The following is a 56,884-nucleotide window of genomic DNA, read 5'->3' as shown; positions in this document are numbered from 1 at the left end:
TCATGACGGCCGACATCGACGACGACCTGCACATGCGAGCGAGCGCCGGCCCGCTCGCGACCCGCCTGGCGGTGGCCAGCGCCGAGTGGCCGAGCGTCGACGACTTCCTCAACGACCAGGTCCGCGACATCCGGCGCGACGGCGGGGTCCTGCCCGGCGGCGTGCGCTCGCTCGACACGGAGGAGGCGTGCTTCACCAACGACTTCGAGCTGGAGCCGCTCGACCCGCGCCTGCGCTTCCTGACCGACTGGGCCCGCTCGGGCGCCGCCCTCCCTCTCGGCAGCCACGGGCGCGCGGTCGCGAGCCTGTCGCTGTACGCCGACCGTGCCGGCGTCTTCGACGACAACCTGCGCGGCCTCCTCACGGGAGCGGCCGAGAACATCTCGCTCGCCCTCGACCGGTTCCGCGCCCGGATCGACCTCGACCGCACCCTCGCGCAGCGCACGCAGCTGCTGCGCCGGCTGGTCGACGTGCAGGAGCGCGAGCGCGCGCGGATCGCGGCCGACGTGCACGACGAGCCGGTGCAGGCGCTGGCGGCCGTCGACCTGCGCCTCGGCCTGCTCCGGCGGCGGCTGGAGGAGGCCGCGCCCGACCTCGTCCCTGATCTGGCCCAGATCCACACCACGGTGACCTCGGTCAGCGACGGCCTGCGCGGGCTGCTCTTCGAGCTCGAGCGCGTGAGCGAGTCGGCACACCTGACCGACCTCCTCGAGGACGCCGCCGGGCACATCTTCGAGCTGACGCCGGTCGCGTGGAGCATCGCCAACGAGCCCGACCCGCGCGAGCTGGAGCTCTCGGTCGCGACCCGGACGCAGGCGGTGCGGATCGCCAAGGAGGCGATGGTCAACGTCGCCAAGCACGCCCAGGCCCAGACGGTCACGATCCGGGTGGTGCTCGAGGACGACGGGGTCACGGTGACCGTCACCGACGACGGCGTCGGCCTCCCACCGGGCGTGCGGTCGTCGCCGCCCGGCCACCGCGGCATCAGCGGGATGCTGGACCGAGCCGAGGTGTCCGGCGGCTCGCTGTTCCTGGACACCCACGCGGGCGGGACGACCATCTCGGTCTGGCTGCCCGGCGCCTGACGCGCGAGCAGGGCGCACGCGCCACGGGCGAGTGGTACCCACGCACTAGGGCACAGCCAGCATCCGCGTCTGCCCACCGAGCCGCCGATCGCGGAGGCTCGTGCCATGGACCTCCCCCCGCCCGACTCGCTCCGCGGTGCCGCCGGCCGGGACCGCGCCCGGCTCGAGGACCTGCTCTCCCCGTGGCTCGCACCCGAGTGCGCACCCCGGCTGTGGTCGGAGACCTGGGGGCTGGCGAGGGTGTCGCCCTCCTCGCTGTCGGCGTGGGTCGAGCTCCACGGCCCGGAGCTCGCGGCCCTCGCCGTGGCGGCCCGGCTCGACGAGGTCGACCTGCGCCGTCACCTCGACGACGGCCTCGTCCCCGACCGGGCCGCGCTCGAGATGCTCGCCGACCTCAACTGCTTCCCTCACGCGACGCCGGCGGCCCGCCCGCTGGCCGTCGCCTGAAGACCCGGCGGCGGGCCCCCCACGGCCCGCCGCCTGGAGCGGGTGTCCACCACGCCGGGTTTCCAGCAGGCCCGGGGCGCTGGCACCGGTCACCGCCCGGGCTGTGAGGCCTCCGTGGGGTCCTCACAGCCCGGGTCGTGCCGGGCCGTCGTCCATCGCGAGACGGCCGCGCTCGCCGTGCTGACGACGGCCTCGAGCGGCCCGCGCCGGCGCGCCGCGACGAGGACCGCGCCCAGCGCCACCAGCACGAGCACGTGCCGGCCGAACGACGCCGGCACCTCGTCCGGCCACACCGGCTCGGTGCGCATCACGACGTGGAGGCTGTAGAGGCTGAGCGTGGCCGTGCCCGCCCCGAAGGCCATCGCCGCCGCGCGAGCGGACGGCGCCGGCAGGCGGGCGACCAGCGCGAGGCAGAGTCCGATCACCAGCGCCGCGCTTCCTCCGGTGTGCGCCAGGTCGAACGGCGTCCCGCTGTGCGGCGCCACCACGAGCAGCCAGGCCCACGAGCCGCCCGCCGGGGTCGTGCCGTGCATGCCTCCGGAGATCGCGTCGACGAACGCGTCGGCCGTCGAGACGTCGCCGTACGCACCGGCGTCCGGCAGCAGCCGGCGCAGCACCCACGCCTGCTCGGTGAGCGCCCGGGAGACCACGAAGGTCAGCACGGCCGCGGCGAGCGCGCCGAGCACGAGCCCGGTGTGCACCGACCGGGAGCGCAGGTCGCAACGGCCGATCGCGAGGCCGAGGAGCAGGTAGGCGAGCCAGGTCAGGCAGGGGTAGTAGCCCGTGAGCAGGAGCTCGGAGAGCAGCCGGAGCGGGTGCGCGAGCTGGTCGAACGCCGGGCTGGCGGCGCCGCGCACCGGCAGGTGCGGACGCAGCAGCTGGGAGACGACCGGGCCGGCGAGCACCCACCCGGCCGCGCACGCGAAGAGGCTGCGCGCCCGCAGGCGGAGGAACGGCAGCCCCAGCAGGAACAGCAGCCCGTAATAGGTGAGGATCACCGCCAGGCCGGTGTCGAGCTCGCCGAGGGCGAGCCCGACGAGCGCGACGAGCAGGGCGCGGACCGCGAGGCCGGCGGCGTTCGTGCGCCGCGACATCAGGGCCAGGCTCACGCCGGCGAGCACCGCGAACAGGGCCGAGGCCCGGCCCTCGACCAGCCACCGGTGCCAGGTGAGGTGGCCCTCGGCGTCGCGCGCGTCGAGCACGTGCGCGGCCACCATGCCCAGCAGCGCCAGGCAGCGCGCGACGTCGAGGCCGACGAGCCTCGCGGTCGGGTGGCTCAGAACCCGAGCTTCCGGGGGCCGACGTCGTTGCGGACCGCGGCGCCCTTGGCCTGCGCGGCCTCCTTGAGCGATGCCTGGAACTCGACCATCCGCTGCCGCAGACCCTCGTCGGACGCGGCCAGGATCCGGACCGCGAGCAGGCCGGCGTTGCGCGCGTTGCCGACCGCGACCGTCGCGACCGGGACGCCCGCGGGCATCTGGACGATCGACAGCAGCGAGTCGAGCCCGTCGAGGTTCTCCAGGGGGACCGGTACCCCGATGACCGGCAGCGGGGTCACCGAGGCGAGCATGCCGGGCAGGTGGGCCGCTCCCCCGGCGCCCGCGATGACCACCCGGAGCCCGCGGCCGGCCGCCTCCTTGCCGTAGGCGAGCATCTCCTCCGGCATCCGGTGCGCGGAGACGACGTCCGCCTCGAACGGCACGTCGAACTCCTCCAGCGCCGTCGCGGCGGCGCGCATCACCGGCCAGTCGGAGTCGGAGCCCATCACGATGCCGACCTGCGGGCTGCTCTCACTCATCCGTCACTCGCTTTCGTCGCCGAGGTCGCCGCGGAACCACGCAGCGGCGTGCCGCGCGCGCTCCAGGCAGTCGTCGAGGTCGTCGCCGTACGCGTTGACGTGCCCGACCTTGCGGCCCGCTCGCAGCTCCTTGCCGTAGAGGTGCACGCGGAGCCGCGGGTCGCGCGCGAGCGCGTGCGGGTAGCCGTCGTGGAGCCGGCCGACCTGGCTGTCGGGACCGCCGAGGATGTTGACCATCACCGTCCAGGCCTCCCGCGGCGCGGGCGAGCCGAGCGGCAGGTCGAGGACGGCGCGCAGGTGGTTCTCGAACTGGCTGGTCACCGCGCCGTCCTGACTCCAGTGGCCGGTGTTGTGGGGCCGCATCGCGAGCTCGTTGACGAGCACCCGCCCGTCGCGGGTCTCGAACAGCTCGACCGCGAGGATCCCGACGACGTCGAGCTCCTTGGCGATCGTGAGCGCGATGTGCTGCGCGTGGGTCGCGAGGTCGGTCGCGAGGTCGGGCGCGGGCGCGACGACCTCGTGGCAGATGCCGTCGAGCTGGGTGCTCGCGACGACGGGGTACGCCGCCGCCTGCCCGCTCGGTGACCGCGCCACCAGCGCGGCCAGCTCGCGCCGGAAGTCGACCAGCTCCTCGGCGAGCACCGCCACGCCGGACTCCCCCGCCGCCCGGAACACCTCGTCCGCGGTCTCGAGCTCGTGCACGACCCAGACGCCGCGGCCGTCGTACCCGCCGCGCGTCGTCTTGAGCACGCAGGGCAGCCCGAACGCCTCGACCTCCTCGCGGGTGCTGACCACGGCGTGCCGCGGGCAGGGCAGCCCGAGCGCGGTCAGCCGCTCCCGCATCACGGCCTTGTCCTGCGCGTGCACCAGCGCCTCCGGGCCGGGCCGCACGGCGACGCCCGCGTCCTCGAGCGCGTGGAGGTGCTCGGTCGGGACGTGCTCGTGGTCGAACGTGACGACCTGTGCACCGCTCGTGACCTTCCGCAGCAGCTCGAGCTCACGGTAGTCGCCGACGATGGTGTCGGGGATGACCTGCGCCGCCGAGACCCCCTCGGCCTCCGCGAGCAGCCGCAGCGGGATCCCCATCGCCGCGGCCGGCTCCGCCATCATCCGCGCGAGCTGCCCGCCTCCGACGACGGCGACGGTGGGCGCGAGCTCGGGCACGGGTCAACCCTAGGGTGTCACCTCGTGGAGCTGACGATCTCGGTCCTTGCCGACGACCCCGCCCTGGCCGGTGCGATGTGGGAGATGCCGAACTCCTGGCCGGAGTTCATGCGGCACGACCCGATCGGCGGGCTGTTCTACGGCAACGTCGAGGCCCGGTTCGCCGACTACGTCCTCGTGGGCCGCGACGAGACGGGCGAGGTGGTCGGCACGGCGTACTCCATCCCGTTCGTGCTCGACGGCGACGACCTCCCTGACAACGGCTGGGACTTCGTGATCCGCAACGGCCTGCTGACCAGCATCCACGGCGACCGCCCCGATGCGATCTCGGCGGTCGAGATCGCCGTCCGCCCCGACCGCCAGGGCACCGGGCTCTCGGCGCAGCTGCTGGTCGCGATGCGCGACAACGCCGCCCGCCACGGCTTCGCCGAGCTGGTCGCGCCGGTCCGGCCCAGCGGCAAGACCGACCCGCACCAGCCGATGTCGCAGCACGCCTTCGCCGTCCGCGACGACGGCCTCCCGCTCGACCCCTGGCTCCGCGTCCACGTGCGCGCCGGCGGCCGCATCGACCGCGTCGCCCCCCGGTCGATGTGCATCCCCGGCACCCTCGACGAGTGGCGCTCCTGGACCGGCCTGCCCTTCGACCAGACCGGCCCGGTCGTCGTGCCGAAGGCCCTGGCCCCGGTCTGGTGCGACACCGAGCACGGCACCGCGACCTACGTCGAGCCCAACGTGTGGGTGCGCCACCGGACCTGAGGCACTCGCCCGCGGTACGACGCGCCCCACGGTGGCTGAGGTGCGAGGAGCCCTGGCGACGAGCCTCGAAGCCACCGCCGCGAGGCACCTGGTGGTGGTCGGCTCCGGCGCCCAGGTCACCTGGCTTCGAGGCTCAGGCGCAGAACGCCTTCGCACCTCAGCCACCGTACGACGCGCCGCCCCACGGTGGCTGAGGTGCGAGGAGCGCTAGCGACGAGCCTCGAAGCCACCGCAGCGAAGGCACCCACCGGACCACCGCTGGTTGAGGAGGTCGCGCAGCGACCGTCTCGAAACCTCGCACGCCGGGGCTGGGAGGCAACCGAGCCCGATCCAGCAGGTACCAACGCTGCGGGGGTTTCGAGACAGGCGCTAGCGCGCCTTCCTCAACCAACGGTGCGTGCCGTCGTGGTCGGCCGGCGCCCAGGTCCCTGGCTAGTTGCGGCGTACGGCGACCGGCTCGACGAGGCCGAAGCCGCGGACCGGGCGGGCGGGCAGGCGACGGGTCTCGAACTGGTCCTCCGGCAGCATGCCGGCGGTGGCGGCGTCGACGATGACGCGGTTGCGGCGGGCGACGGCAGTGAGGCGGGCGGCCATGTTGACCGGGGGGCCGAAGACGTCGCCGAGGCGGAGGACGACGAGTCCGGAGGCGAGACCGACCCGGACGTCGGGCATGCGCGAGTCGCGGCCGATGACGGCGATGACGCCCTCGGCGATCTCGTAGGCGGCGATCGGGTCCTCGTGGACGAACAGCACCGAGTCGCCGATCGACTTGATGACCCGGCCGCGGCGGGAGGCGACGACGTCGGCGCAGCGGGCCTCGAAGAGCTCGACGAGGTCGCCGATGCGCTCCTCGGACAGCTCGTTGGAGAGGGCGGTGAACTGCACGATGTCGGCGAAGCCGACGGTGAGCCGCGTGGTGTGCAGGTCCTCCTCACGGGCGCCGAGGGCCTCGATGCGGGCGACGGCGGCGGCGAGGTGGCGGCGCCAGACGTAGAGCAGCAGCTTCTCGAAGGGCTCGGAGAACTCGTCGATCATCCGCAGGCCGATGGCGAGCTGGTCGCCCGCACCGCTGTCGGAGTCGCCCGACTGCTCGCGCGCCAGCTCGAGCACCCGGGTCAGCAGTGCGGAGACCTCCCAGTCCGAGAGGCGCGCCATGGTCTGGCCGACGGCGCGGGTGAGGTGGACGGCGAGGTCGAAGTCGATCAGCCCGGAGTCGACGAGACCGACGAGCGTCGAGAGCGCCTGGGCGTCGGAGCGGGTGAACGCCGTCGCGCCGCCGTGCTCGGGGAAGCCGAGCGCTCGCCACAGCCGCCGGGCCTTCTCGAGGTCGACGCCGGTGTCGGCGGCGAGCTGGGCGGCGTTGTAGACGCGCTCCTCGCCGAGGATGTGCTGCTCGAGGTCGCCGGTGGCCTCGGGTTCGTCTGCGCCTTGGCGGTCAGACACCTTCGTCGCGGCGGTCTTCGGAGTGCAGGTCGTGCAGGAGGTCGTTGAGCTTGCGCTGGGCGTCCTCGACCCGCGGGATGTCGGGGAGCGCGACCTGGCCGTGCGTGCTGGCGTCGCTGATCACCAGCGTCCCGCAGCCCAGCAACCGGTCGATGAGGTCCTTCTCGTAGGCCACGTCGCTGATCCGGGTGAGCGGGATGTCGTGGCCCCGGCGGGTGATCACGCCGTGCCGGGTGATGAGGCGGCGGGTCGTAATCGTGTACGTCGCGGTCAGCCAGATGAGCAGCGGCCGGACGAAGAACCAGAGGACGCCCACGGCGACGACCGCCCACACGACCTTGGTCGCGACGCTCTGGTCGACGGACTTCTGCACGGCCACGCCGATCGCCAGGAGGACGACCAGCGCGAGGATCGGCAGCAGCAGCGCCTTGGGGTGCGTGCGGGTGTCGACGACGATCGACTCGCCCTCGTTCAGCAGGTTCTTGGAGATGGCCACGGACGGATCATGTCACCGATCCGACCTCGTACGCCGCCTACTCGCTGCGGACGTGCACGACGTCGCCCGCGCTCACCGCGGTGCTCTCGCCGTCGTGGTCGACCAGCAGCCGCCCGCTCGGGTCGATGCCGGTCGCCGTGCCGGTGAGCACGTCGCCCGACGGCAGGTCGACACGGACCTGCCGCCCCAGCGTGGCGCACGCCGCGGCGTACGACTCCGCGAGCCGCATCCCCGCGAGGTCGCCACCCACCTGCCACGCGGTGTAGGACTCCCAGAGCGACGCCAGCACCGAGACCAGCAGCGCGGTCCGGTCGGGGACGTCGCCGGCGACAGCCAGCGACGTCGCCTCCGGCACCGGCAGCTCCTCGGCGGTCATGCCGACGTTGAGCCCGACGCCGACAACCGCCGCCGGACCCGCATCGGTCTCCACCTGCTCGAGCAGGATGCCGGCCACCTTCCGGTCGCCGATGAGCACGTCGTTGGGCCACTTCACCGAGGCCTCGAAGCCCTCCGCCTTGAGCGCCTTGTCGACGGCGTACCCGGCCAGCAGCGGCAGCCACGGCCACGACCGGAGCGGCGCGCTCGGCCGCAGCAGGAGCGAGAACGTGAGCGCCGACCGTGCCGGCGTCTCCCACGTGCGGTCGAGACGGCCGCGGCCGGCCGTCTGGTGCTCGGCGACGACCACAAGCCCCTCGGCGGCGCCCGAGCGGGCGCGGTCGAGGACGAGCGCGTTGGTCGACGCCGCCTCGTCGACGACCTCGACGGTGAGGCCGGGCAGCAGGTCGGGGTCGGCCGCGGCGAGCCGTGCTGCGTCGAGTGGTGGGCGCCCGGCGGGGTCGGTGGTCACGACCACTAACCTCTCACGGGTGAGCGCGCACCCCGGCGAAGGCACGGACGTCCCGCAGGACATCGACACCCACACCACGGCGGGCAAGCTGGAGGACCTCGACCGCCGCCTCGACGAGGCGGTGCACGCCGGCTCCGCGAAGGCGATCGAGAAGCAGCACGCCAAGGGCCGCAAGACCGCCCGCGAGCGGATCGAGATCCTCTTCGACGAGGGCTCGTTCGTCGAGCTCGACGAGCTGGCCCGGCACCGCTCGACGGCGTTCGGCCTCGAGAAGCGCCGCCCGTACGGCGACGGCGTCGTCACCGGCTACGGCACCATCGACGGTCGGCAGGTCTGCGTGTTCTCCCAGGACTTCACGATCTTCGGCGGCTCCCTCGGCGAGGTCTACGGCGAGAAGATCACCAAGGTGATGGACCTCGCCATCAAGACCGGCTGCCCGATCATCGGCATCAACGAGGGCGCCGGCGCGCGCATCCAGGAGGGCGTCGTCTCGCTGGGTCTGTACGGCGAGATCTTCCGCCGCAACGTGCACGCCAGCGGGGTGATCCCGCAGATCAGCCTGATCATGGGCTCCTGCGCGGGCGGCCACGTCTACTCCCCCGCCGTCACCGACTTCACGATCATGGTCGACGGCACCTCCAACATGTTCATCACCGGTCCCGACGTCATCAAGACGGTCACCGGCGAGGACGTCACGATGGAGGAGCTCGGCGGCGCGCGCACCCACAACACCAAGTCGGGCAACGCCCACTACATGGGCTCCGACGAGGACGACGCGCTGGAGTACACCAAGGCGCTGCTCTCCTACCTGCCGCAGAACAACCTCGACGAGGTGCCGTCGTACGACGAGGAGGCGGACACGAGCTTCACCGACCTCGACCGCTCGCTCGACACCCTCATCCCCGACTCGCCCAACCAGCCTTACGACATGCACGACGTCATCCGGGCGGTGGTCGACGACGAGGAGTTCCTCGAGGTACAGGAGCTCTTCGCGCCCAACATCGTCGTCGGCTTCGGCCGGGTCGAGGGCCACTCCGTGGGCGTGGTGGCCAACCAGCCGATGCAGTTCGCCGGCACCCTCGACATCGACGCCTCCGAGAAGGCCGCCCGCTTCGTGCGGTTCTGCGACGCCTTCAACATCCCGGTGCTGACCTTCGTCGACGTCCCGGGCTTCCTGCCCGGCACCGACCAGGAGTGGAACGGCATCATCCGCCGCGGCGCCAAGCTGATCTACGCCTACGCCGAGGCCACCGTCCCGCTGGTCACGGTGATCACCCGCAAGGCCTACGGCGGCGCCTACGACGTCATGGGCTCCAAGCACCTCGGTGCCGACATCAACCTCGCCTGGCCGACCGCGCAGATCGCGGTGATGGGCGCGCAGGGGGCGGTGAACATCCTCTACCGCTCCGAGCTGAAGGAGGCGGAGAACCCCGAGGAGACCCGCGCCCAGCTCATCGACGACTACGACCAGGCGCTGGCCAACCCCTACCTCGCGGCCGAGCGGGGCTACGTGGACGCCGTGATCAGCCCCCACGAGACCCGCGTCGAGGTGGTGCGGGCGCTGCGCCTGCTCCGGTCGAAGCGCGAGACGCTGCCGCCGAAGAAGCACGGGAACATCCCCCTCTGATGAGCGACGAGGCCCCCGAGCAGCGGCCGCTGCTCCGCGTGGTCAAGGGCGACGCCACCCCCGAGGAGGTGGCCGCCCTCGTGGCGGTCGTGGGCGCGCTCGGCAGCGCTGCACCACCACCGCGGCGGCGTACGCCGGAGTGGTCGGCCCATCGCCGCAAGGTGCGCGTGACGCTGCGCCGCGGGCCGGACGGCTGGCGTTCGAGCGGGCTGCCCGGGCGCTGACGCACCCAGCGGTATAGCCCAGTCAGGCCATGCCTGACGGTCCGAGAATGGTCCGTGTGGGCCATCGTCATGCAGGGGGCAGGCCCCGCAGGATCGCACGAGGCCCTCGTTCCCGAGACGAGGGCAGTGCACGGGGACAGGACGCGGGTCAGTCGTGGGGGCGACCGACCCGCGTCCTGCGTTCGGCCTCAGCCCCGCCGCGCCCTGCCGGGTGCGAACACCGCCGCGACCACCGCGACGGCCACCGCAGCGGCGCCGGTGAGCAGCGCCGGGCCGATCGCGCCGTCGTAGCCGTCCGGGCTGATCTGGCCGCCGTTGCCGAGGAAGACCGCCGTCAGCAGCGCGATGCCCAGCGCGACGCCGAACTCGCGGATCGTGGAGTTCGCCGAGCTCGCGGTGGCGAAGTCGCCGTCCGGGAGGCCGTCCAGCACCGCCGTGGCGCTGGGCGCGAAGGTGAGGCCCATGCCGACGCCGGCCATGGCGAGCGGCACGAGGAACGAGCCGTACGCCGAGCCGTGCTCGGTCAGCCAGGCGAACCACACCAGCGCACCGGTCTGGAGCGTCAGACCGGTGAGCAGCAGCGCCCGCAGGCCGGTGCGGCTCGCCAGCGCGCCGGCGATCGGCGCGACCACCATCGGAGCAGCGGTCCACGGGAGGGTCCGGATCCCCGCCTCGAGCGGGCTGTAGTGCTGCACGACCTGGAGGTACTGCGAGAGCAGGAACACCGTGCCGAACATGCCGATCGTGAAGGTCAGGCCGACGACGTTGGCGACCGAGAACCCGCGGGAGCCGAACAGCCGCAGCGGCAGCACCGCGTAGGACCGGCGACGGGCCCAGCCGACGTACGCCGGCACCAGGAGCCCCGAGGCCACCAGCGGAAGCAGGACGGCGGCCGAGCCCCAGCCGTCGTCGTTGCCGTGGACGATCGCCCAGATGCCGAGGAAGACCGCGCCGCCGAGCAGCAGCGTGCCGACGGGGTCGAGGCGCTGCCACGTCCCCCTCGACTCGCGCACCGCCACGAGGAGCAGCGGCAGCGCGACCAGGGCGACGGGGACGTTGAGCCAGAAGATCGCCTGCCAGCTCACGCCCTCGACGACCGCGCCGCCGACCACCGGACCGAGCGCGACACCGAGACCGGAGACGCCGCCCCAGATCCCGATGGCGACGGCCCGCATCTTCTCGGGCACCGACGAGGCGAGCAGGGTCAGCGACAGCGGCATGATCGCGGCCGCGCCGAGACCCTGCACCGCCCGGGCGGCGATGAGCGCCTCCGAGGTGGTGCTCAGCGCCGAGGCGATCGAGGCGAGGGTGAACACGCTCAGCCCTGCGATCATCACGCGGCGCCGCCCGAGGCGGTCACCGAGGGTGGCGGCGGGCAGCATGAAGGTGGCGAACGCCAGCGTGTAGGCGTTCATGAACCACGACAGCTGGCTCACGGACGAGCCGAGGTCGGCCCGGATCACCGGCAGCGCGCTGGTCATCACGAGGTTGTCGAGGGTGGCCATGAACATCGGCAGCGAGGCCGCGACCACGGCCAGCCAGACCGGGACCCGGCGCGGCCGGGGTGCGACCTCGGCCGGCGCAGCGGCCCGGACGTCGAGGGTGGTGGACATCTGAACTCCGATCAGCACACAAGAAGGCATTGAATGATTACTTATGCAAGCGACGTTAGTTATCGACTGATAACATGTCAAGCATGAAGGTGCGGATGAGTGGGGACGACCGTCGCGAGCTGGTCCTCGCGGCCGCCACGAGGGCCTTCTCCCGGGGCGGGTACGCCGGCACCAGCACCGACGCCGTGGCCAAGGAGGCCGGCGTCTCCCAGCCCTACGTCGTGCGCATCTTCGGCACCAAGCTCGCCCTCTTCCTCGAGGTGCTCGAGCGCTCGTGCGACCGGATCCGCGAGGCGTTCGAGGCCGTGCTCGCGGAGGCGCCGTTCGACCCGGACGACGACGACGACTGGTCGCGACTGGGCCTCGCCTACACCGAGCTGCTCCGCGACCGCGACCTGCTGATGGTGATGATGCACGGGTTCTCCGCGGGCGACGTCGACGAGATCGCCCGCTGCAGCCGGCAGGGGATGAGCCGGATCTTCGCGACCGTCCGCGCGACCGGCTGCCCCGACGAGCGCGCGCAGGAGTTCATCGCCCAGGGCATGTTGCTCAACGTGATGCTGTCGATGCGGGCGACCGAGCACCTCGACGAGGACGCCGACCTGGCCGCGCTGACCACCTGCGCGTTCGGCGACGCACTGCCGTTCGTGCTCTCACCCATTAGTTGACGCTTCAGCGAATCGGCGGTGCGGAGTCCCTCCTTCCTCCTAGCATCGGCGCGCATCCACAACCAGAAGGAGAACACCCAGCGTGCTTACGCACCTTCGGCGCCAGGGGCGCCACCACCTCGTCCTCGCCCTGGCGACAGGGGTCGGCGTCGCCGGCCTGACCGTCGCCGGCTCCGGTGCGGCCTCGGCCGCCGCACCGGGCAACGACAACATCGCCGGCGCGACCGCCCTCACCCCCAACACCCTCGTCATCGGCTCCACCGACGAGGCCACCCTCCAGGCCACCGAGGACCGTGAGGACGGCAGCACCGCCTACCGCACGGTCTGGTACAAGTACTCCCCCGGCGCCAACCAGGACGTCAGCTTCGAGACCTCGTCGGTCGGTGACAACACCGACACGGTCATCACGCTCTACACCGGCGCTCCCGGTGCCTCGGCGTTCGGCGACCTGACCTACGTCGACAGCGACGACGACGGCGCGGAGTACTACTCCTACCTCGCCGAGACGGTGAGCGCCGGCTCGACGTACTTCCTGCAGGTCGACGTCTACGACGAGGACGCGCCGCACGGCTCCTTCGCGGTGCGCGTCAACCTTCCGGGCGCCGCGAGCGGCGTGCCGGCCAACGACAACCTCGCCGCTGCCGCCCGGATCATCCCAGGCATCAACGCCACGGCGGACAACCGCAACGCGACCACCGAGGGCACCGAGCCGCAGCAGGGCGCCTGCGTCGACCCGGTCAACAACTCGGTCTGGTACCGGTACTCCTCGCTCATCGGTCGCGACGTCGCCTTCTACAGCGTGGGGGCGAGCGCGTCGGTCGTGAACGTCTACAGCGGCCCGGCGAACGCGACGGCCGCCCAGCTGACCGCGGTCGACTGCGGCTCCTCCAACTCCGGTGACTCGTCGGTCTACCTCACCACGACCGCCGGCACCCAGTACTACGTGCAGGTGGGCTCGCCCGCTGCCGGCGGGTCGGCCGTGCCGTTCACGTTCGTCGCCTCCCAGTACAGCTGGCAGCAGCCCTCCAAGGTGACTGCCGGTGGATCCGCCACGGCGACGTCCCTCACCCTGACGGCCACGGCGGTCGCCGACCCGTACGCCAACAGCACGGTGCCGGCAACGTTCGGCGGCGTCGTCGAGTTCCTCGCCGGCAACGGCACGTCGCTGGGCACGGTGCCGCTGAACGGCGCCACCGCGACCCTGTCCGTGCCCCGTCCGGCGGCCGGCAACGCGGCCTACACGGCGCTCTTCCACAGCTCGACGGAGGACTTCCGCGACTCGTTCCGCCCGTTCGTCGTCTCGGTGCCGAAGCTGGCCTCGACGCTAAAGGTCAAGGCGCCCAAGAAGGTGACGCTCAAGGCCACGACCGGCAAGAACGGCAAGCCCGTCGTGAAGGCCAAGAAGGTCAAGCTCAAGGCCACCGTGACCAGCGGCGGCACCCCGACCGGCACGGTCACCTTCCAGATCGGCAAGAAGAAGGTCACCGGCACGCTGAAGAACGGCGTGGCCACCGTCAAGGTGAAGATCGCGAAGCGGACCAAGGTCACCGTGACCTACAACGGTGACGCGAACACCGCGACGAGCACCGCCAAGGTCAAGATCAAGGTCGCCGTCAAGAAGTAGCGCCCGACCTGCCGCACGACGTCACCGCCCCGTCCCTCAGGATGGGGCGGTGACGTCTTTGGTGCTGGCCTCGCAGTCCCCCGCGCGGCTGGCCACCCTGCGTGCGGCAGGCCTCGACCCCGTGGTGGTCGTCTCGGGGGTCGACGAGGACCAGCTCGGCCCGCTGCCGCCCGCCGAGCTCGCCCTCCAGCTCGCGGAGCTGAAGTGCGCGGCCGTCGCCGACCGCGACGACCTGCCCGAGGACGCTCTCGTGCTCGGCTGCGACTCGGTGCTCGAGCTCAACGGGCAGGCACTGGGCAAGCCGGGCACCGCGGAGGAGGCGAGCAGCCGCTGGCGGTCCATGCGCGGCCGCTCCGGCGTGCTCCTGACCGGGCACAGCCTGCGCGACACCGCCACCGGCCATGTCGCCTCCGCCACGGCAGCGACCACGGTGCACTTCGCGGACGTGACCGACGAGGAGATCGCGGCGTACGTCGCCAGCGGCGAGCCGCTGCACGTGGCCGGCGCGTTCACCGTCGACGGCCTGGGCGGAGCGTTCGTGACCGGGATCGAGGGCGACCACCACAACGTGGTGGGCGTCAGTCTCCCTCTGCTCCGAGAGCTGGCGGCGGAACTGGGCCACCGGTGGACCGACCTCTGGCGAGCGCCGTCGACTCGTTGACCGCGCCTGCGTCGCCGTCGAGGAACTCCACGCCGTCGACCAGCCCCGGCTCGTCGTAGATCTCGACGATGCTGATCGGCCGCTTGAAGACGTAGGTACGGAACAGCGCGAACCGCGCCGCGAGACCGAGCACGAGCCCGATCACGTTGGCCGAGACGTTGTCGGAGATCGGGTCGTCGAGGCCCAGCACGTCGCGGCTGATCGCCAGGCAGCCGATGGGGATCAGCATCGTGAGCATGTTGATGACGACGAACGACGTCAGCCCACCGTCGGACGTCACCGGCGGCCGGTCGCGGAACGCCCAGTGCCGCGAGCCGTAGTAGCTCACGCCCATGCCCACGCTGTTGGCGATCACGTAGGCGAGGATCGGCTGCTTGGCAAGCATCGCGTGCTCGCCGGTGTTGAAGCCGTGCACGAGCAGGTTGAAGATGATCAGCGCCACGATCGTGGCCGCTCCACCGACTGCGAGGAACCGGCCCACCTCAGCGATGAAGCGCTGCGTCCGGTCCGACATGGTCACCGATGTTAGACGGCGCCCACCACCGGATCCGGTTCCCCTGCCCGGCGGAAGCTCGCGGGGGTAGACGATCAGCGAGCTGTCGCCGCGGATCGGGTGCCGAAGCTCGCAGGGGTATCAGGTAGCGCAATGGGAGCGGTGGGAGCGAAGCGACCCGGTAGTTCCGAGCGCAGCGAGGCGCCCCGCGATCGGCCTCCGAGCCGCGGCGACCCCGCCGGGACGAGCCGGGTGGGTATGAAAGCGCAATGGGAGCGTGGGAGCGCAGCGACCCGGTAGTTCCGAGCGCAGCGAGGCGCCCCGCGATCGGCCTCCGAGCCGCGGCGACCGCGCCGAAGCGAGTGCAGCGAGCGAGGCGCCGCGAAGCTGTCGCCGCGGATTGGAGGCCGAAGCTCGCGGGGGTTATTCGACCGGCAGGCCGAGGCCTCGGGCGATCAGCATCCGCTGCACCTCGGAGGTCCCCTCGCCGATCTCGAGCACCTTGGCGTCGCGGTAGAACCGCGCGACGGCGTACTCCTCCATGAAGCCGTAGCCGCCGAAGACCTGCGTCGCGATGCGGGTCGCGGTGACGGCGGACTCGGTGGCGTACAGCTTGGCCACCGCTGCGGCCTGCTTGAACTCCTTGACGGGAGCGCCCTGCCCGTCCTTCTGGCTGTCCTTCATCGCGGCGGCCCGGTAGGTCAGCGCGCGCGAGGCCTGCAGCATCACCTCGAGGTCGGCGACCTGGAAGGCGAGGCCCTGCTTGCGCCCGATCGGCACGCCGAAGGTCTGCCGCTCGCCGGCGTACTGGACAGAGAGGTCGAGGCAGGCCTGGATGCACCCGACCGCGAGGGCCGCGATCGCGACCCGGCCGTCGTCGAGCGTGGCGAGGAACTGCGCGTAGCCGCGGCCCCGGTCGCCGAGCAGGTTGGCCTCGGGCACCCGGCAGTCCTCGAAGGTGAGCGGGTGCGTGTCGGAGGCGTGCCAGCCGAGCTTGTCGTAGGGCTTCTCGGCGGTGAAGCCCGTGGTGCCGGCCGGCACGAGGATCGCGCTGATCTCGGGCTTCTCGGTGTCCCCGGACGTCACGGTGCCGGTGCGCGCGGTGACGGCGACGACGCTCGTGATCTCCGACCCGGAGTTGGTGATGAACTGCTTGGCGCCGTTGAGCACCCACTCGCCCTCGACGAGCTCGGCCCGGGTCTTCGTGGCACCCGCGTCGGAGCCCGCGCCGGGCTCGGTGAGGCCGAAGCCGGCCAGCGTCTGGCCCGCGACCAGGTCGGGCAGCCAGGTCTGCCTCTGCTCCTCGGAGCCGTAGGTGAGGATCGGGTTGATGCCGAGCCCCACCGCGGCCTCGAGCGTGATGCCCATCGACTGGTCGACGCGGCCGATCTCCTCGATCGCGACGCACAGGCTGGTGAAGTCGCCGTGCTCCCCCGCGCCGCCGTACTCCTCGGGTGCGGTGAGCCCGAACAGCCCGAGCTTGCCCATCTTCTGCACCACGTCGACCGGGAAGTGGTGGTCGCGGTCCCACTGCGCCGCGTGCGGCGCGATCTCGGCCTCGGCGAACTCCCGGACGCTCCGCCGGAACTCCTCGTGCTCGCGGCTCAGCTCGAAGTTGGTCATGCCCGCAGGCTAACCGGTCCGGTTAACGATCGCTAACCTCCGAGCGAGCCGTCTCGAAACCCCCGCAAGGAAGGCACCTAACGCAACGTTGGCCCGCGCACGATCTTGAGGTTGAAGTCGTTGCCGCCCAGGGCGAGGTTGATGCGAATCCAGAGCGGGAGCCACATCTCCGGGCCGCGGGCGGTCTCGATCCCGCCGAGGTCGATCACGTCGCCGTGGCCCAGCTGGTGCAGCAGAGCGGTGACGACGGCCTTGGCGTCGGGGTCGTCGCCGGAGACGAACACCGTGGTGTCCTCCCCCAGCCGCTGCGGGTCGACCATGAGCGCGTTGTTCATCGTGTTGAGGCTCTTCACGACCCGGGCGTCGGGGTGGGCGCGCTGGATCGTCTCCGCGAGCGAGTCGTCGTCCTTGACGAACAAGGTGGGCGGGAACCCCCGCGAGCTGTCGAGCGGGTTGGAGATGTCGAGCAGCACCTTGCCCGCGAGGTTCTCGCCGCCCGCGCTGGCGAGGACCCCGAGCGCCACGTCGCCGCCGGCGGCGTTGACCACGAGCGCGGCGCCCCCAGCGGCCTGCGCGAAGGTGGCCAGGCCCACGCCGGGGTGCTCCGCGGCCCACGCGGCGTACTCCTCGCGGCCGGCGGTGCCGCCCGGGTCGCGGGTGCCGAGGGTGACCTCGTGCCCGACCCGGGCGAGCCCGCCCGCCACCGCCCGCCCGACCGGACCGGTGCCGAGCACCGCGATCTCGAGGTTCTCCACGTGCGAGACGCTAGGACCTCAACTGCGCTGGAGGTCAAGAGTGCGTCCTGTCCCAGTGAGACGAGCCCCACGGTGCACGGGCGCCGTCGGGCGATAACCTGCGCTGGTGCCCCCGACCTCCCCGTTGCAGAAGGTCCTCATCGCCAACCGAGGCGAGATCGCGGTCCGTGTGATCCGGGCCTGCAAGGACGCCGGCATCGGCAGCGTCGCCGTCTACGCCGACCCCGACCGCGACGCACTGTTCGTGCGACTGGCCGACGAGGCCCACGCGCTGGGCGGGTCGACCCCAGGCGACTCCTACCTCGACATCGCGAAGATCATCGCCGTCGCGGAGCAGTCCGGCGCCGACTCGGTGCACCCGGGCTACGGCTTCCTGGCCGAGAACGCCGAGTTCGCCCAGGCCGTGATCGACGCCGGGCTGACGTGGATCGGCCCGCCGCCCGCGGCGATCGAGGCGCTGGGCGACAAGGCGAAGGCCAAGCACATCGCGGTCAAGGCCGACGCGCCGCTCGCGCCCGGCACCAAGGACCCGCTCGCGGACGCCGACGAGGCGGTGCGGTTCGCGGAGGAGCACGGACTGCCGATCGCCATCAAGGCCGTCTACGGCGGCGGCGGCCGCGGCCTGAAGGTCGCCCGGACCATCGAGGAGATCCCCGACGCGTTCGAGTCCGCGGTGCGCGAGGCGGTCAGCGCCTTCGGTCGCGGCGAGTGCCTGGTGGAGAAGTTCCTCGACAAGCCCCGTCACGTCGAGACCCAGTGCCTCGCCGACCAGCACGGCAACGTCGTGGTGGTCTCGACGCGCGACTGCTCCCTGCAGCGCCGCAACCAGAAGCTCGTCGAGGAGGCGCCCGCGCCGTTCCTCACCGAGGAGCAGCGCACCGAGCTCTACGAGTCGTCGAAGCGCATCCTGCGCGAGGCGGGCTACCACGGCGCCGGCACCTGCGAGTTCCTCGTGGCCCAGGACGGCTCGATCTCCTTCCTCGAGGTCAACACCCGGCTCCAGGTCGAGCACTCTGTCTCCGAGGAGGTCACGGGCATCGACCTGGTGCGCGAGATGTTCCGGATCGCCGCCGGCGAGGAGCTCGGCTACGACGACCCCGAGATCCGCGGCCACTCGATCGAGTACCGCATCAACGCCGAGGACGGCGGGCGCAGCTTCATGCCGGCGCCCGGCACGCTGTCGGCCTGGAGCCCGCCCAGCGGTCCCGGCGTCCGGCTCGACGGCGGCTACGAGAACGGCGAGACGATCCCGGGCTCGTTCGACTCCCTCATCGCCAAGCTGATCGTCACCGGACGCGACCGCACGCAGGCGCTCGAGCGGTCGCGGCGCGCGCTCGACGAGTTCGTCGTCGACGGCATGCCGACGGTGATCCCCTTCCACCAGGCGGTGGTGCGCGACCCGGCGTACGTCGGGCCGTCCAACCCGTCCGGTGAGGGCGAGTTCACCGTCTACACCCAGTGGATCGAGACCGACTTCGACAACCGGATCGAGCCGTACGCCGGCGACGTCGCCGAGGCCGACGAGCCCGAGGACCGCCAGCGGGTCGTCGTGGAGGTCGGTGGCAAGCGCCTCGAGGTCGTGCTGCCCGGCGGGCTGGGCTCGATCTCGGCCGGCGGCGGGGGCGCGAAGAAGCCGAAGCGCTCCGCGGGCAAGAAGGCCGGGTCGGCCGCGAGCGGCGACGCCGTCACCTCGCCCATGCAGGGCACGATCGTCAAGGTCGTCGTGGAGGAGGGCCAGGAGGTCGCCGAGGGCGACACCGTGGTCGTGATCGAGGCCATGAAGATGGAGCAGCCCCTCAAGGCGCACAAGGCCGGCACCGTGACCGGCCTGCAGGCCGAGGTCGGGGCCACCGTCACCAACGGCGCCGTCGTCTGTGAGATCAAGTGAGCAGCAGCGAGCGAGGAACGAGCTCGCTGCGTGGGCTCACGCAGGTTGAGCAAGCGGCGCGGCTGAGCTCGCGAAGCCGCGGCGGCGCGTCGAAACCTCCGCAGCCCGCGCACCTGCTCAACCACTGAGCTCGTTGCGTGGGCTCGCGCAGGTCGAGCAAGCGGCGCGGCCGGGCCCGCGAAGCCGCGGGTAGCGTCGAAACCACCGCAGTGCGCGCACCTGGTTCGCCGGTAGCCTCGCGAGCGTGCAGCCACCCCCCTCCCTCCGCGAGCCGAGCCAGCGGGTCAGCCCACGGGCGCGGCTGATGTGGCGGACCGAGGCGGTCGTGCAGGCGGTGCTGCTGTCGGTCGTGCCGTTCGTGCTGATCGGGCCGCTCGACCTCATGGACGTGCCCTGGTGGGCGTGGGTGCTGTGGGCGGCGTTCCTCGCGGCGTACGTCGTCGTGGTGCCGAGCTGGCGCTACCTCGTGCACCGCTGGGAGGTGACCGACACGGCGGTCTACACCCAGACCGGCTGGTGGGCGCGGGAGCGCCGGATCGCGCCGATGTCGCGGATCCAGACGGTCGACCACGTCGAGGGGGCGCTCGCCCGCCTGTTCGGGCTGGCGACCGTCACGGTCACCACCGCCTCCGCGGCGGGTGCGCTCGGCATCGCCGGGCTCGACAAGGACGTCGCGCGCCGGCTCGTCGACGAGCTGACCATGAAGGCCGACGCGGTGGAGGGCGACGCGACGTGACCGGGCGTCGATGACCGAGCTCGCCCGGGACGCCGAGTGGCAGCGGCTGGACCCCCGGATGCTTCTGGTGCACCCCATCCGCGAGGTGCTGCGGTTCCTGCCGGTGATCGTGGTCGTCGTGCTCGGCAGCACCGCGGCCGGCGGCGAGCAGTGGCAGCTGATCGGTGTCGGAATCCCCGTCGCGCTCGGCCTGATGCGCTACCTGACCACGAGCTTCCGCATCAGCGGCGGCCGCATCGAGCTGCGGCGCGGGCTGCTCAACCGGCACGTGCTCTCGACGCCCGTCGACCGGGTCCGCACCGTCGACCTCACGTCGTCACCGATCCACCGGCTGCTCGGCCTCACCAAGGTGCAGATCGGCACCGGCACCGCCTCGAGCAGCGACGAGGACCGGGTCGACCTCGACGGGCTGCCGCTGGACCGCGCCCGGGCGCTGCGGGCCGAGCTGCTCGAGACCTCGACGGCCGACGACGAGCTCGCGAGTGCCGAGGCGACCGACACCGAGGTGCTCGCCTTCGACCCCGCCTGGCTGCGCTACGCCCCGCTGACCGGCAGCGGCGTCGTGATCGGGGCCGCCGCGCTCGGTGCCGCCAGCCAGCTGCTGCAGTCGGTGGGCTTCTGGGAGCGCTTCGATCTGGACAACCTGGACGTGCCGGGAGTGTCCCTCGGCGTGCTCGTGCCGCTGCTCGTGCTGGCGGGGCTGGTGGTCGTCTCGCTCCTCTCGGTCGGGGGGTACGCCGTCTCCAACTGGGGCTTCCGCCTCACCCGCAACCGCGCGGCCGCGACGTGGCACCTGACGCGCGGCCTGTTCACGACCCGCGAGACCACCGTCGATGACGAGCGGGTCGCCGGCGTGAACCTCTCCGAGCCGCTCGGTCTCCGCCTCGCGGGCGGCGCCCGCCTCTCGGCGATCGTCACCGGCCTGTCGAGCAGCCAGCGGGGCAGCGCCACGCTGGTGCCCCCGGCGCCGCGGGCCGTCGTCGAGCGGGTCGCCGTCGAGGTGCTGGACACGTCCGTGCCGGTCGCCGCCCCTCTGGTCGGCCACGGCCCCCGCGCCGCCCGCCGCCGCTGGACCCGCGCGCTGCTGCCCGTCCTCGGCGTCGCGGCGGCGTTCGTCCTGGTCGTGGTGTCGGGCGGTCCGACCTGGCTGCTCCTCGGACTGCTCGCCCTCCCGCTCGCCGCCTTCCTCGCGCGGGACCGCACCCGCTCCCTCGGCCACGCCCTGCTGGCCGGTCACCTCGTCGCGCGGTCCGGCTCGCTCGTCCGCCGCCGCCGCATCCTCGACGTCGACCACGTCATCGGCTGGAACCTCCGCGCCACCTGGCTCCAGCGTCGCGCCGGCCTCACCACGCTCGTCGCCACCACCGCCGGCGGCAACCAGGCCGTGGTCGTGCTCGACGTCCCCGAGGACGAGGCCGTCCGGGTCGCCCACCGGGCCCTGCCCCAGCTCGTCGAGCAGTTCCGCTCTTGAATCGACGAGTTCGGCGATTCTCCTGCGAAGCCGCGGAGAGGTGCCTAGCCTGACCTCATGGTCGAGTTCGTGAGCTGGTTCGGCGTCGCCGTGATCGCGCTCTTCGCCGTCGTCGGGTTCACCGGTGTGGTGGCGACCAGCGTGCTCACCGCGGTGCGCGCGCTGCGGCACCGCGACGCGCCGGTCGAGCACGTCGACGTGCGTCACCGCATCGCCGCCTGACCCAGGCTGTCCACCCACCGTCACGAGGCTGACGCGGGGGTCGCGCGCTTTGTAACGTTCCAACCATGTTCTCGAAGGTGCTCGTCGCCAACCGTGGCGAGATCGCCATCCGCGCGTTCCGGGCGGCCTACGAGCTGGGGGCGCGGACGGTCGCGGTCTTCCCCCACGAGGACCGCTGGTCCGAGCACCGGCTGAAGGCCGATGAGGCCTACGAGATCGGCGAGCGCGGCCACCCGGTGCGCGCCTACCTCGATCCCGACGCGATCGTCGCCGTCGCGGTCCGCGCAGGGGCGGACGCCGTCTACCCGGGCTACGGGTTCCTGAGCGAGAACCCCGCGCTGGCCGAGGCGTGCGCGAACGCCGGGATCACGTTCGTCGGTCCGACCAGCGACGTGCTGACCCTGACCGGCAACAAGGCCCGGGCGATTGCCGCAGCCAAGGCGGCCGGGGTGCCGACGCTGGCGAGCGTCGAGCCGAGCACCGACGTCGACACGCTGGTCGAGGCGGCGCGAGACCTGACCTACCCGCTCTTCGTGAAGGCGGTCGCGGGCGGCGGCGGCCGAGGCATGCGCCGGGTCGACGACCCCCGCGACCTGCGCGACGCGGTCGAGACGTGCATGCGCGAGGCGGAGGGCGCGTTCGGCGACCGCGAGGTGTTCATCGAGCAGGCGGTGGTCGAGCCGCGGCACATCGAGGTGCAGGTCCTCGCCGACGGAGCCGGCAACGTCATCCACCTCTTCGAGCGCGACTGCTCCGTGCAGCGTCGCCACCAGAAGGTGGTCGAGATCGCGCCGGCGCCGCACCTCGACCCCGACGTCCGGGCGCGGATGTGCGCGGACGCCGTCCGCCTCGCGACCGAGATCGGCTACCGCAACGCCGGGACCGTCGAGTTCCTCCTCGCGCCCGACGGCAGCTACGTGTTCATCGAGATGAACCCCCGCATCCAGGTCGAGCACACCGTCACCGAGGAGATCACCGACGTCGACCTCGTCCAGTCGCAGCTCCGGATCGCCAGCGGCGAGACGCTGGCCGACCTCGGCCTGAGCCAGGACAGCATCCAGGTCCGGGGCGCGGCCCTCCAGTGCCGGATCACGACCGAGGACCCCGCCAACAGCTTCCGCCCCGACACCGGGGTGATCACGACCTACCGCTCGCCGGGCGGAGGCGGCGTCCGCCTCGACGGCGGTACGACGTACACCGGTGCCGAGGTCTCCGCGCACTTCGACTCGATGCTCTCCAAGCTCACCTGCCGCGGACGGACCTTCGAGGTCGCGGTCGCCAAGGCGCGCCGGGCGGTCGCCGAGTTCCGCATCCGCGGCGTCACCACCAACATCGCCTTCCTCCAGGCCGTGCTCGACGACCCCGACTTCCGCGCCGGCCGGGTCACCACCAGCTTCATCGAGACCCACCCGCACCTGCTCAAGGCGCGGGCGAGCGGCGACCGCGGCACCAAGCTGATGACCTACCTCGCCGACGTCACCGTCAACCAGCCCCACGGCGCGCCACCTGTCACCCTCGACCCGGCGACCAAGCTCCCCAGCGTCGACCACGGTCCCGACGTCGCGGTCCCGGCGCCCGACGGCACCCGGCAGCTGCTGCTGGAGCTCGGCCCCGAGGCCTTCGCGCGCCGGCTGCGCGAGCAGACGGACGTCGCGGTCACCGACACCACCTTCCGCGACGCCCACCAGTCGCTGCTCGCGACGCGGGTGCGCAGCACGGACCTGCTGGCCGTGGCGCCGTACGTCGCCCGCGCCACGCCCCAGCTGTGGTCGCTCGAGTGCTGGGGCGGCGCGACGTACGACGTCGCGCTGCGCTTCCTCTCCGAGGACCCGTGGGAGCGGCTCGCCGCGCTGCGCCAGGCGGTGCCGAACGTCTGCCTCCAGATGCTGCTGCGCGGGCGCAACACCGTCGGCTACACGCCGTACCCGACCGAGGTGACGCGGGCGTTCGTCAGCGAGGCCGCCGACACCGGTCTCGACGTGTTCCGCATCTTCGACGCGCTCAACGACGTCGAGCAGATGCGGCCGGCGATCGACGCCGTCCGCGAGACGGGGACGACCGTCGCGGAGGTCGCCCTCTGCTACACCGGCGACCTCTCCAGCCCCGACGAGCGCCTCTACACCCTCGACTACTACCTGCGGCTCGCCGAGCGCATCGTCGGGGCGGGCGCCCACGTGCTCGCGATCAAGGACATGGCCGGCCTGCTCCGCGCGCCGGCCGCCCGCACCCTGGTGACGGCACTGCGCGAGCGCTTCGACCTACCCGTGCACCTGCACACCCACGACACCCCCGGCGGCCAGCTCGGCACCCTCCTCGCCGCCATCGACGCGGGCGTGGACGCCGTCGACGCGGCCTGCGCGAGCATGGCCGGCACGACCTCGCAGCCGCCGCTGTCGGCGCTGGTGAGCGCGACCGACCACTCGGCGCGCGAGACGGGGCTCTCGCTCGCCGCCGTCAACGCGATGGAGCCCTACTGGGAGGCGGTGCGCCGCGTCTACGCGCCGTTCGAGTCCGGGCTGCCGTCCCCGACCGGCCGCGTCTACCGCCACGAGATCCCCGGCGGGCAGCTCTCCAACCTGCGCCAGCAGGCGATCGCGCTCGGTCTCGGTGAGAAGTTCGAGCAGGTGGAGGACATGTACGCCGCCGCGAACGACGTCCTCGGCCACATCCCCAAGGTGACGCCGTCGTCCAAGGTCGTCGGCGACCTCGCGCTCGCGCTCGTCGGTCTCGGCGCCGACCCCGAGGAGTTCGCCGAGGACCCCGCGCGCTTCGACGTCCCCGACTCGGTCATCGGCTTCCTCAACGGCGAGCTGGGCGACCCGCCGGGCGGCTGGCCCGAGCCGTTCCGCACCAAGGCGCTCGCGGGCCGCAGCTGGACGCCGTCGGCGAGCGAGCTCACGCCCGAGCAGTCCTCGGCCCTCGCCGGCGGGAGCTCCGCCTCGCGCCGGGCCACCCTCAACGAGCTGCTCTTCCCCGGACCGACCCGCGAGTTCCTGGAGGCGCGCGAGACCTTCGGGGACGTGTCGGTGCTGCCGACGATCGACTACCTCTACGGGCTGCGCCACGGCGAGGAGCACGAGGTGACCCTCGAGGAGGGCAAGACGATCATCCTCGGCCTCCAGGCGATCAGCGAGCCCGACGAGCGCGGCTACCGCACCGTCATGGCCACGATCAACGGCCAGCTGCGGCCGATCAGCGTGCGGGACCGCGCGGTCGCCGCCGAGGTGGCCGCCGCGGAGAAGGCAGACCCGTCGCGGCCCGGCCACGTCGCGGCGCCGTTCCAGGGCGTGGTCACCACGGTGGTCGGCGAGGGCGACACGGTCCGCGCCGGCGACGTGGTCGCGACGATCGAGGCGATGAAGATGGAGGCGTCCATCACCGCCCCCGTCGCCGGGACGGTGGAGCGGCTCGCCATCAGCGGCGCCCAGGCCGTCGAGGGCGGCGACCTGGTGCTCGTGCTCGCGTGACGCCGCCCGTCAGGGCTCCCCGGTCGATGTCTCGACCGGCGACGGCAGTTTGCGCGAACGGCGCCGTACGGCCGAGCACGAGCAGTACCGTCCCCGTGGGGGACCCGGCAGCGCTCGCCGCCGCCGGGTGGCCGCGAGGCCGAGCAGACGGGAGGGGAACGTGATCCGAGGGGGGAACCGGAAGCAGGGGGCGCCGGTGCCGCGCGCGCGATCCGAGCACGATCCGCGGGTGTCGATGGTGCTGGCCGTGCTGGCCGGACGGCGGCTCGACGACGTGGCGCGCGACGGCGCGGTCGCCGTCGCCGTCCTCGACCGGTGGGTGCGCGACTTCGTGGTCGCCGGGGCGGACGTGATCACCGGTCGCCCGGACGCCGACGACGCCCGGGAGCGAGAAGGGGTCTAGCCCCTCGGGGTGGCCACCGCGAGCTCGAACCAGGTCGACTTCAGACCGAGCGTGGAGCGGAAGTCGTCGCCCGTGACCTGCACCGACGTGGGGAGGCCACCGAGGCTGCCCTTGAGCGTCACGGATGTGACCCGGCCACCGAAGTGCGCTCCAAGCCCGTCCCGGCCGAACGACAGGCTCTCGAGCTTGCTGACGCCGGGCCAGGCCTTCTCGATCTGGGCGCGGGTGAGCGTGGTCGTCCACGGGTCGTTGGGGTTGTCGGAGGACGCCTCGTAGGGGTCGGGCTGCGCGACGAGGTAGGGCTGCGAGCCCGCGGTGCTGTAGCCGCCGTTGCTCGAGGAGAACTGCGTGAACGCCGGACGGCCCTGGTAGAGCACCACCCTGCCCGCCGTCGCCCTCACGGCCGCGGTCGCGGCGGGGTGCTCGTCGGCCACGCCGCCGTAGACCTGGCAGGACTCGGTGTCGCAGATGTCGTAGTACGACGTGGCGCTCTCGCGCTCCGACGCCGCGTAGGTGCGGGCCGCCACCGCCTGCGCGCGGACCGCCTGGGCCGGCCACTCGGCCGGCACCTCCCGCGGGACGACGCCCTGCAGGTAGCGGTCGAGGGGCAGCACGTTGACGGTGTGCCTGGCCACCGAGCGGAGCGCACCGCGGTACTCCGCAGACTGGTGCTTCGGCAGCCGCAGGGTGAGCGGCTGCCGGCCGGCGGAGAACTCCGCGTCGCCGGGGAACGCCGTCCACTTCTGCCAGCCACCACGGCCGGGGACGCGGTAGGACACCACGCTCCTCGACCCGCGCGGCATGATCCGCCAGCGCGTCGCCTTCGCGCGCACCTTCGCCAGCACGAAGCTCTTGCCGCCGCTCACCTTCTTCAGCCGGAGGCCGCTGCGCGCGTCGACCACCACGTCCTTGCGGTCCGCGGTGATGAGCACCTTGATCGTGCCCCGGGCGCGGCCGACACGGGTGCCGGGGTAGTAGAAGCCGACGATCTGCTTCCACGTGAGGCCCTGCTTGGCGGCGCCCTGCGCGCCGTACTGCGAGAGGCCGTGGCCGTGCCCGTAGCCGTAGCCGGTCACGGTGTAGGACGTGGCGGCGGGCACCTCGTCGGCGCTCGCCGGCAGCGGCGTGAGCGCGAGAGCAGTGGCGACGAGGACACCCAGGCCGACCCCGAGCGGACGAGAGCGGGTCATGCCTCCCGAGGTTAGGTGGCCACCCAAGCGCCACCCAAACCCCGGGCCGGGCAGGCGCGGCGGGCGGTGAGGTGGAGGTACTCCCACTCCATCAGGCCCTCGCCGAGGTGGCTGTCGCCGAGCCCGCCAGCGTCGGGTCAGGCGCGGAAGCGGTGCAGCCTCCGCGCGGCCTCCGCCACCGACCCCGACATCGACGGGTAGACGGTGAAGGTCTGGGCGAGCTGGTCGGCGGTGAGCGACTCGGCCACCGCGACCGCGACCGGGTGGATGAGCTCGCTCGCGCGCGGGCCGACCACGACGCCACCGACGATGGTGCCGGTGCCGGGGCGGCAGAACAGCTTCACGAAGCCGTCGCGCACGCCCTGCATCTTGGCGCGCGGGTTGCCCGAGAGCGGCAGCGTGATCGCCTCCGCCTGGATCTCGCCTGCGTCGATGGCCTGCTGAGACCAGCCGACGGTGGCGATCTCGGGGGCGGTGAAGACGTTGGACGACACCTTCTTCAGGTCCAGCGGCGTGACCGCGTCGCCGAGGAGGTGCCACATCGCGATCCGGCCCTGCATCGCCGCCACCGAGGCGAGCATCAGCACGCCGGTGCAGTCGCCGGCGGCGTAGACGCCCCGCGCGGAGGTGCGCGAGACTCGGTCGACGTTCACGAAGCCGCCGTCCTTGAGCACCACGCCGGCCTCCTCGAGGCCGAGGTCACCGGTGTTGGGGACCGACCCGAGGGCGAGGATGCAGTGGGAGCCCTCGACCGTGCGGCCATCGGTCAGCGTCACCGTCACGACGTCGCCGGAGCGGGTCACCGACTCCATGCGCGAGCGCGACAGGACGGTCATCCCCCGGCGGGTCAGCACGTCCTCGAGCACGGCGGCGGCGTCGGCGTCCTCGCCGGGCAGCACGCGGTCGCGGCTCGAGACCAGCGTGACCGGGATGCCGAGCGCGAGGTAGCCGGAGGCGAACTCCGCGCCGGTGACGCCCGAGCCGACCACGATCAGCTCCGACGGGACCTCGTCGAGGTCGTAGACCTGCTCCCAGGTCAGGATCCGCTCGCCGTCGGGCTGGGCGGTGGGCAGCGTGCGCGGCGAGGCACCGGTCGCGACCAGCACCGCGTGGGCGCGCAGGATCTCCTCGCGACCGCCCGGCGTCTCCACGACCACCCGGTCGGAGCCGGCCAGGCTCCCCCGGCCCTCGAGGACCTGGACGCCCTCCTTCTCGAGCCGGCGTGCGATGTCGTCGGACTGCGCCCGGGCGAGCGCCTTGACCCGCTGGTTGACGCGCGCGAGGTCGACGCGGAGCCCGTCGCTCTGCCCGTCTCCTCCGGCGATCATCACCCCGAGCTCGTTGGCCCCGGCGACGTCGGTCATCAGCTCGGCGGTCGCGATCAGCGTCTTGCTCGGGACGCAGTCGGTCAGCACAGCCGACCCGCCGATGCCGTCGGTGTCGACGACGGTGACGTCGGCGCCGAGCTGGGCCGCGACCAGGGCGGCCTCGTAGCCGCCCGGGCCACCGCCGATGACGACGACGTGGTCTGTCACGTGCGTCCGTCCCGGTCAGAGGTTGATCATGTGGCCGGCGATGCCTTCGACGGCTTCCTTCATCGCCTCCGACAGCGTCGGGTGCGCGAAGATGTTGCGGGCGACCTCGTCGGCGGTGAGGTCCCACTTCTGGGCCAGGGTCAGCGCCGGCAGCAGCTCGGTGACCTCGGGGCCGATCAGGTGGGCGCCGACGATCTCGTTGTGCTCGGCGTCGGCGACGATCTTCACGAACCCGGCCGTCTCGGCCATGCCCCGGGCCTTGCCGTTGGCGGAGAAGGGGAACTGCGCGACCTTGACGTCGTAGCCCTTCTCCTTTGCCTGCGCCTCGGAGTAGCCGAACGACGCGATCTGCGGCTGGCAGAACGTCGCGCGAGGGATCATGTCGAAGTCGATCTCGATGGTCTCGGCGTCGGCGATGGTCTCGGCCGCGACGATGCCCATCGCCTCGGCGGTGTGGGCGAGCATCAGCTTGCCGGTGACGTCGCCGATCGCGTAGATGCCCTTGACGTTGGTGCGGCCGCGGGCGTCGACCGCGATCGCGCCCCGATCGGTGACCTCGACCCCGGCCGCGTCGAGGCCGTAGCCGTCGACCCGCGGCGCGAAACCGAACGCCGCCAGCATCTTGTCGGCCTCGAGGACCTGGCTGTCGCCGCCGTCGGCCGGGCTGACGGTCACCTTGACGCCGCTGCCGGTGTCCTCGACGTTCTCGACCTTGGTGGAGAGCAGCACCTTCACGCCGAGCTTCTTGTAGTGGCGCAGCAGCTCCTTGGAGACGTCGGCGTCCTCGGTGGGGACCATCCGGTCGAGGAACTCCACGATCGTCACGTCGACGCCGAAGTTGGCCATCACGTAGGCGAACTCGACGCCGATGGCGCCCGAGCCGCCGATGATGATCGAGCCGGGGAGCTGGTCGTCGAGGATCTGCTCCTCGTAGGTCACGACGTGCTCGCTCACCGACATCCCGGGCAGCATCCGGACCTTCGCCCCGGCGGCGATGATCAGGTCGGTGCAGGTGTAGGACGACGTGGAGCCGTCCTTGTCGACGCTGACGCCGTGCTTGCCGTCGACCTCGCCGGTCAGCGTGCCCCAGCCGTCGATCTCGGTGATCTTGTTCTTCTTCATCAGGTAGTGGACGCCCTTGGCGCTGGCGTCGGCCACCGAGCGGCTGCGCTGGTGGGTCGGGCCGTAGGCCATCGTGGCGTCGCCCTCGATCCCGAAGGTCTTCTTCTCCTGGGTGAGGATGTGCGCGATCTCGGCGTTGCGGAGCAGCGCCTTCGAGGGGATGCACCCGACGTTGAGGCAGACCCCGCCCCAGTACTTCTCCTCGACGATGCCCACGCTCTTGCCGAGCTGCGCGGCGCGGATCGCGGCGACGTACCCTCCGGGGCCGGAACCGAGCACGAGGACATCGAAGTGGGTCACGTCGTTCACAACGCCAGACTAGTGCTGACACTTCCCGCCGCCAGCGGCCACTACCCTGCTCCGCGTGACCCTCTATGCGGCGTACGGGACCAACCTGGACCCGGCACGCATGGGCGAGCGCTGCCCGCACTCGCCGTTGTCGACGACCGGCTGGCTCACCGGCTGGCGGCTCACCTTCGGCGGTGAGGACCTCGGCTGGGACGGCGCCCTCTCGACGATCGTCGAGGACCCGATCGACCAGGTGTTCGTGGCGGTCTACGACGTCACCCGTGAGGACGAGGCCGACCTCGACGGGTGGGAGGCCGCCGACTCGGGGCTCTACCGCAAGACCAAGGTGCGCGTCTCGACGCTCACCGGCGAGACGCTCGTCTGGACCTACGTCCTCGACGCCTACGAGGGCGGCCTGCCCTCCGCGTCGTACCTCGGCATGCTCGCTGATGCCGCCGAGGCCGCCGACGCCCCGGCCGACTACGTCACCGCCCTGCGCGCGCGCCCCTGTCGCTCGACCGGGCTGTAGGAGTCAGTCGGAGAACGCCGTCTCCCCGGGTGGCTCGTCGGCGTGCCGGTGCACGATGCGCCACTCGCCGTGCTCGCGCCGGTAGACGTGGGTGACCCGGAGGCGGTACCTCCTCGGCACCCCTGCCCTCGAGCACGCGGTGTGCTCGAACACCACGGTGTAGGCGAGGTCCCCGCACGCGCCGGCGGCGATGAGCTCGATGTCGAATTCGAGGCAGTCGGAGAACCAGGAGGAGACCTCCTCGAACGCCTCGCGCACGTCCCTGGCCCCCGTCACGCAGGGCATCGCCGCACCCAGCAGCGTCAGCGGGTCCCGGCGTGACCACATCGCGAGCCGGGGCCCAGGGTCACCGCCGTGCATCGCCCGGTCAGCGGCGGTCTGACGCGGTAGCACCTCCTCGAGGAAGGCCTGGGTCTCGTCCATGCCCACCAGCCTCCTTGCGCTGCCGTCCCGGCGCCAGGGAGCGCTGACCCGGCCGATCGGGAACGTGTCCCTCTAGAGTCCTGCGCGTGACCGATGGAACGTCGACCGACCAGTCGCCCTACGACCTCGCCGAGCAGGCCGCGGAGAAGCTCGCCGAGCTCAGCGGCGTGGAGCGCCACGACGTGGCGCTGGTCCTCGGCTCCGGATGGCTCCCCGCGGCCGAGATGCTGGGCGAGACCGTCGCGGAGATCGCGACCACCGACCTGCCCGGGTTCAGCGCGGCAGCGGTGGCCGGGCACTCCGGCAGGATCCGGTCGGTGCGCGTCGGCGACCTCCGGGCGCTTGTGTTCCTGAGCCGCACCCACTACTACGAGGGCAAGGGCGTCGCTGCGGTCGTGCACGGCGTGCGCACCGCGGCGCGGGCGGGCTGCCGCACGATCGTGCTCACCAACGGCTGCGGCGGGCTCAAGGAGAGCTGGACGCCCGGTACGCCGGTGCTGATCAGCGACCACCTCAACCTCACCGGCCGGTCGCCGATCGAGGGCGCGAACTTCGTCGACCTGACCGACCTCTACAGCGCCCGGCTCCGGGCGCTGTGCCGCGAGGTCGACCCGAGCCTCGACGAGGGCGTCTACGTGCAGTTCCCCGGGCCGCACTACGAGACCCCGGCCGAGGTCCGGATGGCCGGCATCCTCGGCGGCCACCTGGTCGGCATGAGCACCACGCTGGAGGCGATCGCGGCCCGCGAGGCCGGCTTGGAGGTGCTCGGCATCAGCCTGGTCACCAACCTCGCCGCCGGCATCAGCAGCGAGCCGCTCAACCACGAGGAGGTCCTCGAGGCCGGCCGCGCGGCGGCCGAGCGGATGGGCTCGCTCCTCTCCCAGGTCGTCCCCCGCCTGTGAGCACTGCACACGTCGAGCCCGACTAGCCTCCTCACGTGCGCGTACTCCTGACCGGCGCGGCCGGCAGCATCGGCCAAGTCCTGTCCGTCGGGCTGGCCGACCGAGGCCACGAGGTCGTCGGCCTCGACCTGGTGCCGCAGCCCGACGGGCTCGACGACGGCTGGCACACCGCCGACTGCGCCGACCCCGACGCGGTCGCCGACGTCTTCGAGGCGGAGTTCGCCGAGTCGAGCCTCGACGCGGTCGTGCACATGGCCGGCCACCCGGGCGAGCAGTCGCTGCCCGACTCGCTCACCTCCCACGTGGTGACCACCGCGGCGCTCCTCGACGCGATGGTCGAGCACGGCGTGCGGCGCCTGGTCTACGGCGGCTCCAACCACGCGGTGGGGTACACCCCGCGGGCCGGGCTGGCCGACGGCCTGCTGCCGGTCGAGACCCGGCTGCGCCCCGACACCTTCTACGGCGTCGCGAAGGCGGGCGCCGAGGCGCTCATGAGCCTCTACGCCGACCGGCACGGCCTCGACGTCGTCAGCTGCCGGATCGGCTCGTTCCGCGCCGAGCCGGCGACGGTCCGCCACCTCGCGACCTGGCTGTCCCACGACGACTGCGTGCGCATGGTCGACGCCGCGCTGACCACGCCGGCGCCCGGCTTCGCCGCGATCTACGGCATCTCCCGCAACACCCGCCGCTGGTGGGACCTCGCGCCCGGCCACGCCCTCGGCTACGACCCGGTCGACGACGCGGAGGGCTGGGCCGACCGCGTCGAGCCTCGCCCCGACGACGCGGACGAGAACGCCGTCGTCGGCGGCGAGTACGCCCTGCCGTCCCACGAGCGGCCGGCGTTCGACCGCGCTTGACCTCGAGTGCACTCCAGGGGTGACACTGGAGCGTGGACACAGGACTCTCCATCGCCGAGGCCGCGGACCTGACCGGGCTGACCGCCGACACGCTGCGCTACTACGAGCGCGACGGGCTCATGCTGCGCGCGGTCCCGCGCGCCGCGTCGGGCCACCGCCAGTACGCCGACGGCGACATCGAGTGGGTCCGCCTGATCACCAAGCTGCGCTCGACCGGCATGCCGATCCGCGACGTACGCCGCTACGCCGACCTGGTCCGCGCCGGTGAGGGCAACGAGCAGGAGCGCCTCGACCTGCTGCGCGCGCACCGCCAGGTCGTGCTGGCCCGGCTGGCCGAGGTGCAGGATCACCTCGGCGCCGTCGACTACAAGATCGGCATCTACGAGGACCGCCTCAACGAGGTGCAGGAGCTGTCGGCCTAGGCCATGGCCTAGCGGTCACATCGCCGGCGGCACGGCCGCACCGTTGTCCCAGACGTTGCCCGACCAGACGTTGCCCGTCCGGGTCGTGCTGAAGCTGGTCACCGGACCGTAGGTGCCGCACTTCTGGTTGCCACCGCGCTGGAACACGTTGTTCGTGAACTTCTGGTTGGTCGCGTTGGTCGGGTCGTTGGAGTACGGCTTGTTCGGCGTCGCCCCGCCGTAGGCGCAGAACCCGCTGCCGGGACTGGCCACGAACAGGTTGGCGTCGATCGTGTTGTTCTTGATCGCGGTGAAGTCGGGGTAGCCGGTCAGGTCCGCCGAGCAGCCGATCTCGCCGTTGGCGTAGGGCCCGGTGAACGAGCAGTGGATCGAGCTGTGCCGCAGCGTCAGTCCCTGCTCCATGCGCACCGAGGAGGCGTGCACGTTGTTGCTCGGGTCCGGCCACAGGTTCGTCCCGTGGAAGTAGCTGTCCTGGATCAGGCAGCTCCGCTCGCAGTAGGCCGCCCGGTTGGAGTTGATGATCTCGGTCCGCAGGATCGTGAAGTTCGACCCCGTCACCCCGCAGTCCCACGTCGCGTTCCCCAGGTCGCCACACGCGTACTTCCCCGCCGGGCAGGTGCCGTTGCTGCACGCCGGGTACTGCACCCCGCTGTCGACCAACGAGTCCTGCACCGTGAACGACGCCGACCCCTGGCCCTGCACGATCCCCCCGTTCAGGTAGGAGTTGCGCAGGACCAACCCGCTGCCGCGCACGTCGAGGGGGCGACAGTTGACGACCTTGGAGTCGATCACCACGTTCGCCGCGGTGATCGTGCACGGACCCGTGTAGACCGCCATGCTCCCCGCCGGCGCGTTCGGCCCCGTGTTCGCGGTTCCCGGGAAGCACCCGCCCCTGCCGTCCGGCCCGTCGGGCACGTTCGGCACCGTCGAGGCACATCCCGGCGTGCCCGTGGGTGGCGCGGTCGGCGTCGCGGTCTGCGTCGCGGTCGGCGTGGCCGTCGGCGTGGGGCTCGCGCTCGTGGGCTCCGACGTCGCGGTGGTCGTGGCAGTGGTCGTCGCCGTCACGGTGGCCGTGGCGGTGGTCGTGGCGGTGGTCGTCGTGGTCGCCGTCGCGGTGACGGTCGCCACCGACTCGACCGTCTCCGTGACGGTGGCTGTGACGGTCTGGGTCAGGGTCGCCTGCGGGGGCCGCGACGACAGGCAGATGACGAGGCTCTTCTGGCCCTTGCCGGCTGACCTCGCTGCAGCCTTGGCCCGGGCGACCTCCTTCGCGGAGCACGCGGCCTTCGACCTGTCCGGCGCGGTGGCGGCGTGGACGACGCCCACCGTTGCGCCGGCGGCGATCAGCACGGCGATGAGGGCGACGAAGGAAGCACGCTGGGGTGTCATGGGCCATCTCCTGTGTAGCCATGCACCGCGACTGTCTCGCGACCCCGCCCCACAGGCTGCCCGGTCGACACGGTACTCGGCTCCGGGAACGTCGAAATTGGCCTGGGGAGGACCAGACCGGCACGAAAGCGCCCGCGCTTGACCTGGAGCGCGCTCCAGGGAGTTCAGTGGTGGGCATGTCCCTTTCAGCACGCACTCTCGGAACCACGTCCGCCCTCACCGTCCCCGAGCTCGGTCTCGGCTGCATGGGGATGTCGGAGTTCTACGGCACCGCCGACGAGCAGACCGGCATCGACACCATCCACCGGGCCCTCGACCTCGGCGTGACCTTCCTCGACACCGCCGACATGTACGGCCCGTTCACCAACGAGCGGCTGGTCGGCAAGGCCATCGCCGGCCGTCGCGACGAGGTCCAGCTCGCCACCAAGTTCGGCAACGAGCGCAACCCCGACGGCAGCTGGGTCGGCATCAACGGCTCCCCCGACTACGTACGGCGGGCGTGCGACGCCTCGCTCGAGCGGCTCGGCGTCGACCACCTCGACCTCTACTACCAGCACCGCGTCGACCGGACCGTCCCGATCGAGGAGACCGTCGGCGCGATGAAGGAGCTCGTCGAGGCGGGCAAGGTCCGCCACCTCGGCCTGTCCGAGGCGGGGGCCGACACCATCCGCCGCGCGCACGCCGTGCACCCGATCACCGCGCTGCAGTCGGAGTACTCCCTGTTCACCCGCGACCTCGAGGACGAGATCCTGCCGACGATCCGCGAGCTCGGCATCGGACTGGTGCCCTACTCCCCGCTCGGCCGCGGCATGCTCACCGGCGCGGTGACCCGGGAGACGCTCCAGGCCGGCGACTCGCGCAGGGAGGGCCGGTTCCCCCGGTTCTCCGGAGACGCGCTGGACGCCAACCTCGCGCTCGTCGACCGCATCAAGGAGCTGGCCGCCCAGCACGGCTGCACGCCGGGCCAGCTCGCCCTGGCCTGGGTGCTCGCCCAGGGTGACGACGTCGCCCCGATCCCCGGCACCAAGCGGATCCCCTACCTGGAGGAGAACGTCGGCGCCACCGAGGTCGAGCTCAGCGTCGAGGACCTCGAGGCGCTCTCGAACGCCGTGCCGCGCGACGCCGTCGTCGGCGACCGCTACGCCGACATGAGCACCGTCGGCGCCTGAGGTCACAGGTCGAGGCGCTGCTCCATGGCCGAGACCGCACGGCTCGCCTGGCGGCGTACCGCCTCGTCCTCGTCGGCGAGGCGGTCCCGCACGCCGGCGACGTGCTCGGTGTCGCCGGTGACGGCCAGCGCGCGCATGGCCTGGGCACGCACTCGCGGCAGGTCGTGGTCGGCGAGCGCGGCGGCGCCGTCGCCCGTGCCGGCCACGACGTGCCGTGCGGCGACCTTCAGGCACATCTCGGCGGGCCGCCAGTGCTCGTCGGCCAGGCCCCGCACCACCGCGTCGGTGGCGGCGTCGTCCCAGACGTGGAGCAGGCCGCGCGCGCCCCACGTGCGCACCCAGTAGTCGGGCCACGCGGCCCGGTCGAGGACGATCTCGACCGGGTCGTGCCCGGTCAGGCTCCGCAGCTCGTCGAGGTGGTCCTCGCGGTCGGCTCCGGCCATCAGGCCGGTGCACACGGCCACGAAGCGTGGGACGCCGAGCCGGACCGCCAGCTCGGGGATCAGCTCGGCGACAGCCTTCCGGTCCGGCACACGTCCTAGGGTGCACGCATGAGCACCTCAGCGGCCACCGACGTCCTGCTCGAGCGGGCCCGCGCCTGGGCGGCCGAGGACCCCGACGACCTCACGAGGGCCGAGCTGGAGCAGGTCATCGCCGACGTGGAGGGCGGCGCCGACCCGGCCGACCTGGCCGACCGGTTCGCGGGGACGCTGGAGTTCGGCACGGCGGGGCTGCGCGGCGCGGTCGGCGCCGGACCCAACCGGATGAACCGCGTCGTGGTGATCCGGGCGGCAGCGGGGCTCGCGGCGTACCTCCAGGAGCAGGGGGCCACCGGGCCGGTCGTGGTGGGCTTCGACGCCCGGCACCGCAGCGACGACTTCGCCCGCGACACCGCGGAGGTGATGTCGGGCGCCGGGTTCAAGGTGTGGCTGATGCCGCGACCCCTGCCGACCCCGGTCCTGGCCTTCGCGATCCGCGAGCTCGGCTGCGCGGCCGGCGTGATGGTGACCGCCAGCCACAACCCGCCGCAGGACAACGGCTACAAGGTCTACCTCGGCGACGGCAGCCAGATCGTGCCGCCCGCCGACGCCGGCATCGCGGCGAAGATCGACGCCGTCGGGGCGCTGCGCGACCTGCCGCGCGGCCCCGGCGGGACCGTGCTCGGCGAGCACGTCGTCGACCGCTACCTCGACACCATCGCCGGCCTCGCCCAGGACGGGCCTCGCGACCTCGACGTCGTCTACACGCCGTTGCACGGCGTCGGCGCCGGCCCGGCGCTGCAGGTGCTGGAGACCGCCGGCTTCGCCGCACCGCGGGTCGTCGAGCAGCAGGAGCAGCCCGACCCCGACTTCCCGACCGTCGCGTTCCCCAACCCGGAGGAGCCGGGCGCGATGGACCTCGCGCTGGCCCTTGCGGCCGAGCACGGCGCCGACCTCGTGGTCGCCAACGACCCGGATGCCGACCGGTGCGCGGCCGCCGTCCCGACCGGTTCCGGCAAGGGTGACGGCTGGCGGATGCTGCGCGGCGACGAGGTCGGCGCACTCCTGGCCCACCACCTGATGGCCCGGGGGCGCACCGGCACCTGGGCCACCTCGATCGTCTCCTCGAGCCTGCTCGGCCGGATGGCGGCGGCCGCCGGCCAGCCGTACGTCGAGACGCTGACCGGCTTCAAGTGGATCGGCCGGGTGCCGGGCCTCGCGTTCGGCTACGAGGAGGCGCTGGGCTACTGCTGCGACCCCGACCACGTGAAGGACAAGGACGGCGTCTCGGCCCTGCTGCTGCTGTGCGAGCTGGCCGCCGAGACCAAGGCGGAGGGCCGCGGCCTGGTCGACGTCCTGGACGACCTCGCGGTCCAGCACGGCCTGCACGCCACCGACCAGGTCTCGGTGCGCGTCGCCGACCTGTCCCTGATCGCGGCGGCGATGGAGCGCCTGCGCGCCACCCCGCCGGCCGAGCTCGGCGGGCTGCCCGTCGAGCGGGTCGACGACCTCGCGCTCGGCAGCGCCGACCTGCCGCCCACCGACGGGCTGCGCTTCCACCTCGCCGAGGGCGCGCGGGTCGTCGTCCGGCCCAGTGGCACCGAGCCGAAGCTCAAGTGCTACCTCGAGGTGGTCGTGCCGGTCGACGAGGAGGCCGGCGTCGACGCGGCCCGCATCTCGGCCGCCACCCGGCTCGACGCCCTGGGCAAGGACATCGAGGCGGCGCTGGGTCTCTAGGCCGTCAGCCGACGAGGAACCCGGCGACGACGAGCACCGTGGTCACGGCGAGCGCGCCGATCTCGGGCCAGGCCCACTCGCGGCGCACGTGCTCGGCGAGCGCGTCGGCCTCGGCCGAGCGCTTCTTGATGCCGCGGCGGGCGAGGTCCTCGTTGACGAGCTCCTGGACCCGGATCTCGACGAAGTCGGCGTAGTTCATGCCCGGCTCGCGGCCCTCCGTCTTGGCCAGCTCGCCACGCAGGCCGCCGACCTCCTGCCGCGCGCGCTGGACCGCCGAGCCCTTCATCGCCTGGCGCAGGGTCCGCCCGACCCCCGCGCAGACGTAGCGCTTGCCACCCGCGCGGACCGCCATCACCTGCCGGACCGCGATCTCCTCGATCGAGGCGAGCGGGAGGCGGATCGTGCTGAGCATGTTGCGCAGCACCAGGTCACGGCCCTCGACCAGCACGCGCGGGCGGACCGTGCTGGCGTAGATGACCACCGCCGCGAACAGTGCCAGGGCCGGCACCCAGGGCGGCACGTCGTCGGTGTCGACGGCCCAGCCGACGATGAACCCGAGGCACACCAGACCGCCGATCACGGCGATGGCGGTGCCGCCGTTGGGGGCGAACTTCTCGACCGTGGTGTCGCCCTGCTCCGTGCCGGTCACCAGCCCACTCCTCCAAAGGGGTCCGCCATGCCGTTCCAGCCTATGCTGGGCGGCATGGTGGCCACCCAGTCCGACGTCGAGCCGACACCGTTCCGTGACCTCGACGTCACCCGGTCCGACTCGTCGCTCCGGCGCTTCCTCCACGGGCTCCCCGGCGTCGACCAGGTGGGCGCCGAGCAGCGCGCCGCCGCGCTCGGCACGCGGTCGATCAAGACCTCCGCCAAGGCGTTCGCCCTCGATCTCGCGATCTCGATGGTCGACCTGACCACGCTGGAGGGGCAGGACACCCCCGGGAAGGTGCGCACGCTGGCCGCCAAGGCCATGCGTCCCGACCCCTCCGACGCGACCTGCCCGGCCACCGCCGCGGTCTGCGTCTACCCCGACATGGTGGCCACCGCCAAGGAGGCGCTGGGCTCGAGCGGGGTCAAGGTCGCCGCGGTCGCCACGGCGTTCCCCAGCGGCCGCGCGGCGATGGACATCAAGCTCGCCGACACCAGGGACGCCGTCGAGGCGGGCGCCGACGAGATCGACATGGTCATCGACCGGGGCGCCTTCCTGGCCGGCCGCTACCTCGAGATCTACGAGGAGATCGCCCAGGTCCGTGAAGCGTGCCGCCGAGAGAATGGGGAGAGCGCGCACCTCAAGGTGATCCTCGAGACCGGCGAGCTGCAGACCTACGACAACGTGCGCCGCGCGTCGTGGCTCGGCATGCTCGCCGGCGGCCACTTCATCAAGACCTCCACGGGCAAGGTGCAGCCGGCCGCGACCCTGCCCGTCACGCTGATCATGCTCGAGGCGGTGCGCGACTTCCGCGAGGCGACCGGCACCATGATCGGCGTCAAGCCGGCCGGCGGCATCCGCACGGCCAAGGACGCGATCAAGTTCCTCGTGACCGTCAACGAGGTGGCCGGGCCCGACTGGCTCGACCCCGACTGGTTCCGGTTCGGGGCCTCCACGCTGCTCAACGACCTGCTGATGCAGCGCATGAAGATGAAGACCGGCCGCTACTCCGGCCCCGACTACGTCACGGTGGACTGACCCATGACCACGAGCGCAGATCCCCGCGCGACCTTCGACTACGCGCCGGCGCCCGAGTCGCGCGCGATCGTCGACATCAAGCCGTCCTACGGCCTGTTCATCAACGGCGAGTTCGTCGACGGGCACGGCAAGGCGTTCAAGACGGTCAACCCGGCCTCGGAGGAGGTCCTGGCCGAGATCGCGGAGGCCGACGACAACGACGTCGACCTGGCGGTCAAGGCCGCCCGCCGGGCACACCGCGGCTGGTCGCGGATGCCCGGGGCGGAGCGGGCGAAGTACCTCTACCGCATCGCCCGCATCATCGCCGAGCGCTCCCGCGAGCTCGCCGTGCTGGAGTCGATCGACAACGGCAAGCCGATCAGGGAGTCGAGGGACGTCGACGTCCCGATCGTCTCGGCCCACTTCTTCTACTACGCCGGCTGGGCCGACAAGCTGAAGTACGCCGGCTACGGCGAGCAGTCGCTGGGCGTGGCCGCGCAGGTCATCCCCTGGAACTTCCCGCTGCTGATGCTCGCCTGGAAGATCGCCCCCGCACTCGCCTGCGGCAACACGGTCGTCCTCAAGCCCGCCGAGACCACCCCGCTCACCGCGCTGCTGTTCGCCGAGATCTGCCAGCAGGCCGACCTCCCGCCGGGCGTCGTCAACATCGTCACCGGCGCGGGCGGCACCGGCCAGGCGCTGGTCGGCCACCCCGACGTCGACAAGGTCGCGTTCACCGGGTCGACCGAGGTCGGCAAGGCCATCGCGCGCACCGTGGCCGGCACCGACAAGCGGGTGACCCTCGAGCTCGGCGGCAAGGCAGCCAACATCGTCTTCGACGACGCACCCCTCGACCAGGCGGTCGAGGGCATCGTCAACGGCATCTTCTTCAACCAGGGCCACGTCTGCTGCGCCGGCTCGCGGCTCCTGGTCCAGGAGTCGGTCGCCGACGACGTGCTCCACCGGCTCAAGCGCCGGATGGCGACGCTGCGCGTCGGCGACCCGCTCGACAAGAACACCGACATCGGCGCGATCAACTCCGCCGAGCAGCTGGCCCGGATCCGCGAGCTGTCGGCCGTCGGCGACGCCGAGGGGGCCGAGCGCTGGTCGCCGCCCTGCGACCTGCCGAGCCACGGCTACTGGTTCCCGCCGACGATCTTCACCGGCGTCAACCAGGCGCACCGGATCGCCCGCGAGGAGATCTTCGGCCCGGTGCTGTCGGTGCTGACGTTCCGGACGCCAGCAGAGGCGGTGCAGAAGGCCAACAACTCGCCGTACGGCCTCTCGGCCGGGGTGTGGACCGACAAGGGCTCCCGCATCCTGCAGATCGCCAACCAGCTGCGCGCCGGCGTCGTCTGGGCCAACACGTTCAACAAGTTCGACCCGACCAGCCCGTTCGGCGGCTACAAGGAGTCGGGCTACGGCCGCGAGGGCGGCCGCCACGGACTGGAGGCATACCTCAAGTGACTCGCGCAGACGTTCGCAAGACCTACAAGCTCTACATCGGCGGTGCCTTCCCCCGCTCGGAGTCCGGGCACTCCTACGTCGTCGAGGACGCCAAGGGGAAGTTCCTCGCCAACGCCGCGCTCGCCTCGCGCAAGGACGCCAGGGACGCCGTGGTCGCCGCTCGCGGCGCGTTCGGCGGCTGGTCCGGCCGCACGGCGTACAACCGCGGCCAGGTCGTCTACCGGATCGCCGAGCTGATGGAGGACCGACGTCCGCAGTTCCTCGAGGCGCTGTCGTCGTCGGAGGGGCTCACGTCACGCCAGGCGACGGCCGCGCTCGACGCCGCCGTCGACCGGCTGGTCTGGTACGCCGGCTGGGCCGACAAGCTGACCCAGGTGGTCGGCAACGCCAACCCCGTCGCCGGCCCGTTCTTCAACCTCTCCACGCCCGAGCCGACCGGCGTGGTCGCGGTGCTGGCGCCGCAGCAGTCGTCGCTCCTCGGGCTGGTCTCGGTGGTCGCGCCGGTGATCGTCACCGGCAACACCTGCGTGGTCGTCTCGTCGTTCGCGCGGCCGCTGCCCGCCGTGACGTTCAGCGAGGTCCTGGCGACGTCCGACGTGCCGGGCGGGGTGGTCAACATCCTCACCGGCGACGCGACGACGGTCGGCCCGTGGCTGGCCTCGCACATGGACGTCAACGCGATCGACCTCGTGGGGCTGGCGGGCTCGCCCGAGCTCGCCGCCGAGCTCGAGGTGGCCGCCGCCGACAACCTCAAGCGGGTGCACCGGGCTCCGGCCGCCGAGCCGGACTGGGCGCTCGAGCCGGAGCTCGACGCGATGACGCGCTACCTCGAGACCAAGACCGTCTGGCACCCGATCGGCGTCTGAGCCCCGGGCGGGACCCTCAGCCGCGCACGGTCTGCAGCAGCGCGTCGCGGGCGCTGACCCGCGGTCGCCAGCCGAGCTCCTCGCGCGCCTTCGTGGTGTCCATGATCGCGGGATGGGCCAGCGCCTCGACCCACTGCGCCTTCTGCGGCAGCCCCGGCAGGCGCGCCGCCGCCCGGGCCGTTGCGTGGGCCGGCCCGGCGGGCAGCCGCACCGGGATCCCGCCGAGCAGCCGGACGATCTCCGGGGCCGTGAGCGTCTCGTCGGCGGCGATGTTGTAGGCGCCCGGGGGGCCGGCGGCGACCACGCAGCACATCAGCGCCGAGCCCACGTCGTCCTCGTGGATGAGCTGGATCGGGATGTCGGGCGCCGGGACCGGCACCGGCGGCAGCCGCTTGGGCACCGCCCCGGCGACGCTGCGGACCCAGCCGGGCAGCTGCACCTTGCCGCCGACCGCGTTCGGGCCGAGCACGATCGGCGGGCGCACGAGGTAGAGGTCGAGCTCCGGCCGGGCCCGGGACCCCTCGGCCAGCAGCCCCTCGAGCTCGGCCTTCTCCTGGGCGTAGAAGAGCCGGTCGGCAGGCCGGGTCGGCCAGTCCTCGGTGATCCCGACCGGGTTGTCCGGGTGGAAGCCGTAGGCCGCGACCGACGAGGCGTAGACGAAGCGCGAGGCGCCCACCTCGGCGGCGGCCCGGAACGTGTTGAGCGTGCCCTCGACGTTGATCGCGCGGGTGGTGGCCGGGTCGGCGCCGACGACGAGGAACGCCAGGTGCACGACCACATCGGCGCCCTCGAACGCCGCGCGCAGGTCGTCCGGACGGCGTACGTCGCCGCGGCGGTAGGTCATCTTCGTCCAGCCGCGCGAGCCGGGGTCGAACTCGCTGCGCGCGACGCCGACCACGCGACGCACCCGGTCGTCGCCCTGCAGCAGCGGCACGAGGCCGGACCCGAAGGTGCCGGTCGGTCCGGTGACGGCGACGGTCAGCCCGTCAGGAGTCGGCTCGGAGGAGGTCACGACCTCGGGTACCCGATCACGGGTCGATGGCGACCAGCTCGCGGACCGCGGCGCGCACCCGGTCCTGCGAGGTCGCGGTGAGGACCGCGACGGTGACCTGGGTGACGTCGTCCCCCTCGCGCCGCGCGACGACCTTGGTCTGGCCGACGTCACCTGCCGGCTCGACCGCGCAGGCCTCGACGCCGTCGCCGACCCAGTCGGCCGGTGCACCCGGACCGACGCCGCCGGACCGGTCGAGGGTGCGGCAGAGCTTGTCGTAGCCGGTGCGGTCGCGCACCTCGACGTACCCCTCCTGCGCCTCGCGGTGGCAGCCGCGCACGGTCGCCTCCGGGGGCTCGCCCGTGGCCGTCCAGCCGAGGGCCGTGAAGACCGGGTCGGGGACCCGCGGCGCGCAGTCGGCGTCCGAGGTCGGGTCCGGCGCGGGCGCGACGCCCGGGTCGTCGCCGCTGCAGGCCGCTCCCGACAGCGCCAGGCCCAGGAGGAGCGCGACGGCTGCGACCCGGGTTCCCACGCGGTCAGCCTGCCACGGCATGATGTGCGCGTGCGGGCGCAGGTGATCGTCCTGGCGGGGCCGTCGGGCTCCGGAAAGTCGCACCTCGCCGAACGCCTCGAGCTGCCGATCCTGCGGCTGGACGACTTCTACCGCGACGGCTCCGACCCGGCGCTGCCCCGCATCGGGTCCGGCGCCAACTCCGGCCTCGTCGACTGGGACGACCCGGCCTCCTGGCTGTGCGACGAGGCCGTCGCGGCACTGACCACGCTCTGCCGCACGGGCACGGTCGAGACCCCGGTCTACGACATCGCCCACGACGGCCGCAACGGCTCGCGCACGCTGTCGCTCGGCTCGTCCTCGCTCGTCGTCGCCGAGGGGATCTTCGCCCACCACGTGGTCGGGCCGCTGCGCGAGGCCGGGCTGCTCGCGGCGGCGTACTGCCTGCGCCAGCACCCGGCGGTGACGTTCTGGCGCCGCCTCTCACGCGACCTGCGCGAGCACCGCAAGCCGCCGCTGGTGCTGGTCCGGCGCGGCCTCGCGCTCGCCCGGGCGCAGCGGCGCATCGTCGCGGCGGCCGTCGCGGCGGGGTGCACGGCCGTGTCCGCCGACGAGGCGTTCACGCTGGTGGAGCAGCTCCCGGTCCGGCGGTGAGCCCGATGGCGCGGTGACGACGTGGACCTCGACGTGATCCGCGGCCTGACCCAGCCCGACCAGCGCTCGTGCGGCCCGAGCTCGCTGGTGGCCGCACGCCTCCTGCTCGACCCGGCGTACGCCGCCACCCAGAACCCCCACGCCTTCGCCGGGGCGGTCCTCGACCTGCACCGCCGGCTCACCGGCGCCCGCGCGTTCGGCCGGGTCCAGCTGCCGTGGCCGCGCGCGCTCGGCACGCCTCCGTGGGCCGTGGCCCGGGCGATGAGCTCCTATGCCGGGGTGCGCTACCGCACGCGCATCCTGCGCTGGGGCTCGCGCGTCTCGGAGCTCGCCGAGCTGCGGGCCGCGGTGGCGGAGGGCCGCCCGTGCCCGCTCTACGTCGGCGACGCCGTCCCGCGGCACGTGGTCCTGGTGGTCGCACCGGCCGAGGGCGGGCTCCGGGTCTACAACCCCGGACGCGGGTCGGTCGACGTGATGAGCGAGGAGGCGTTCACCACCGGCCGGCTCACGACGTTCGGCCGGTGGACGAGGCCGTGGTTCGCGGTGCTGCCGGCGTCGCACTGACGCCACGCGGCGCGCGGACGGCCACCGCGGGCAGGCCGGCCAGCGCCGGGAGCAGGGCCAGCACGCCCCACCGCAGGGGCCAGATCTGCTCGTCGTACTCGCGCGAGGTGAGCAGCACGAGCGCGAGCAGGACGACGACGACCGCGGCGGTCACGACCAGCGCCCGCGCCCACCGCCCGCCTGCCCACACCGAGCGCAGGGCCAGGACCCACAGCACGGCTCCGAGCCCGGCGACGAGGTGGAGCGTGCCGTAGAGCAGCCCCGCGCTGGGGTCCTTGCCGTGCGGCGCGTAGACCGCGTCGGCGTGGTCGACCAGGCTGCGGGCGCCCAGCTGGTCGGCGAGCGCCACGACGGAGAGGAGGAGTGAGAGGCCGAGCGCGGTGAGCACGAACGTTACAGACAGTGACTTTCTCATAGCACGTGACTCTACGGACGCTTTGTAGACAGTCAAAGGCTTTTAGGAAGTGACTGTCTGTTAGGTTCGGCACGTGGCCAATGGACTCCGTCAGCGCTGGCGCGCGGACGCCATGCGGACCATCCAGGAACGCGCGCTGGACCTCTTCGACGAGCGCGGCTTCGTCGCCGTCACCATCGAGCAGGTCGCGACGGCGGCCGAGGTGTCCCCCTCGACCGTCTACCGCCTGTTCGGCACCAAGGAGGGCCTGCTCGTCGCCGACGAGTTCGACACCCTCGACGACGACGCGCTCCGCGAGGTCCTCGACCCCGCCGACCCGGTCGGCAGCCTCCTCGCGGCCGTCCTCCGCTACGAGGACGCCCCGGGCGAGACCGCGCACCGCCGCGTGCGCTACTTCTTCGAGGAGCCCTCGGTGCGCACCGCGGCCTGCGCCAACCTCGACCGGGCCGCCCAGCGCATCACGCCCCTGCTGGGGGACAGCGGGCTGGGAGAGCTCGCGGCCCGGGTGGCCGCCAGCGCGCTCGTCTTCGGCTACTTCGCGGCGCTCGAGCAGTGGCACCGCGACGGGGGCACGAAGCCGATCGCGACGTACGTCGACGAGGGTCTCGCACCGCTGCGCGGCCTCTGGCCTACGACGCCTGCCGCACGTCGATCCTGAGCAGCCGGCTGGTGAGGTCCACTCCGGGGCCGAGCAGGAAGCTGACCGCGAGCGTCCCCGGTCCGATCGTGGCGCCCAGCAGCCAGCCGACGACGGCGCTGGTCACCTGCACCGTGCTGTAGCTCCACCGGAACGGCACCGGCGGGTCCCAGGCCAGCGACGGCGACTCGGCCGGCCCGGCGCCCAGGTGCGACCCGAGGTAGCAGACGATGCCGACCGCCAGCACCGGGAAGGCCACGACGAGCAGGAGGACCTGCCCCGCGACGGTGCCGGGCACGTCGAGCACCGGCAGCAGCAGCCAGACCCCTCCGCCGACGACCACCACCTGCACGAGCGTGCCGATGCGAGGCCGGAGCCCGCGGGCGGCCGCGGCGAGCAGGAACACCACGCTGATCGCGGCGTTCGCCACCACGAAGGGCAGCTCGACGCCGATCGAGACGCCGTTGACCAGGGTCGAGAAGCCGTCGGACCCGAGGTCCGCGGTGAGCAGCATCGTGACCCCGGTCGCGAGGACGAGGCAGCCGCCGAGCAACAGCGCACCGCGGCGGAGCGGGTCTGCCACGCGCGAAGCATGCCAGACCCGCTCCGGTCGGGCTCAGATGACGTGGTACTCGGCGAAGGTGCCCGCGAAGTTCGCGTCACCGGGGACGACGACGACGAAGCGGAAGCCTCGCTTGTTGGGCGCCCGGAAGGTGAAGCGGCCCTTCTTGCTGGTCTTGACCTTGGTGTACTTCTTGGTCTTCTTCTTGCCGACGACCTGGAGGATCTTGACCTTCTTCTTGCCGTAGTCGGGCAGCACCTTGCCGATGACCTTCAGGCCCTTGGTCTTCGCCTCGATCTTGCGCGAGACGGCCACGGTGAGCGGCGCGGACTCGCTGGGGGTCAGCGTGTTGGCGCTGCCGCCGAAGCCCGAGGTGCCGCCGCCGAAGACCACCTTGTAGGTGCTGTTGGAGGCGGGCTTGACGTCCGAGAAGGAGAAGTAGGCGCTGTCGTCGGTGGCCACGAGGGTCCACGCCGGGTTGGCCGGGGTGCTGACGAACAGCGCCACGAGGACGGGGCTGTTGGGCGTCTTGCCGTCCACGCCCTTCACCGTGCCGGACAGGTAGAAGTCGTCGCCGTACTCGAGCTGCGTCGAGCTCGGCGGGTTGACGGTGACGGTCGAGCCGATGGTGGCCGCTTCGGCCGGTGCGGCGGAGATGATGAGTGGTGCGCTGACGACCAGGGCGGTGGTGACCAGGCCGCTGACGAGGCGGGTGATGCGCATCAGGTGTGTTTCTCCTCGAGTGGTGTGTTGGAAGGGGCAGCACCGATCTGCCCGTTCCGAGCTCGGGTGAAACAGGGTGGCTACGGTACGAGCCGGACTGCCGCCACACCGTACACACCGCTCCGACCCGCCACCGTCCTCGGTCTCCCGTCCGCGGCGACGGCGTGCGCGGCCGCCACGAGGGCGGCGGCCCCGGAGGCGGCGCCGAAAGGACCGGCGGCCACGCCAGGGGCGGCGGGACGTACGCCGAGCGGCAGGTCGTCGTAGCTCGGCGCGGTCCACCAGCCGGTGATCCGGGCCAGGCAGCCCGCCTCGCGGACCGCGGAGAGCCGGACCGCGGCCGCGGCCTCGGCGGCCCCGGGCTCGCCGGCGAGCACTGTCGGCTCGGCGGCGTCGGCGCCGATGGCCAGGGCGCGGTCGGCGCGGTCGCCGTCCAGGAGCGCGCAGGCCTCGACGACCGCCTCGAGGCCGGCGTGCTCGCCGCAGACGGCCACCGCCGGGCCCGTGATGCCGAGCAGGGTGGCGACGTAACCGACGTGCACGCTCACCACCGTGTTCGGGAACGCCATGGGGAAGACCTGGTCGGGGCCGTGCTCGGCAGCGACCTGCACGAACTCGGCGAGTGGCGCGAGGCTCGACCGAGCGGACCCGAGCACCACGGCGTCCCGACCCCCGGACGACCCCTGCGGCCACACCGCTGCCGCGGCGACCATCGCCAGGCGTGCGGTCCGCGACAGCGGCCGCAGCCCCCGCATCGTGAGCGCCGACGCCACCAGGTCGTCGGAGACCAGCCCGGCCTCGCCGAGGTCACCCGAGGTGAAGCCGGCCGGGCCGAACACCGTCGCGGCGGTGACGTGCGCGGTCACGAGGCCCGCCGGAGGACGGTGACGGCGTTGCAGCCGCCGAACGCGTAGGCCTGGTTGAGGACGACGTCCCTGGTCAGAGGGCGCGGCCCGTCGGTCAGCACGTCCCACGCGCAGTCCGGGTCCTGCTCCCCCACGTGCCAGGTCGGCGGCAGGCAACCGGAGCGCAGCGCCTGCACCGCCAGGACGGCCTCGATGGCGCTCGCGGCGCCGAGCCCGTGGCCCGACAGCGACTTCACCGACGACGCCGGCGGCTGGTGGCCGGTGAACACCGCCCGCAGGGCGAGCACCTCGGCCCGGTCGTTGGCCGGGGTGCCGGTGCCGTGCGCGCTCACCCAGCCCACGTCGTCGGGAGCCAGGCCGGCATCGGCCAGCGCGGCCCGGACCGCCCGTGCTGCGCCCGCGCCCTCGGGGTGCGGGCTGGTCGGGTGGTGCGCGTCGCAGGAGAGCCCGGCGCCGGCGAGCTCCGCGAGCGGTTCGGCGCCACGGGCCCGCGCCGACGCGAGCGACTCGACCAGCAGGAACGCCGCCCCCTCCCCCAGCACCAGTCCCTGCCGGTCGAGCCCGAACGGGCGGCAGCCGTCAGCGGCGAGCGCCCCGAGCCGCGCGAAGCCCGTGAGCGCGGTCCGGCTGAACGCGTCGACCCCGCCGGCCAGCACCCGGGGGCTGCGCCCGGACCGGACGACGTCCAGCGCCCGCGCCAGCGCGAAGTTGCCGGCCGCGCACGCGCCGCCGACCGCTGCGACCCGGCCACCGACCCCGAGCTCCGACGCGACCGACGCCGCGAGCGCCTCGGGGGTGCCGGCGAGCAGCTCGCGCGCCCGGGCGGCCGGGACCGGCACCTGCGCGGCCTCGTGGTCCGGCCAGGTGTCGATCCAGCTCGGCTCGCCCATCGTGGTGCCGACGACCAGGTCGACCGACCCGGGCTCGACGTCACGCAGGGCGTCGCGGCCGGCGGTCACGGCGAGCGCGGTCGCCCTCCCCCGCAGCGGGCGCCCGTCGGAGTCGCGCACCGGCGCGGGCTCGTCCGGGCCGCAGACCCGGGCGGCGAGGCCGCCGTCGGGCTGCCGGGTGATCCCCGAGCGGCCGGCGAGCGCGGCGTCGTACGTCGCCTCCGGGCCACGGCCCAGCGGCGAGAGCACGCCGAGCGCGGTGACCACGACGGTCCGGTCGGTCATGTCACGCCTGCTTCTCGCGCACCGCGTCGGCGAGCTGGCGCACGCTCTGCACGGTCTTGAGCTCGGTGTCCTCGAAGCGGACGCCGAAGCGCCGTTCCACGTGCACCGCGATCTCCATCGCGAGCAGCGAGTCGATGCCGGCGTCCTCGAACGGCGTGTCCGTCTCGACGTCCGCGACGGGCAGCTCGGCGAGCTCGGCGACGAGCTCGCGCAGGTCGGTCTCGAGAGCGGTGGTGGGCTGGGTCGTGCTCATGTCATGGCCTCCAGTGGTGTCGATGGGTGGTCGGGTGCCGGCGCGAAGACGGCGGCCGCGCGCGCCAGCACGTCGTCGGCGCCGGCGAGCGAGGCGAGCGGGTCGCCCACGAGGCGGTACGCCGCCGACTCGGCCGTGGGCTCGCCGTCGGCGAGGAGCATGGAGCGCAGCAGCGTGCCGGCGTCGGGCGTCGGCCCCCGCAGCGCGGCCGCGAGGGCGACCACGATCCGCGTGTTGTCGAGGTGCAGCACGGGCCGGGTCGCGCCGACCGCCGCGGCGGCGGCGCCCTCGAGGACGACCTGCTCGGAGAAGCTGGTGCCGACCCCGCGCCGGCTCGCCGTCCAGCAGGTCAGCGAGAGCAGGACGCCGAGGGGCGCGGAGAGGCCGGCCAGGTGGGCGGCGCGCAGCCCGCGGTAGGCCGCCCAGCCACTCGGCCGCCCGTGCCCGAGGTAGACCGCGGTGCCGAGACCCAGCCCGAGCGCCGCGAGCAAGTCCTCGCGGGTGATCCGCTCCGCGCCCCACCGGACGCTGGGCCGGTCGCCCAGGTGGTGGACGAGCCGCTCGGACAGCTGCTGGTAGCGCGGGCTGCGCTGCCCCAGGACGGCGACCGGCGAGCGGTCCGTGCGGCCCGCGACCTCGAGGGTCGCCCGGACGTACGCCGACAGGTCGCGCGCGGCGGGCAGCCAGCCGAGAGGCACCCAGGCGCCGTCCGCGGCCCGGACGAACGGCCGGTCGGTCACCCGGCCGGGCGACCGCCGCCGGTCGCCGACGAGCAGGACCCCGGCGGTGTCCCCCGGCACCACCTCGGCCCACTCGTCGGCGGCCGGCGGCTCGTCCCGCGCGACCACGCGCGCGGGACGCCCCGCCGACCGCAGCTCGACCAGGGCGGCGAGCTGCGGCAACCGGGACTGCGGGGCGACCAGCACCCAGCAGCCGTCGTCGGTGGACATCAGGCCGCCTGCACCTCGGCGATGTAGGGGTCGAAGTGCACCGTCGACCCGCCGGCCTTCTTGACGGCGTAGAAGTCCTGCACGAGCTGCGCCTGCTGCTCGGGGTTGAAGGCGTCCAGCCCCTCGTCCTTGTGCGCGTCGAGCCCGGTCTGCCCGCCGTAGTCGTAGCCGTCGGTGGCCTGGCCGATCAGCGCGTGGGCCATGTAGACCGGCCCGACGTGCTCGCCCTGCCACACGTGCATGAGCTCGTGGATCAGCCACGACTCGTCCGACGGGTCGGTGTCGCTGTAGCTGTCGGGGAAGTGGATGATCCGCATGGTCGTGACGCCGGTCGGGCTGCCGGTGTTGTTGGCCGCCCCCCAGGCGACGAACGAGCCGATGAACAGCTGCACGTCATCGAGCGGGACGGTGTCGTTGTAGACCGTGCGGGCCCGGGAGCGCTCCGCCGGGGTGAGGTGCCGGAAGACACCGAAGACCTCGAGCAGGACGGCGACCACGGTGAAGATCGCCCCGCCGACGATCTCGAGCAGCCCGTCGAGGCACTCCTGGAGACCGGCGCCGGCGTCCTTGAGCGCCTGCACGACGTACCTCTTGTCGGCCTCGCTCAGCGTGAAGGCCGGCTCGAGGATGTCCTTGACGGTCTTGCCGAGGTCGCGCATGGCCTGCACGAACAGGGCTCCGGCGTTCTGCGGCTGCTGGGCGATCGCGATCAGGAGCTGGACCATGGTGACCCCGAAGGCGAGCGCGGCCTGGAGCACGGCGACGACCGCGCTGAGCGCCTTGCCGACCGCCCAGGCGATGATCTCGACGACCGCGAGGCCTGCCTTGAGCAGGCCGGTGACGACGCTGACCACGCCCGGGATCAGGTCCTTCGCGACCCAGGTGAGGAGGTAGCTGACCGAGTTCTTCAGCCGCGCCCACACCTCGCCGAGCGCCTCGAGCGCCTTCGCGCCCGCGGCCTTCGCCCAGTCGATCACGTCGCGCAGCCGGCTGCCGATGTCCTCGGCGATCCGGACGATCGCCTCGAGCAGCGCCGAGCCCTGCTTCAGCGCCCAGTCGAGCGCCTCGTCGAGGGCCTTGCGCACGAAGCGAATCGCCAGCACCGCCTCCCGCAGGAGCGCGTCGACGGCGTTGCCCGCCTGGGTCATCACCCAGTCGAGGATCTCGGCGACCTTCCGGCCGGCGTCGATGATGCCGGTGATCATCCGCCGCAGGAGGAAGTAGGTGCCCTTGGCGGCCTCCTCGAGGAGCTGGGCGAGCTTGATACCCGCGGCCAGCGCCGCCTCGACGAACCTGCGCGCGGTCTTGTAGGTGAACGCCGCCACGGCCTGGACGATCTCGACCAGCGCCTTGCCGGCGGCGACCAGCGCCTTGATGACGTCGCGGATGGCGCTGACGACGAGCTTGGAGACCTCCTTGATGATGCGGACGACGGCGTACCCGAGCTCGAGCGCCGCCTCCACGATCCGCTTGACGGCGTTGAGCCCCGCCTGGGCGAGCTCGTAGACGAGCTGCCCGAGTGTCCGACCGATCTCCAGGAGCGCCTTCGCGACGGCCTTCGCGAGCGCCGCCGCGGCGTTCGCGACGATCTGGCACAGCTCGACGAAGCCGCTCGCGATATCCGCGATCGCGCGCACGACCTCGGTGAGCAGGTGGGCGGCGGCGTTGAGCACCGACTGCACGATGTCGGCGACCGCCTTGCCGAGCGCGATCAGCGCCTTCACGGTGTCGCGCATGAGGCCGAGCGTGTAGTTCGCGGCCGAGACCAGCAGGTCGGCGACCTGACGGCCGAGCGCGAGCAGCGCACCGACCACCGACTGGAGCACGCTGAGCGCGGCCTGCGCGGCCTGCTGCAGGAGGTTGCCGACGGTCTTGCCGATCGCGATCAGCGCCTCGACCACCTTGCGGACCGTGTCGGCGACCTGGGTCGCCAGCCAGGAGAGCAGCTCACCGAGCTGGTGCCCGAGGTTGTCGATGGCCTTGAGGACGTCGCGGAGCGCCTGGCCGACGAACTGCACGGCCTGCTCGAGGATCTGGAACATCGCCTTCCCGACGTTGCGGATCGCGGCGATCATGTTGCGCACGAAGTCGTAGCCGTAGGCGACCGCGGCCTCGAGGATGTCGAAGATCGTCTTGCCGGCGTTGAGCAGCGCCTGCGCGAGGTTCGTGAGCTTGTCGACGGTCCAGCTGACCACCGCGCCGATCGCGTCGACCAGGCTCGTCACGGCGTCGACCACGGCGTCGACGACGTTCTCGATCGCCTCCTTGACCTCGTCGACGACGTCCTCGATGAACTCCACGACCGCGTCGTCGTGGTCGGGCTCGCCGTCGGGCGCGCCGCCGAAGCGGATCTCGGCGCCGAGCGTGGCGACGTAGTCCCACACCTGCTCCAGCGCCGCGTTGTCCCTGCGGCCGGCGGGGCTGAGCACGTAGTCCTTCATCAGCGCCCGGCCGTGCGCCGCCGGCAGCTGGCCGATGGCGTGCACGATCCACTGGTCCTGGTGGGCGTCGCGGTAGCCCTTGATCAGCGTGCGCCGCTCGTCGGCGTCACGCGAGAGTGCCACCGACTGGAACACCTGCCGGTGCTGGTCGATGGAGGGCAGCGCGGTGGCGTACGCCGCCGCCAGCCGCCGGGCTCCCGGCTTCGAGGTCTTGTAGATCTCGCGGTAGACGGGGCCGACCTCGCTCGGGGTCGGCTTGATGTCGGCGACCCGGGCGCTCACCACGCCGAGGTCGGTGGGCAGCTTGCCCAGTGCGTCGAGGACGCGCTCTCCAGCCATGTCGATGTCCCTCCCCGCCGGAGGAACCCCTAGTCCGAGTCCACAGGGCGGTTCGTGTCGGTGTCAGGGCCGCCGAGTGCGGCCTGCCACCAATGTCCATCGCTGGAGAGGGGCCAGGAATAGCCCCAAGTGGCTATGGAGTCAGGCGCCGGCCAGCTCCCGCACCGACCGGATCGTGGCGCTCATCGTCACGCCCGGGCGCGGCTCGTAGGTGACCGTCGTGCCGACCTTCGCACCCACGATCGCGCGCCCGAGCGGGCTGCCCGGGGTGATGGTGTCGACGCCGGCGGCGGCCTGCTCGACCGAGCCGATGAGGTAGGTCTCCTCGCCGTCGCCGAGGTCGATGGCGACCACGTCACCGACCGACACGACGCCGTCGGTGTGGTGGTGATGGCGGATCTCGTCGATCTCGATCTCCAGGGCTGCGATGCGCTCGTCGAGCAGTCCGAGCCGGATCGTCGCCTCGACGTTGGTGGCCCGGTCGGCGAGGTCGCCGTACGCCGGCAGGAGCGTGTCGCGGAAGACCTCCTCGCGTTCCGCACGCAGCACCGCGAGACGGTCGAGCAAGAGGCTGGCTGGGTCGAGGGTGGCGGGGACGGTCATGGGGGCCGGCTCTCTGGAGGGCGGACGTGGAATGCCTTCCATTGACCGCTGCGCGCCCTTCTCAAACCATCAGCGCGGCGAGTTTGTCGAGTCCCCTCGCGGAGTGGGCGCCCATGCGCTCCTGGACGGCGCCCAGCTCCGGCCTGGCGGCGTGCTCCGGCGACACCCGCGCGGGGTTGAGCGCGACCCCCTGCGCCCACTCGCGGACGTCCGGCTCCGCGGCGAACGACGCGGCGTTGCGCATCCCGACGACGTTCATCGCCGCCCAGTCGCGCAGCGAGTTGCCGTACGGCGACGGCCGGCAGACGGCGTTCTTCGCGTCGTCGTCGTGAGCCTTCCTGGTGGCTTCGACGTAACCGGTCATCGCGGCGCCGAAGCACGGGAAGCCGGCGCGCACCGGCTGGAGGGTGATCGCGTCGCGCCCCCAGATCGGGACGAGCGGGGGCCGCTTGAGACCGTCGCCGGCGCAGTTGACGACGAGCGCGTCGGGCGCGAGCGCCGTCTCGCCGTCGTCGAGGACCAGCCGCGTCGGGGCCACCGAGCGGACGTGCCCGAGACGGACGACGTGCTCGATGCTGCGGAGCAGGTCGAGCTCCCACGTCGCGAGCGTGGGCGCCTTCGCCATGGTCGGCACGACCGAGCGGTCGACGCGCATCATGATCCCCTCGTCCTCCAGCGCGAGGAGGAGGCCGTCGAGCGAGTCGGCCTCGGCCGCCCGCTCCAGCATCGTGGCGGCCATGCCGAGGAAGACGACCGGGTCGGGCTGGACCAGCGCGCGGTTGAGCATCCACGGCTCGCGCGGCCGGACCCAGCACACCGCGTCCGGGTCGACCCCGTGCCCCAGCAGCCAGACGATCGCGTCGGTGGCGGTCTTGCCCGAGCCGACGACGACGTACTGGCTCGCCGCACCCTCCAGGTGCACGAGGTCGTTGACCGGCACCACGCGCGCGCCCGCCTCGACCCCGAACGGCGGCGGCTGCTCCGCGGGGATGTCCGGAGCGAGGTAGCGCGCGTCGACGACCCGGCAGCGCTCCGGCACGTCGTACCGCTCCCCCGAGACCCGCGACACGAACGTGCGCCCTCCGACGTGGTCGCACGCGGTGAAGAGCTCGACCCGCCCCGACGCGAGCAGCCGGTCGGCCAGCACGTCGGCGTAGTAGGCCAGGATCTTCGCCTGCCCCGCCCGCTCGTGCAGCCCCGCCTCCGGCCCGCGCTCCTGCACCCGCCCACCACCGAGCACCGTCGACGCGACCCCGTAGAACTGCGACGCCTGGTGCAGCTGCACGAACGGATACACCTCCAGCCAGTGCCCCCCGACCCCGTGCCGCCGGTCGACCATCGCCACCCGCACGTCCGGCGCGTGATCGACCAGCGCATCCACGAACGCCATCCCCGTCGCCCCGGCGCCGACCACCAGGTACTCGACGTCGACGGTCGTGCTCATGACGCCACGGTAGGGACTCGCGACCTCCCGTCGCCAGAGTCACGGCGGCCGAGGTGCGAGGAACCCCGCCCCGAAGCCTCCGCACGGTGGGCACCCACCGGACCACCGCTGATCGAGCTTGTCGAGATCACCGCAAGCGTTGGCACCCGCTCGACCACCGCCGATCGAGCTTGTCGAGATCACCGCAGGGAAGGCACCTGCCGGCCCACCGCTGGTTGAGGAGGTCGCGCTAGCGACCGTCTCGAAACCCCTGAAGCGAAGGCACCCGGCCGTGGTCGGCTCCGGCGCCCCAGGTCACCTGGCTTCGAGGCTCAGGCGCAGCACGCCTTCGCACCTCAGCCACCGTACGACGCGCGCCCCACGCGGGGACCGTCCGCCGCCTCGCGTCACGGTGGCTGAGGTGCGAGGAGCGCTAGCGACGAGCCTCGAAGCCACCGCAACCAAGGCACCCGGTCGACCACCGCTGATCGAGCTCGTCGAAATCCCCGCAGCGAAAGCACCCGCCCGCCCACCCGCTGGTTGAGGAGGTCGCGCAGCGACCGTCTCGAAACCCCTGAAGCGAAGGCACCCGGTCGACCACCGCTGATCGAGCTTGTCGAGATCACCGCAGCGAAGAGCACGCCCTCGCCTTCGATCAGTTCCGCAAAGTTCTTCAAGAAAGTTCCGGAATCCCTTGTGGACAAGGCTTTTTCGGGCCTCCGACTGTCGGTGGTCGATGACAGGGTAGGACCCACGATGACCTCGATCTCGACCCCGCCCCAGCACACCATCGGCGACGACCCCGCCGCCGTGCTGGCCTACGCGCGCAGGCGCAAGCAGGACGAGGAGGACGCCGCTCGCGACGTGATGAAGGCCGCAGCCCAGTGGGCTGCGATGCACTCCCTCGACTCGCTGGTCGGCCCGGTCGACGAGTGGCACGAGTCGATGCTGCCGCTGGGTGGGCAGGGGTGCCCAGAGGTCCGGGAGTTCGCGGTCACCGAGTTCGCCGCCGCGATGGGCCGCACCACTGAGTCCGGTCGCCGCTACCTCTCCCACGCCGTGGAGGGCTTCTACCGGCTGAAGGGATGCTGGCAGCGCTTGGAGGCCGGCCAGCTGCCCGCGTGGAAGCTCGGCCACATCGCCGACCGCACCCAGTGCCTGTCTCCGGAGGCGGCGGCGTTCGTGGACGCGATGGTCGCCCCATTCGCGCACAAGATCGGTCCCGCCCAGCTCGACCGGCTGATCCAGGAGGCCATGGCCCGATTCGACCCCGATGCCCTCGAGGCCGAACGGCTCGCCGCGGCCGAGGCGGGACACTTCGACATCTACCTCGACCAGGTCGGTGTCGATGGTCGGGTCCGGGTCGACGGTGACGTCGACCTCGCCGACGCCCTCGACCTCGAAGCAGCCGTCGCAGGCGACGCCCATCAGCAGCTCCTCCTCGGTTCCACGGACTCGCTGGACGTACGCCGCGCCAGGGCGGTCGGCAACCTCGCCCGCAACCAGGCCACCCTCGAGCTCGTCGAGGCTGAGCACGGCGACCAAGCCCCGGCCATCCGTCGCCGGGAGCGGGAGATGGTCCTCCACGTCCACCTCGCCGAAGCCGCCCTCCTGGGCGCCGGCGGCCTCGCGAGAGTCCAGGAGACCCGCGGACCGATCACCGCGGAACAGGTCCGGGAGTGGTGCGCGCAACCCGATGTGAAGGTCACCGTACAGCCCGTGCTCGACCTTGCCGAGCACCTCCACGTCACCGCATACGAAGCCTCCGCCAGGCTCAAGCTCCAGATCCAGCTCCGCGACCTGATCTGCGCCTTCCCCTACTGCTTCAGACCCGCCGAGAATTGCGACTGCGAACATCGGGTCCCGCACGATCCCGAGCGTGACGACGGCGGACCGACCTGTTCATGCAACCTCACGCCTGCCTGTCGCGGGCACCACCGCGCGAAGACCACCGGCGGCTGGAGCTACGTGACCGTCGAACCCGGCGTCCACCTCTGGCGAAGCCCCCTGGGTTACGAGTTCCTCAAGGACTCCACCGGCACCATCGACGTCACCCCGACCGACGAACGGCGCCGCCTCGCCCGGGAGTTCCGCAACCACGTCGGCGACACCGGCGCCGCCGACCCCGAACCCTGACCGCCCCGCCCCGCACCCCGTTCGACTTCCGACGAGCGGGGGTCCGGCACGCTGTCGACCGCATGCTCCGCCGGAGGCGGTCAAGGGCA

The 56,884-nt window shown here is 72.6% G+C and carries 56 protein-coding genes (1 of these 56 only partly in view); 27 read left to right on the top strand and 29 right to left on the bottom strand.

Translation table 11 applies throughout. From position 1 onward, the window contains the following. On the top strand, positions 1-1,085 hold the 3' portion of the coding sequence (locus G514_RS29550; RefSeq protein ID WP_051247932.1) for a PAS domain S-box protein. The gene continues 526 nt to the left of window position 1, outside the view; the window shows 1,085 of its 1,611 coding nt (coding positions 527-1,611); its start codon lies off the left edge, out of view; the stop codon is at positions 1,083-1,085. 105 nt (positions 1,086-1,190) lie between these two features. Further along, positions 1,191-1,532, top strand: coding sequence for a hypothetical protein (locus G514_RS0120720; RefSeq protein WP_028653306.1), 342 nt, complete (start codon positions 1,191-1,193; stop codon positions 1,530-1,532). 89 nt (positions 1,533-1,621) lie between these two features. Here the strand turns inward: G514_RS0120720 and G514_RS28115 are convergent, their stop codons facing one another. From G514_RS28115 to G514_RS0120705, 3 genes are read right to left on the bottom strand one after another with little or no spacing between them, the layout of a single operon-like run. Further along, positions 1,622-2,812: a heparan-alpha-glucosaminide N-acetyltransferase domain-containing protein gene (locus G514_RS28115; protein ID WP_281167644.1), complete on the bottom strand. Its 1,191-nt coding sequence runs from the start codon at positions 2,810-2,812 to the stop codon at positions 1,622-1,624. After that, positions 2,809-3,330, bottom strand: a complete 522-nt coding sequence (gene purE, locus G514_RS0120710; protein ID WP_028653305.1) for a 5-(carboxyamino)imidazole ribonucleotide mutase — start codon at positions 3,328-3,330, stop codon at positions 2,809-2,811. The genes G514_RS28115 and purE overlap by 4 nt, the downstream gene beginning before the upstream one ends. A gap of 3 nt (positions 3,331-3,333) precedes the next feature. Further along, on the bottom strand, positions 3,334-4,494 hold the full coding sequence (locus G514_RS0120705) for a 5-(carboxyamino)imidazole ribonucleotide synthase (protein ID WP_028653304.1): 1,161 nt from the start codon (positions 4,492-4,494) through the stop codon (positions 3,334-3,336). A gap of 24 nt (positions 4,495-4,518) precedes the next feature. On the opposite strand from G514_RS0120705, the gene G514_RS0120700 reads away from it, so the two are divergent. Continuing rightward, positions 4,519-5,250 (top strand): N-acetyltransferase, encoded by a 732-nt coding sequence (locus G514_RS0120700; RefSeq protein WP_028653303.1) that lies wholly within the window; start codon positions 4,519-4,521, stop codon positions 5,248-5,250. Positions 5,251-5,682: 432 nt separating this feature from the next. Here the strand turns inward: G514_RS0120700 and G514_RS0120695 are convergent, their stop codons facing one another. Genes G514_RS0120695 through G514_RS0120685 form a run of 3 tightly spaced genes read right to left on the bottom strand, consistent with a single transcriptional unit; the run spans position 5,683 to position 8,036 of the window. Continuing rightward, on the bottom strand, positions 5,683-6,693 hold the full coding sequence (locus G514_RS0120695) for an adenylate/guanylate cyclase domain-containing protein (protein ID WP_084152273.1): 1,011 nt from the start codon (positions 6,691-6,693) through the stop codon (positions 5,683-5,685). Continuing rightward, a complete protein-coding gene (locus G514_RS28110; RefSeq protein WP_036565772.1) occupies positions 6,686-7,189 on the bottom strand; it encodes a PH domain-containing protein in 504 nt (167 codons plus the stop codon). Before G514_RS28110 ends, G514_RS0120695 begins: the two co-directional genes overlap by 8 nt. Positions 7,190-7,226: 37 nt before the next feature. Next, a complete protein-coding gene (locus tag G514_RS0120685; protein ID WP_028653301.1) occupies positions 7,227-8,036 on the bottom strand; it encodes a biotin--[acetyl-CoA-carboxylase] ligase in 810 nt (269 codons plus the stop codon). A gap of 19 nt (positions 8,037-8,055) precedes the next feature. Here G514_RS0120685 and G514_RS0120680 point away from each other — a divergent pair, with 19 nt between their 5' ends. Together G514_RS0120680 and G514_RS0120675 are read left to right on the top strand one after the other, a co-directional pair. Beyond that, positions 8,056-9,663, top strand: a complete 1,608-nt coding sequence (locus G514_RS0120680; RefSeq protein WP_028653300.1) for an acyl-CoA carboxylase subunit beta — start codon at positions 8,056-8,058, stop codon at positions 9,661-9,663. After that, positions 9,663-9,887 carry an acyl-CoA carboxylase subunit epsilon gene (locus G514_RS0120675; RefSeq protein WP_028653299.1) on the top strand — a complete coding sequence of 75 codons (225 nt, stop codon included), beginning with the start codon at positions 9,663-9,665 and terminating at the stop codon, positions 9,885-9,887. Before G514_RS0120680 ends, G514_RS0120675 begins: the two co-directional genes overlap by 1 nt. A gap of 188 nt (positions 9,888-10,075) precedes the next feature. Here G514_RS0120675 and G514_RS0120670 read toward each other — a convergent pair whose 3' ends face one another. Next, complete coding sequence (locus G514_RS0120670) at positions 10,076-11,500, bottom strand: MFS transporter (protein ID WP_028653298.1); 1,425 nt, start codon at positions 11,498-11,500, stop codon at positions 10,076-10,078. An 83-nt stretch (positions 11,501-11,583) separates the two neighbouring features. Here G514_RS0120670 and G514_RS0120665 point away from each other — a divergent pair, with 83 nt between their 5' ends. The 3 genes from G514_RS0120665 (at position 11,584) to G514_RS0120655 (ending at position 14,453) form a co-directional block, all read left to right on the top strand. Continuing rightward, positions 11,584-12,168 carry a TetR/AcrR family transcriptional regulator gene (locus G514_RS0120665; RefSeq protein ID WP_245582289.1) on the top strand — a complete coding sequence of 195 codons (585 nt, stop codon included), beginning with the start codon at positions 11,584-11,586 and terminating at the stop codon, positions 12,166-12,168. An 82-nt stretch (positions 12,169-12,250) separates the two neighbouring features. Then, positions 12,251-13,792, top strand: coding sequence for an Ig-like domain repeat protein (locus tag G514_RS0120660; protein ID WP_028653296.1), 1,542 nt, complete (start codon positions 12,251-12,253; stop codon positions 13,790-13,792). A gap of 49 nt (positions 13,793-13,841) precedes the next feature. After that, positions 13,842-14,453 carry a Maf family protein gene (locus tag G514_RS0120655; protein ID WP_084152272.1) on the top strand — a complete coding sequence of 204 codons (612 nt, stop codon included), beginning with the start codon at positions 13,842-13,844 and terminating at the stop codon, positions 14,451-14,453. Here the strand turns inward: G514_RS0120655 and G514_RS28105 are convergent. The 3 genes from G514_RS28105 to G514_RS0120640 form a co-directional block, all read right to left on the bottom strand. Beyond that, on the bottom strand, positions 14,371-14,967 hold the full coding sequence (locus G514_RS28105; protein WP_051247926.1) for a GtrA family protein: 597 nt from the start codon (positions 14,965-14,967) through the stop codon (positions 14,371-14,373). The genes G514_RS0120655 and G514_RS28105 overlap by 83 nt on opposite strands. A gap of 402 nt (positions 14,968-15,369) precedes the next feature. After that, complete coding sequence (locus G514_RS0120645) at positions 15,370-16,569, bottom strand: acyl-CoA dehydrogenase family protein (RefSeq protein ID WP_028653294.1); 1,200 nt, start codon at positions 16,567-16,569, stop codon at positions 15,370-15,372. A 77-nt stretch (positions 16,570-16,646) separates the two neighbouring features. Next, on the bottom strand, positions 16,647-17,324 hold the full coding sequence (locus tag G514_RS0120640) for an NADPH-dependent F420 reductase (RefSeq protein ID WP_051247924.1): 678 nt from the start codon (positions 17,322-17,324) through the stop codon (positions 16,647-16,649). A gap of 106 nt (positions 17,325-17,430) precedes the next feature. Here G514_RS0120640 and G514_RS0120635 point away from each other — a divergent pair, with 106 nt between their 5' ends. From G514_RS0120635 to G514_RS30510, 6 genes are all read left to right on the top strand, one after another. Then, positions 17,431-19,212, top strand: coding sequence for an acetyl/propionyl/methylcrotonyl-CoA carboxylase subunit alpha (locus G514_RS0120635; protein WP_157545087.1), 1,782 nt, complete (start codon positions 17,431-17,433; stop codon positions 19,210-19,212). Positions 19,213-19,456: 244 nt separating this feature from the next. Next, a complete protein-coding gene (locus G514_RS0120630) occupies positions 19,457-19,948 on the top strand; it encodes a PH domain-containing protein (protein WP_028653291.1) in 492 nt (163 codons plus the stop codon). 10 nt (positions 19,949-19,958) lie between these two features. Then, positions 19,959-21,419 carry a PH domain-containing protein gene (locus G514_RS28100; RefSeq protein WP_036565768.1) on the top strand — a complete coding sequence of 487 codons (1,461 nt, stop codon included), beginning with the start codon at positions 19,959-19,961 and terminating at the stop codon, positions 21,417-21,419. Positions 21,420-21,476: 57 nt separating this feature from the next. After that, positions 21,477-21,641: a hypothetical protein gene (locus tag G514_RS30515; RefSeq protein ID WP_157545085.1), complete on the top strand. Its 165-nt coding sequence runs from the start codon at positions 21,477-21,479 to the stop codon at positions 21,639-21,641. Positions 21,642-21,706: 65 nt separating this feature from the next. Further along, the gene (locus tag G514_RS0120615; protein WP_028653290.1) at positions 21,707-25,108 is read left to right on the top strand and encodes a pyruvate carboxylase; all 3,402 of its coding nucleotides are present in this window, start codon (positions 21,707-21,709) and stop codon (positions 25,106-25,108) included. Positions 25,109-25,337: 229 nt separating this feature from the next. Next, a complete protein-coding gene (locus tag G514_RS30510; protein WP_157545083.1) occupies positions 25,338-25,511 on the top strand; it encodes a hypothetical protein in 174 nt (57 codons plus the stop codon). Here G514_RS30510 and G514_RS0120605 read toward each other — a convergent pair. From G514_RS0120605 to lpdA, 3 genes are all read right to left on the bottom strand, one after another. Further along, positions 25,508-26,701: a SpoIID/LytB domain-containing protein gene (locus G514_RS0120605; protein ID WP_028653289.1), complete on the bottom strand. Its 1,194-nt coding sequence runs from the start codon at positions 26,699-26,701 to the stop codon at positions 25,508-25,510. The genes G514_RS30510 and G514_RS0120605 overlap by 4 nt on opposite strands. A 137-nt stretch (positions 26,702-26,838) precedes the next feature. Then, positions 26,839-28,236 carry an NAD(P)H-quinone dehydrogenase gene (locus tag G514_RS0120600; protein ID WP_028653288.1) on the bottom strand — a complete coding sequence of 466 codons (1,398 nt, stop codon included), beginning with the start codon at positions 28,234-28,236 and terminating at the stop codon, positions 26,839-26,841. A 15-nt stretch (positions 28,237-28,251) separates the two neighbouring features. Continuing rightward, positions 28,252-29,658 carry a dihydrolipoyl dehydrogenase gene (gene lpdA / locus G514_RS0120595; RefSeq protein ID WP_028653287.1) on the bottom strand — a complete coding sequence of 469 codons (1,407 nt, stop codon included), beginning with the start codon at positions 29,656-29,658 and terminating at the stop codon, positions 28,252-28,254. A 64-nt stretch (positions 29,659-29,722) separates the two neighbouring features. On the opposite strand from lpdA, the gene G514_RS0120590 reads away from it, so the two are divergent. Continuing rightward, a complete protein-coding gene (locus G514_RS0120590) occupies positions 29,723-30,175 on the top strand; it encodes a gamma-glutamylcyclotransferase (RefSeq protein ID WP_028653286.1) in 453 nt (150 codons plus the stop codon). Between the two features lie 3 nt (positions 30,176-30,178). On the opposite strand, the gene G514_RS0120585 is transcribed toward G514_RS0120590, so the two are convergent. Then, complete coding sequence (locus G514_RS0120585; protein ID WP_028653285.1) at positions 30,179-30,598, bottom strand: YybH family protein; 420 nt, start codon at positions 30,596-30,598, stop codon at positions 30,179-30,181. An 86-nt stretch (positions 30,599-30,684) separates the two neighbouring features. On the opposite strand from G514_RS0120585, the gene G514_RS0120580 reads away from it, so the two are divergent. The 3 genes from G514_RS0120580 to G514_RS0120570 are packed head-to-tail and all read left to right on the top strand — an operon-like array spanning position 30,685 to position 32,779. Further along, positions 30,685-31,500, top strand: a complete 816-nt coding sequence (locus G514_RS0120580) for a purine-nucleoside phosphorylase (protein WP_028653284.1) — start codon at positions 30,685-30,687, stop codon at positions 31,498-31,500. A gap of 35 nt (positions 31,501-31,535) precedes the next feature. Continuing rightward, positions 31,536-32,357, top strand: coding sequence for an NAD-dependent epimerase/dehydratase family protein (locus tag G514_RS0120575; protein ID WP_028653283.1), 822 nt, complete (start codon positions 31,536-31,538; stop codon positions 32,355-32,357). Between the two features lie 32 nt (positions 32,358-32,389). Continuing rightward, complete coding sequence (locus tag G514_RS0120570; RefSeq protein ID WP_028653282.1) at positions 32,390-32,779, top strand: MerR family transcriptional regulator; 390 nt, start codon at positions 32,390-32,392, stop codon at positions 32,777-32,779. Between the two features lie 15 nt (positions 32,780-32,794). On the opposite strand, the gene G514_RS29545 is transcribed toward G514_RS0120570, so the two are convergent. Beyond that, on the bottom strand, positions 32,795-34,168 hold the full coding sequence (locus G514_RS29545; protein ID WP_051247920.1) for a hypothetical protein: 1,374 nt from the start codon (positions 34,166-34,168) through the stop codon (positions 32,795-32,797). 176 nt (positions 34,169-34,344) lie between these two features. Between G514_RS29545 and G514_RS0120560 the strand changes: the two genes are divergently transcribed. Beyond that, positions 34,345-35,337, top strand: a complete 993-nt coding sequence (locus G514_RS0120560; protein ID WP_028653281.1) for an aldo/keto reductase — start codon at positions 34,345-34,347, stop codon at positions 35,335-35,337. 2 nt (positions 35,338-35,339) lie between these two features. Here the strand turns inward: G514_RS0120560 and G514_RS28090 are convergent, their stop codons facing one another. Further along, positions 35,340-35,870: a HEAT repeat domain-containing protein gene (locus tag G514_RS28090; RefSeq protein WP_051247918.1), complete on the bottom strand. Its 531-nt coding sequence runs from the start codon at positions 35,868-35,870 to the stop codon at positions 35,340-35,342. Positions 35,871-35,888: 18 nt separating this feature from the next. Between G514_RS28090 and G514_RS0120550 the strand changes: the two genes are divergently transcribed. Then, on the top strand, positions 35,889-37,553 hold the full coding sequence (locus G514_RS0120550; RefSeq protein WP_028653280.1) for a phospho-sugar mutase: 1,665 nt from the start codon (positions 35,889-35,891) through the stop codon (positions 37,551-37,553). 4 nt (positions 37,554-37,557) lie between these two features. Here the strand turns inward: G514_RS0120550 and G514_RS0120545 are convergent, their stop codons facing one another. After that, positions 37,558-38,202, bottom strand: coding sequence for a hypothetical protein (locus G514_RS0120545; protein WP_028653279.1), 645 nt, complete (start codon positions 38,200-38,202; stop codon positions 37,558-37,560). A gap of 27 nt (positions 38,203-38,229) precedes the next feature. Here G514_RS0120545 and deoC point away from each other — a divergent pair, with 27 nt between their 5' ends. Genes deoC through G514_RS0120530 form a run of 3 tightly spaced genes read left to right on the top strand, consistent with a single transcriptional unit; the run spans position 38,230 to position 41,552 of the window. Then, a complete protein-coding gene (deoC, locus tag G514_RS0120540) occupies positions 38,230-39,240 on the top strand; it encodes a deoxyribose-phosphate aldolase (RefSeq protein ID WP_245582288.1) in 1,011 nt (336 codons plus the stop codon). A gap of 3 nt (positions 39,241-39,243) precedes the next feature. After that, positions 39,244-40,686 (top strand): aldehyde dehydrogenase family protein, encoded by a 1,443-nt coding sequence (locus G514_RS0120535; RefSeq protein ID WP_028653277.1) that lies wholly within the window; start codon positions 39,244-39,246, stop codon positions 40,684-40,686. Further along, on the top strand, positions 40,683-41,552 hold the full coding sequence (locus G514_RS0120530) for an aldehyde dehydrogenase family protein (protein WP_028653276.1): 870 nt from the start codon (positions 40,683-40,685) through the stop codon (positions 41,550-41,552). Before G514_RS0120535 ends, G514_RS0120530 begins: the two co-directional genes overlap by 4 nt. 16 nt (positions 41,553-41,568) lie before the next feature. Here G514_RS0120530 and G514_RS0120525 read toward each other — a convergent pair whose 3' ends face one another. Both G514_RS0120525 and G514_RS0120520 read right to left on the bottom strand, forming a co-directional pair. After that, the gene (locus G514_RS0120525; RefSeq protein ID WP_028653275.1) at positions 41,569-42,564 is read right to left on the bottom strand and encodes an NAD-dependent epimerase/dehydratase family protein; all 996 of its coding nucleotides are present in this window, start codon (positions 42,562-42,564) and stop codon (positions 41,569-41,571) included. A gap of 16 nt (positions 42,565-42,580) precedes the next feature. Then, positions 42,581-43,075, bottom strand: coding sequence for a hypothetical protein (locus tag G514_RS0120520; RefSeq protein ID WP_157545081.1), 495 nt, complete (start codon positions 43,073-43,075; stop codon positions 42,581-42,583). A 30-nt stretch (positions 43,076-43,105) separates the two neighbouring features. On the opposite strand from G514_RS0120520, the gene G514_RS0120515 reads away from it, so the two are divergent. Next, entirely contained in the window at positions 43,106-43,708 is a 603-nt protein-coding gene (locus G514_RS0120515) for a uridine kinase family protein (RefSeq protein WP_028653273.1), read from the top strand. 21 nt (positions 43,709-43,729) lie between these two features. Further along, complete coding sequence (locus G514_RS0120510) at positions 43,730-44,272, top strand: hypothetical protein (protein ID WP_028653272.1); 543 nt, start codon at positions 43,730-43,732, stop codon at positions 44,270-44,272. Here G514_RS0120510 and G514_RS0120505 read toward each other — a convergent pair. Next, entirely contained in the window at positions 44,214-44,687 is a 474-nt protein-coding gene (locus G514_RS0120505; RefSeq protein ID WP_157545079.1) for a hypothetical protein, read from the bottom strand. The genes G514_RS0120510 and G514_RS0120505 overlap by 59 nt on opposite strands. 73 nt (positions 44,688-44,760) lie before the next feature. Between G514_RS0120505 and G514_RS0120500 the strand changes: the two genes are divergently transcribed. Further along, a complete protein-coding gene (locus G514_RS0120500) occupies positions 44,761-45,345 on the top strand; it encodes a TetR/AcrR family transcriptional regulator (RefSeq protein WP_028653270.1) in 585 nt (194 codons plus the stop codon). Here G514_RS0120500 and G514_RS0120495 read toward each other — a convergent pair. From G514_RS0120495 to G514_RS0120455, 9 genes are all read right to left on the bottom strand, one after another. Continuing rightward, positions 45,317-45,907, bottom strand: a complete 591-nt coding sequence (locus G514_RS0120495) for a DUF6198 family protein (RefSeq protein WP_028653269.1) — start codon at positions 45,905-45,907, stop codon at positions 45,317-45,319. The two genes, G514_RS0120500 and G514_RS0120495, sit on opposite strands and share 29 nt — an antisense overlap. A 33-nt stretch (positions 45,908-45,940) precedes the next feature. Next, positions 45,941-46,609 carry a hypothetical protein gene (locus G514_RS0120490; protein ID WP_028653268.1) on the bottom strand — a complete coding sequence of 223 codons (669 nt, stop codon included), beginning with the start codon at positions 46,607-46,609 and terminating at the stop codon, positions 45,941-45,943. An 80-nt stretch (positions 46,610-46,689) separates the two neighbouring features. Further along, positions 46,690-47,475, bottom strand: coding sequence for a beta-ketoacyl-[acyl-carrier-protein] synthase family protein (locus G514_RS0120485; protein ID WP_028653267.1), 786 nt, complete (start codon positions 47,473-47,475; stop codon positions 46,690-46,692). Continuing rightward, positions 47,472-48,650, bottom strand: coding sequence for a beta-ketoacyl-[acyl-carrier-protein] synthase family protein (locus G514_RS0120480; RefSeq protein WP_028653266.1), 1,179 nt, complete (start codon positions 48,648-48,650; stop codon positions 47,472-47,474). Before G514_RS0120480 ends, G514_RS0120485 begins: the two co-directional genes overlap by 4 nt. Before the next feature lies 1 nt (position 48,651). Further along, positions 48,652-48,903, bottom strand: a complete 252-nt coding sequence (locus tag G514_RS28085; RefSeq protein ID WP_051247913.1) for an acyl carrier protein — start codon at positions 48,901-48,903, stop codon at positions 48,652-48,654. After that, positions 48,900-49,853 carry a C25 family cysteine peptidase gene (locus G514_RS0120470; RefSeq protein WP_028653265.1) on the bottom strand — a complete coding sequence of 318 codons (954 nt, stop codon included), beginning with the start codon at positions 49,851-49,853 and terminating at the stop codon, positions 48,900-48,902. Before G514_RS0120470 ends, G514_RS28085 begins: the two co-directional genes overlap by 4 nt. Further along, on the bottom strand, positions 49,853-52,633 hold the full coding sequence (locus G514_RS29540; protein WP_051247911.1) for a hypothetical protein: 2,781 nt from the start codon (positions 52,631-52,633) through the stop codon (positions 49,853-49,855). Before G514_RS29540 ends, G514_RS0120470 begins: the two co-directional genes overlap by 1 nt. 141 nt (positions 52,634-52,774) lie before the next feature. Further along, entirely contained in the window at positions 52,775-53,236 is a 462-nt protein-coding gene (locus G514_RS29535) for a GreA/GreB family elongation factor (RefSeq protein WP_051247909.1), read from the bottom strand. Between the two features lie 61 nt (positions 53,237-53,297). Continuing rightward, a complete protein-coding gene (locus G514_RS0120455) occupies positions 53,298-54,680 on the bottom strand; it encodes an NAD(P)-binding protein (protein WP_028653264.1) in 1,383 nt (460 codons plus the stop codon). A 735-nt stretch (positions 54,681-55,415) separates the two neighbouring features. On the opposite strand from G514_RS0120455, the gene G514_RS0120450 reads away from it, so the two are divergent. Beyond that, positions 55,416-56,795 carry an HNH endonuclease signature motif containing protein gene (locus G514_RS0120450; RefSeq protein WP_028653263.1) on the top strand — a complete coding sequence of 460 codons (1,380 nt, stop codon included), beginning with the start codon at positions 55,416-55,418 and terminating at the stop codon, positions 56,793-56,795. The last annotated feature ends 89 nt before the right edge of the window (positions 56,796-56,884 follow it).

The organism is Nocardioides halotolerans DSM 19273 (assembly GCF_000422805.1).
In the GTDB taxonomy this organism is placed as follows: domain Bacteria; phylum Actinomycetota; class Actinomycetes; order Propionibacteriales; family Nocardioidaceae; genus Nocardioides; species Nocardioides halotolerans.
This window is presented reverse-complemented; position numbering and strand designations above follow the sequence as displayed.

Coding starts and splice junctions, on each gene's coding strand:
- G514_RS0120720 (WP_028653306.1), top strand. CDS start 1,191: ATGGACCTCCCCCCGCCCGACTCGCTCCGCGGTGCCGCCGGCCGGGAC.
- purE (WP_028653305.1), bottom strand. CDS start 3,330: ATGAGTGAGAGCAGCCCGCAGGTCGGCATCGTGATGGGCTCCGACTCC.
- G514_RS0120675 (WP_028653299.1), top strand. CDS start 9,663: ATGAGCGACGAGGCCCCCGAGCAGCGGCCGCTGCTCCGCGTGGTCAAG.
- G514_RS0120670 (WP_028653298.1), bottom strand. CDS start 11,500: ATGTCCACCACCCTCGACGTCCGGGCCGCTGCGCCGGCCGAGGTCGCA.
- G514_RS0120665 (WP_245582289.1), top strand. CDS start 11,584: ATGAAGGTGCGGATGAGTGGGGACGACCGTCGCGAGCTGGTCCTCGCG.
- G514_RS28105 (WP_051247926.1), bottom strand. CDS start 14,967: ATGTCGGACCGGACGCAGCGCTTCATCGCTGAGGTGGGCCGGTTCCTC.
- G514_RS0120645 (WP_028653294.1), bottom strand. CDS start 16,569: ATGACCAACTTCGAGCTGAGCCGCGAGCACGAGGAGTTCCGGCGGAGC.
- G514_RS28100 (WP_036565768.1), top strand. CDS start 19,959: ATGACCGAGCTCGCCCGGGACGCCGAGTGGCAGCGGCTGGACCCCCGG.
- G514_RS30515 (WP_157545085.1), top strand. CDS start 21,477: ATGGTCGAGTTCGTGAGCTGGTTCGGCGTCGCCGTGATCGCGCTCTTC.
- G514_RS0120615 (WP_028653290.1), top strand. CDS start 21,707: ATGTTCTCGAAGGTGCTCGTCGCCAACCGTGGCGAGATCGCCATCCGC.
- G514_RS0120605 (WP_028653289.1), bottom strand. CDS start 26,701: ATGACCCGCTCTCGTCCGCTCGGGGTCGGCCTGGGTGTCCTCGTCGCC.
- G514_RS0120585 (WP_028653285.1), bottom strand. CDS start 30,598: ATGGACGAGACCCAGGCCTTCCTCGAGGAGGTGCTACCGCGTCAGACC.
- G514_RS29545 (WP_051247920.1), bottom strand. CDS start 34,168: ATGACACCCCAGCGTGCTTCCTTCGTCGCCCTCATCGCCGTGCTGATC.
- G514_RS0120560 (WP_028653281.1), top strand. CDS start 34,345: ATGTCCCTTTCAGCACGCACTCTCGGAACCACGTCCGCCCTCACCGTC.
- G514_RS0120550 (WP_028653280.1), top strand. CDS start 35,889: ATGAGCACCTCAGCGGCCACCGACGTCCTGCTCGAGCGGGCCCGCGCC.
- deoC (WP_245582288.1), top strand. CDS start 38,230: ATGCCGTTCCAGCCTATGCTGGGCGGCATGGTGGCCACCCAGTCCGAC.
- G514_RS0120535 (WP_028653277.1), top strand. CDS start 39,244: ATGACCACGAGCGCAGATCCCCGCGCGACCTTCGACTACGCGCCGGCG.
- G514_RS0120505 (WP_157545079.1), bottom strand. CDS start 44,687: ATGAGAAAGTCACTGTCTGTAACGTTCGTGCTCACCGCGCTCGGCCTC.
- G514_RS0120490 (WP_028653268.1), bottom strand. CDS start 46,609: ATGCGCATCACCCGCCTCGTCAGCGGCCTGGTCACCACCGCCCTGGTC.
- G514_RS0120480 (WP_028653266.1), bottom strand. CDS start 48,650: ATGACCGACCGGACCGTCGTGGTCACCGCGCTCGGCGTGCTCTCGCCG.
- G514_RS28085 (WP_051247913.1), bottom strand. CDS start 48,903: ATGAGCACGACCCAGCCCACCACCGCTCTCGAGACCGACCTGCGCGAG.
- G514_RS0120470 (WP_028653265.1), bottom strand. CDS start 49,853: ATGTCCACCGACGACGGCTGCTGGGTGCTGGTCGCCCCGCAGTCCCGG.
- G514_RS29540 (WP_051247911.1), bottom strand. CDS start 52,633: ATGGCTGGAGAGCGCGTCCTCGACGCACTGGGCAAGCTGCCCACCGAC.
- G514_RS29535 (WP_051247909.1), bottom strand. CDS start 53,236: ATGACCGTCCCCGCCACCCTCGACCCAGCCAGCCTCTTGCTCGACCGT.
- G514_RS0120455 (WP_028653264.1), bottom strand. CDS start 54,680: ATGAGCACGACCGTCGACGTCGAGTACCTGGTGGTCGGCGCCGGGGCG.
- G514_RS0120450 (WP_028653263.1), top strand. CDS start 55,416: ATGACCTCGATCTCGACCCCGCCCCAGCACACCATCGGCGACGACCCC.